51 protein-coding genes (2 of these 51 cut by a window edge) are annotated in these 56,410 nt (G+C 74.3%); 29 read left to right on the top strand and 22 right to left on the bottom strand.

The genetic code is table 11. From position 1 onward, the window contains the following. Window positions 1–415, top strand: partial view of a TIGR03842 family LLM class F420-dependent oxidoreductase gene (locus tag ACIP4P_RS17475; protein ID WP_400919250.1) — the end only. Its footprint begins 599 nt before the window's first position; 415 of the gene's 1,014 nt are visible here — the last part of the coding sequence; its start codon lies off the left edge, out of view; its stop codon occupies window positions 413–415. A gap of 25 nt (window positions 416–440) precedes the next feature. Further along, window positions 441–2,003, top strand: a complete 1,563-nt coding sequence (locus tag ACIP4P_RS17470; RefSeq protein WP_400919247.1) for an NCS1 family nucleobase:cation symporter-1 — start codon at window positions 441–443, stop codon at window positions 2,001–2,003. Between the two features lie 114 nt (window positions 2,004–2,117). On the opposite strand, the gene ACIP4P_RS17465 is transcribed toward ACIP4P_RS17470, so the two are convergent. Next, window positions 2,118–3,359, bottom strand: coding sequence for a glycosyltransferase (locus ACIP4P_RS17465; RefSeq protein ID WP_400919244.1), 1,242 nt, complete (start codon window positions 3,357–3,359; stop codon window positions 2,118–2,120). A 184-nt stretch (window positions 3,360–3,543) separates the two neighbouring features. Between ACIP4P_RS17465 and ACIP4P_RS17460 the strand changes: the two genes are divergently transcribed. Next, window positions 3,544–3,810, top strand: a complete 267-nt coding sequence (locus tag ACIP4P_RS17460) for a GlsB/YeaQ/YmgE family stress response membrane protein (RefSeq protein ID WP_350513334.1) — start codon at window positions 3,544–3,546, stop codon at window positions 3,808–3,810. Window positions 3,811–3,934: 124 nt separating this feature from the next. On the opposite strand, the gene ACIP4P_RS17455 is transcribed toward ACIP4P_RS17460, so the two are convergent. From ACIP4P_RS17455 to ACIP4P_RS17440, 4 genes are all read right to left on the bottom strand, one after another. Continuing rightward, complete coding sequence (locus ACIP4P_RS17455) at window positions 3,935–4,852, bottom strand: ADP-ribosylglycohydrolase family protein (RefSeq protein WP_400919241.1); 918 nt, start codon at window positions 4,850–4,852, stop codon at window positions 3,935–3,937. 167 nt (window positions 4,853–5,019) lie between these two features. Then, window positions 5,020–5,610 carry a TetR family transcriptional regulator gene (locus ACIP4P_RS17450; protein WP_400919238.1) on the bottom strand — a complete coding sequence of 197 codons (591 nt, stop codon included), beginning with the start codon at window positions 5,608–5,610 and terminating at the stop codon, window positions 5,020–5,022. Between the two features lie 67 nt (window positions 5,611–5,677). After that, window positions 5,678–6,691: an aldo/keto reductase gene (locus tag ACIP4P_RS17445; protein ID WP_400919235.1), complete on the bottom strand. Its 1,014-nt coding sequence runs from the start codon at window positions 6,689–6,691 to the stop codon at window positions 5,678–5,680. A 155-nt stretch (window positions 6,692–6,846) separates the two neighbouring features. After that, complete coding sequence (locus ACIP4P_RS17440) at window positions 6,847–7,644, bottom strand: class I SAM-dependent methyltransferase (RefSeq protein ID WP_400919232.1); 798 nt, start codon at window positions 7,642–7,644, stop codon at window positions 6,847–6,849. A 202-nt stretch (window positions 7,645–7,846) separates the two neighbouring features. Between ACIP4P_RS17440 and ACIP4P_RS17435 the strand changes: the two genes are divergently transcribed. From ACIP4P_RS17435 to paaE, 8 genes are all read left to right on the top strand, one after another. Further along, window positions 7,847–9,283, top strand: coding sequence for a sensor histidine kinase (locus ACIP4P_RS17435; RefSeq protein ID WP_400919229.1), 1,437 nt, complete (start codon window positions 7,847–7,849; stop codon window positions 9,281–9,283). Then, window positions 9,280–9,939: a response regulator transcription factor gene (locus ACIP4P_RS17430; protein WP_350513340.1), complete on the top strand. Its 660-nt coding sequence runs from the start codon at window positions 9,280–9,282 to the stop codon at window positions 9,937–9,939. The genes ACIP4P_RS17435 and ACIP4P_RS17430 overlap by 4 nt, the downstream gene beginning before the upstream one ends. A 775-nt stretch (window positions 9,940–10,714) precedes the next feature. Next, the gene (locus ACIP4P_RS17425; protein ID WP_400919225.1) at window positions 10,715–12,049 is read left to right on the top strand and encodes a M20 family metallopeptidase; all 1,335 of its coding nucleotides are present in this window, start codon (window positions 10,715–10,717) and stop codon (window positions 12,047–12,049) included. A 280-nt stretch (window positions 12,050–12,329) separates the two neighbouring features. Further along, a complete protein-coding gene (paaA, locus tag ACIP4P_RS17420) occupies window positions 12,330–13,340 on the top strand; it encodes a 1,2-phenylacetyl-CoA epoxidase subunit PaaA (protein WP_400919222.1) in 1,011 nt (336 codons plus the stop codon). Then, a complete protein-coding gene (gene paaB, locus ACIP4P_RS17415) occupies window positions 13,337–13,630 on the top strand; it encodes a 1,2-phenylacetyl-CoA epoxidase subunit PaaB (protein ID WP_030056311.1) in 294 nt (97 codons plus the stop codon). The genes paaA and paaB overlap by 4 nt, the downstream gene beginning before the upstream one ends. Window positions 13,631–13,643: 13 nt before the next feature. Beyond that, the gene (paaC, locus tag ACIP4P_RS17410) at window positions 13,644–14,567 is read left to right on the top strand and encodes a 1,2-phenylacetyl-CoA epoxidase subunit PaaC (protein WP_400919219.1); all 924 of its coding nucleotides are present in this window, start codon (window positions 13,644–13,646) and stop codon (window positions 14,565–14,567) included. 41 nt (window positions 14,568–14,608) lie between these two features. Further along, entirely contained in the window at window positions 14,609–15,172 is a 564-nt protein-coding gene (gene paaD, locus ACIP4P_RS17405) for a 1,2-phenylacetyl-CoA epoxidase subunit PaaD (RefSeq protein WP_400919788.1), read from the top strand. Next, complete coding sequence (gene paaE / locus ACIP4P_RS17400) at window positions 15,173–16,303, top strand: 1,2-phenylacetyl-CoA epoxidase subunit PaaE (RefSeq protein ID WP_400919216.1); 1,131 nt, start codon at window positions 15,173–15,175, stop codon at window positions 16,301–16,303. It begins immediately after the preceding gene. Window positions 16,304–16,340: 37 nt separating this feature from the next. Here the strand turns inward: paaE and ACIP4P_RS17395 are convergent, their stop codons facing one another. Then, window positions 16,341–17,468, bottom strand: coding sequence for an NAD(P)-binding domain-containing protein (locus ACIP4P_RS17395; protein WP_400919213.1), 1,128 nt, complete (start codon window positions 17,466–17,468; stop codon window positions 16,341–16,343). A 135-nt stretch (window positions 17,469–17,603) separates the two neighbouring features. Further along, the gene (locus ACIP4P_RS17390) at window positions 17,604–17,975 is read right to left on the bottom strand and encodes a YbjQ family protein (RefSeq protein ID WP_350513347.1); all 372 of its coding nucleotides are present in this window, start codon (window positions 17,973–17,975) and stop codon (window positions 17,604–17,606) included. Between the two features lie 124 nt (window positions 17,976–18,099). Between ACIP4P_RS17390 and ACIP4P_RS17385 the strand changes: the two genes are divergently transcribed. The 3 genes from ACIP4P_RS17385 to ACIP4P_RS17375 all read left to right on the top strand — a co-directional run bounded on the left by ACIP4P_RS17385 (window position 18,100) and on the right by ACIP4P_RS17375 (window position 20,465). Next, complete coding sequence (locus ACIP4P_RS17385; protein ID WP_400919210.1) at window positions 18,100–19,029, top strand: hypothetical protein; 930 nt, start codon at window positions 18,100–18,102, stop codon at window positions 19,027–19,029. 128 nt (window positions 19,030–19,157) lie between these two features. Then, entirely contained in the window at window positions 19,158–19,634 is a 477-nt protein-coding gene (locus tag ACIP4P_RS17380; protein ID WP_400919207.1) for a hypothetical protein, read from the top strand. A gap of 102 nt (window positions 19,635–19,736) precedes the next feature. Then, window positions 19,737–20,465: an aminoacyl-tRNA hydrolase gene (locus tag ACIP4P_RS17375; protein WP_400919204.1), complete on the top strand. Its 729-nt coding sequence runs from the start codon at window positions 19,737–19,739 to the stop codon at window positions 20,463–20,465. Between the two features lie 140 nt (window positions 20,466–20,605). On the opposite strand, the gene ACIP4P_RS17370 is transcribed toward ACIP4P_RS17375, so the two are convergent. Genes ACIP4P_RS17370 through ACIP4P_RS17360 form a run of 3 tightly spaced genes read right to left on the bottom strand, consistent with a single transcriptional unit; the run spans window position 20,606 to window position 23,032 of the window. Continuing rightward, entirely contained in the window at window positions 20,606–21,352 is a 747-nt protein-coding gene (locus ACIP4P_RS17370; RefSeq protein ID WP_400919202.1) for a hypothetical protein, read from the bottom strand. 34 nt (window positions 21,353–21,386) lie between these two features. After that, window positions 21,387–22,118, bottom strand: a complete 732-nt coding sequence (locus tag ACIP4P_RS17365; protein ID WP_400919199.1) for an ABC transporter permease — start codon at window positions 22,116–22,118, stop codon at window positions 21,387–21,389. Beyond that, complete coding sequence (locus ACIP4P_RS17360) at window positions 22,115–23,032, bottom strand: ABC transporter ATP-binding protein (protein WP_350513366.1); 918 nt, start codon at window positions 23,030–23,032, stop codon at window positions 22,115–22,117. Before ACIP4P_RS17360 ends, ACIP4P_RS17365 begins: the two co-directional genes overlap by 4 nt. Before the next feature lie 181 nt (window positions 23,033–23,213). Between ACIP4P_RS17360 and ACIP4P_RS17355 the strand changes: the two genes are divergently transcribed. Then, window positions 23,214–24,551 (top strand): sensor histidine kinase, encoded by a 1,338-nt coding sequence (locus ACIP4P_RS17355; protein ID WP_400919195.1) that lies wholly within the window; start codon window positions 23,214–23,216, stop codon window positions 24,549–24,551. Further along, window positions 24,548–25,255: a response regulator gene (locus tag ACIP4P_RS17350; protein ID WP_400919192.1), complete on the top strand. Its 708-nt coding sequence runs from the start codon at window positions 24,548–24,550 to the stop codon at window positions 25,253–25,255. The genes ACIP4P_RS17355 and ACIP4P_RS17350 overlap by 4 nt, the downstream gene beginning before the upstream one ends. Window positions 25,256–25,304: 49 nt before the next feature. On the opposite strand, the gene ACIP4P_RS17345 is transcribed toward ACIP4P_RS17350, so the two are convergent. From ACIP4P_RS17345 to modA, 3 genes are all read right to left on the bottom strand, one after another. After that, the gene (locus tag ACIP4P_RS17345; protein ID WP_400919189.1) at window positions 25,305–26,399 is read right to left on the bottom strand and encodes an ABC transporter ATP-binding protein; all 1,095 of its coding nucleotides are present in this window, start codon (window positions 26,397–26,399) and stop codon (window positions 25,305–25,307) included. A 31-nt stretch (window positions 26,400–26,430) separates the two neighbouring features. After that, window positions 26,431–27,261, bottom strand: coding sequence for an ABC transporter permease (locus tag ACIP4P_RS17340; RefSeq protein WP_400919786.1), 831 nt, complete (start codon window positions 27,259–27,261; stop codon window positions 26,431–26,433). Between the two features lie 146 nt (window positions 27,262–27,407). Continuing rightward, window positions 27,408–28,274, bottom strand: coding sequence for a molybdate ABC transporter substrate-binding protein (gene modA, locus ACIP4P_RS17335; protein WP_400919186.1), 867 nt, complete (start codon window positions 28,272–28,274; stop codon window positions 27,408–27,410). 384 nt (window positions 28,275–28,658) lie between these two features. Between modA and ACIP4P_RS17330 the strand changes: the two genes are divergently transcribed. The 7 genes from ACIP4P_RS17330 to ACIP4P_RS17300 all read left to right on the top strand — a co-directional run bounded on the left by ACIP4P_RS17330 (window position 28,659) and on the right by ACIP4P_RS17300 (window position 37,177). After that, window positions 28,659–29,726 (top strand): RNA ligase (ATP), encoded by a 1,068-nt coding sequence (locus tag ACIP4P_RS17330; RefSeq protein WP_400919183.1) that lies wholly within the window; start codon window positions 28,659–28,661, stop codon window positions 29,724–29,726. A 159-nt stretch (window positions 29,727–29,885) separates the two neighbouring features. Beyond that, a complete protein-coding gene (locus ACIP4P_RS17325; protein WP_400919180.1) occupies window positions 29,886–31,253 on the top strand; it encodes a cytochrome P450 in 1,368 nt (455 codons plus the stop codon). 401 nt (window positions 31,254–31,654) lie between these two features. After that, entirely contained in the window at window positions 31,655–32,605 is a 951-nt protein-coding gene (locus ACIP4P_RS17320; protein ID WP_400919177.1) for an MHYT domain-containing protein, read from the top strand. Window positions 32,606–32,675: 70 nt separating this feature from the next. Next, the gene (locus tag ACIP4P_RS17315; RefSeq protein ID WP_400919174.1) at window positions 32,676–35,582 is read left to right on the top strand and encodes a nitrate- and nitrite sensing domain-containing protein; all 2,907 of its coding nucleotides are present in this window, start codon (window positions 32,676–32,678) and stop codon (window positions 35,580–35,582) included. Beyond that, window positions 35,579–35,989: a roadblock/LC7 domain-containing protein gene (locus ACIP4P_RS17310; protein WP_400919171.1), complete on the top strand. Its 411-nt coding sequence runs from the start codon at window positions 35,579–35,581 to the stop codon at window positions 35,987–35,989. The genes ACIP4P_RS17315 and ACIP4P_RS17310 overlap by 4 nt, the downstream gene beginning before the upstream one ends. 161 nt (window positions 35,990–36,150) lie before the next feature. After that, window positions 36,151–36,498 carry a DUF742 domain-containing protein gene (locus ACIP4P_RS17305; RefSeq protein ID WP_350513452.1) on the top strand — a complete coding sequence of 116 codons (348 nt, stop codon included), beginning with the start codon at window positions 36,151–36,153 and terminating at the stop codon, window positions 36,496–36,498. Continuing rightward, window positions 36,479–37,177, top strand: coding sequence for a GTP-binding protein (locus ACIP4P_RS17300; protein WP_400919168.1), 699 nt, complete (start codon window positions 36,479–36,481; stop codon window positions 37,175–37,177). The genes ACIP4P_RS17305 and ACIP4P_RS17300 overlap by 20 nt, the downstream gene beginning before the upstream one ends. Before the next feature lie 190 nt (window positions 37,178–37,367). On the opposite strand, the gene ACIP4P_RS17295 is transcribed toward ACIP4P_RS17300, so the two are convergent. Beyond that, complete coding sequence (locus ACIP4P_RS17295; protein WP_350513376.1) at window positions 37,368–37,739, bottom strand: hypothetical protein; 372 nt, start codon at window positions 37,737–37,739, stop codon at window positions 37,368–37,370. Window positions 37,740–37,964: 225 nt separating this feature from the next. On the opposite strand from ACIP4P_RS17295, the gene ACIP4P_RS17290 reads away from it, so the two are divergent. Next, window positions 37,965–38,558: an RNA polymerase sigma factor gene (locus tag ACIP4P_RS17290; protein ID WP_400919165.1), complete on the top strand. Its 594-nt coding sequence runs from the start codon at window positions 37,965–37,967 to the stop codon at window positions 38,556–38,558. A gap of 206 nt (window positions 38,559–38,764) precedes the next feature. Next, complete coding sequence (locus ACIP4P_RS17285) at window positions 38,765–39,730, top strand: hypothetical protein (RefSeq protein WP_350513378.1); 966 nt, start codon at window positions 38,765–38,767, stop codon at window positions 39,728–39,730. Window positions 39,731–39,805: 75 nt separating this feature from the next. On the opposite strand, the gene ACIP4P_RS17280 is transcribed toward ACIP4P_RS17285, so the two are convergent. Continuing rightward, window positions 39,806–41,182 carry a cation:dicarboxylate symporter family transporter gene (locus ACIP4P_RS17280; RefSeq protein WP_400919160.1) on the bottom strand — a complete coding sequence of 459 codons (1,377 nt, stop codon included), beginning with the start codon at window positions 41,180–41,182 and terminating at the stop codon, window positions 39,806–39,808. A gap of 230 nt (window positions 41,183–41,412) precedes the next feature. On the opposite strand from ACIP4P_RS17280, the gene ACIP4P_RS17275 reads away from it, so the two are divergent. The 4 genes from ACIP4P_RS17275 (at window position 41,413) to ACIP4P_RS17260 (ending at window position 47,120) form a co-directional block, all read left to right on the top strand. Beyond that, window positions 41,413–43,107: an ATP-binding protein gene (locus tag ACIP4P_RS17275; RefSeq protein WP_400919157.1), complete on the top strand. Its 1,695-nt coding sequence runs from the start codon at window positions 41,413–41,415 to the stop codon at window positions 43,105–43,107. Then, window positions 43,104–43,823: a response regulator gene (locus tag ACIP4P_RS17270; protein WP_400919154.1), complete on the top strand. Its 720-nt coding sequence runs from the start codon at window positions 43,104–43,106 to the stop codon at window positions 43,821–43,823. Before ACIP4P_RS17275 ends, ACIP4P_RS17270 begins: the two co-directional genes overlap by 4 nt. A 202-nt stretch (window positions 43,824–44,025) precedes the next feature. Beyond that, on the top strand, window positions 44,026–45,594 hold the full coding sequence (locus ACIP4P_RS17265; RefSeq protein ID WP_400919151.1) for a diaminobutyrate--2-oxoglutarate transaminase: 1,569 nt from the start codon (window positions 44,026–44,028) through the stop codon (window positions 45,592–45,594). Window positions 45,595–45,656: 62 nt separating this feature from the next. Beyond that, window positions 45,657–47,120 carry a pyridoxal phosphate-dependent decarboxylase family protein gene (locus ACIP4P_RS17260; protein ID WP_400919148.1) on the top strand — a complete coding sequence of 488 codons (1,464 nt, stop codon included), beginning with the start codon at window positions 45,657–45,659 and terminating at the stop codon, window positions 47,118–47,120. Window positions 47,121–47,154: 34 nt separating this feature from the next. Here the strand turns inward: ACIP4P_RS17260 and ACIP4P_RS17255 are convergent, their stop codons facing one another. The 7 genes from ACIP4P_RS17255 to ACIP4P_RS17225 all read right to left on the bottom strand — a co-directional run. Next, window positions 47,155–47,952: an inositol monophosphatase gene (locus ACIP4P_RS17255; protein WP_350513453.1), complete on the bottom strand. Its 798-nt coding sequence runs from the start codon at window positions 47,950–47,952 to the stop codon at window positions 47,155–47,157. 227 nt (window positions 47,953–48,179) lie between these two features. Beyond that, complete coding sequence (locus tag ACIP4P_RS17250; RefSeq protein WP_400919145.1) at window positions 48,180–49,382, bottom strand: type III PLP-dependent enzyme; 1,203 nt, start codon at window positions 49,380–49,382, stop codon at window positions 48,180–48,182. After that, entirely contained in the window at window positions 49,379–51,163 is a 1,785-nt protein-coding gene (locus tag ACIP4P_RS17245) for an IucA/IucC family protein (RefSeq protein ID WP_400919143.1), read from the bottom strand. The genes ACIP4P_RS17250 and ACIP4P_RS17245 overlap by 4 nt, the downstream gene beginning before the upstream one ends. After that, window positions 51,160–52,347: an MFS transporter gene (locus ACIP4P_RS17240; protein ID WP_400919140.1), complete on the bottom strand. Its 1,188-nt coding sequence runs from the start codon at window positions 52,345–52,347 to the stop codon at window positions 51,160–51,162. The genes ACIP4P_RS17245 and ACIP4P_RS17240 overlap by 4 nt, the downstream gene beginning before the upstream one ends. Next, the gene (locus ACIP4P_RS17235; RefSeq protein WP_400919137.1) at window positions 52,344–54,083 is read right to left on the bottom strand and encodes an IucA/IucC family protein; all 1,740 of its coding nucleotides are present in this window, start codon (window positions 54,081–54,083) and stop codon (window positions 52,344–52,346) included. The genes ACIP4P_RS17240 and ACIP4P_RS17235 overlap by 4 nt, the downstream gene beginning before the upstream one ends. Then, on the bottom strand, window positions 54,080–55,279 hold the full coding sequence (locus ACIP4P_RS17230) for an acetyl-CoA carboxylase biotin carboxylase subunit family protein (protein WP_400919134.1): 1,200 nt from the start codon (window positions 55,277–55,279) through the stop codon (window positions 54,080–54,082). Before ACIP4P_RS17230 ends, ACIP4P_RS17235 begins: the two co-directional genes overlap by 4 nt. A 178-nt stretch (window positions 55,280–55,457) precedes the next feature. Further along, a protein-coding gene (locus ACIP4P_RS17225; RefSeq protein ID WP_350513389.1) for an iron-siderophore ABC transporter substrate-binding protein crosses the window boundary here: on the bottom strand, window positions 55,458–56,410 show its 3' portion. The gene runs 46 nt beyond the window's last position; only the last 953 of its 999 coding nucleotides appear in the window; its start codon lies beyond the right edge, outside the window — the gene reads right to left on this strand; its stop codon occupies window positions 55,458–55,460.

Genomic DNA, 56,410 nt, shown 5'->3' with positions numbered 1-56,410 from the left:
CACCGTCTGCGTGGCCGCGCCCGCGTACGTCACCGCCGACGACTCGCCCGCCGCGCTCGCCCACGCCCGGGAGCAGTGCCGCTGGTTCGGCGGGATGGTCGGCAACCACGTCGCCGACCTGGTCGGCCACTACGGCGAGCACTCCGAGCTGGTGCCCGACGCGCTCACCGAGTACATCAAGGACCGCCAGGGCTACGACTACAGCCACCACGGCCGGGCCGGGAACCCGGACACGGCCTTCGTCCCGGACAGCATCGTGGACCGCTTCTGCCTGATCGGGCCCGCCGAGGTCCAGCGCGCCCGACTGGCGGAGCTCCGCTCGCTCGGCGTCGACCAGTTCGCCGTCTACGCCATGCACGACGCTATCGAGAGCACCATCGACGCCTACGGGACGGACGTCATCCCCCACCTGTGATCCCTCGCCCAGACGGGAGTTGCCCATGGCCGACACCGTGACCGGCGGCGGCGGACAGCGGCAGTACCCCGACGGCCGGGTCGAACTCGACCCGGCCGAGGGGGTGTTGCCCACCAACGGCTTCACCAGTGACGACCTCCGGCCGGTCCCGGTGCGGCGGCGCACCTGGACCACCTACAACTTCCTCGCACTGTGGGTCGGCATGGCCCACAACATCCCTTCCTGGACGCTGGCTTCGGGCCTGGTCGCGCTCGGGATGGACTGGAAGCAGGCGGTGCTGACCATCGGGCTCGCCAACCTGATCGTGCTCGGGCCGATGCTCCTCACCGGACACGCGGGGACGAAGTACGGCATCCCGTTCCCGGTGTTCGCCCGGGCCTCGTTCGGACTGCGCGGAGCCAACCTGCCGGCGCTCATCCGAGCGGCGGTGGCCTGTGCCTGGTTCGGCATCCAGACCTGGATCGGCGGCGAGGGGATCTTCCTGCTGGCGGGCAAGCTGTTCGGCGAATCCTGGCGAACGGCAACGGAGTTCGGCGGGTACCCGTGGACGCAGTGGGCCTCCTTCCTGCTGTTCTGGCTGGTCGAGATGGTCCTCATCGCCCGCGGCATGGAGACGCTGCGGCGCTTCGAGAACTGGGCGGCGCCGTTCGTCATCGTCGGTGCGCTGGCGCTGCTGGTGTGGATCGGCGTCAAGGCGGGCGGAGTGGGGCCGCTGCTCGACCAACCCTCCGCGCTGGGCTGGGGCGGCGGGTTCTGGAAGGTCTTCTTCCCGTCGTTGATGGGGATGATCGGGTTCTGGTCCACGCTGTCGCTCAACATCCCCGACTTCACCCGCTTCGGTGGCAGTCAGCGGGCCCAGATCCGCGGCCAGGCGCTCGGCCTGCCGACCACGATGACGCTCTTCGCCCTGCTGTCGGTGCTGGTCACCTCGGGCTCCGCGGCGGTGTACGGCGAGCCGGTGTGGGACCCGATCAAGCTCGCCGCGAAGATGGAGAGCCCGGTGGCGGTCCTGTTCGCGCTGCTGACCGTGCTGATCGCGACGCTGTCGGTGAACATCGCCGCCAACGTCGTCTCCCCGGCCTACGACCTGGCCAACCTGCTGCCCCGGTTCATCAACTTCCGTACCGGGGCGCTGATCACGGGCGTGGTCGGGATCGCCATCTTCCCGTGGCGGCTGACCGCCGACCCGCACGTCTACATCTACGTGTGGCTGGGCGTGGTCGGCGGACTGCTCGGAACGGTCGCCGGGGTGCTGATCGCGGACTACTGGGTGCTGCGCCGCACCCGGCTCCGACTCGCCGACCTCTACCGGCCGTTCGGGGCGTACTGGTACGCGGCCGGATGGAACTGGCGGGCCGTCGTGGCGCTGCTGGTCGGCGGGCTGCTGGCAGTCGGGGGCTCGTACTCCGGCCTCGACGCGCACGGCGTGAAGCAGGGGCCGTTCCCGGTGGACGGGGTGATCCCCTTCCTCAAGCCGCTCGCGGACTACGGCTGGGCGGTGGGCTTCGCCTCGGCGGCGGCGGTGTACCTGGCGCTCGGCGGGTTGTCGCGGACGGACCTCCGGGAACGGGCGGCGGGGGGCCGATGACGAGAAGCGGATGATGAGGAAGGGATGACGGCGAACAGATGACAGCTGACAGATGTCAACATCCGTCAGCTGTTGTCTGTTATCCGTTCGCTGTCATCTGTCATCTGTTTGTTGTCAGCTGTTCGCCGTCGCCTCGACGGCCGCCAGGACCTTGGCGGCGCCGTCCTCGGTGGCGAGGGCCGCGGCGACGGAGCGGGCGCGGGTGCGGTAGCGGGGGTCGTCCAGGCTGTGGCGGATGGCGGTGGCGAGCCGGCTGGGGGTCAGGGCGTGCAGCGGGACCGGGCCGGGGGAGACGCCGAGGGCGGTCAGCCGGGCGGACCAGAAGGGTGCGTCCAGCTGGGCGGGCACCGGGACGGTAGGGGTGCCGGAGCGCAGGGTGGCCGCCGTGGTGCCCGCGCCCGCATGGTGGACCACGGCCGCGGTGCGCGGGAACAGCCAGTCGTGCGGGGTGTCGCCGATGGTCAGTACGGTGTCCGAGTCCTCGGCGGCCAGTCCGCTCCACCCCGACTGCAGCAGGACCCGGACCCGGGCGGCCCGGGCGGCGGCCAGCAGGGTCGCGGCCAGCCGGTCCGGATCGGGCACGACCAGACTGCCGAAGCCGATGAAGACCGGCGGCGGTCCGGCGGCCAGGAAGTCCAGCAGTCGATCCGGCGGCCGCCACCCCGACTGTTCGGCCGGCCACCAGTACCCGGCGACGTCGAGCCGGGGGTGCCAGTCCGTGGGCCGGGGGACGACCCGGGGCGAGAACCCGTGCAGCACGGGGTGGTCGCGGCGGGCCCGGGCGACGCCGCGCGGCGGCAGGCCGAGCCGGCGGCGCAGTGCGCGCACGGCCGGGACGAACAGCCGGTCGGTCGTCGCCTGGACGGCGTGCCCGGCTAGCAGGTTGCCGGTCCGGCCGAGCGAGCGGGTACCCGTGACGGCCGGCGCGAACTCGCGGGTGGGGGAGAGGGGTTGGAGGTACAGCCCGATGGTGGGGATGCCGGCCGCCTCGGCCGCGACCTGGCCGAGCGCGCTGGTGGTGCTGGTGGTGAGCAGCAGGTCGGTGCCGAGGGCCGTCGCGTCGGCGATGCCCTGGCCGAGGGCGGGCATGAACTTCCGGCCCAGCCGCAGGAGTTGCAGCACGGCACCGGGGCCGCCGCCGGCCCGCAGCAGTCGTCGGCCCTCGACGGAGGCGAGTTCGGCGCGCGGGTCGACCGGCAGCGGGCGGAACTCCAGCCCGGCGGCCCGGACCGACTCGGCGAAGGTGGTGTGGGTGGCGACGGCCACCTGATGTCCGGCCGCCCGCAGACGGACGCCGAGCCCGGTGAAGGGCGCGACGTCGCCCCGGGAGCCGGCGGTGGCGATCAGGATGCGCATGGCCGCAGTATTTCGGCGGGTGCGGCCGCCCGGAAGGACGCCACGCGCGGACCGGTCGGCTCCGGGTGGCCGGATCCCGTCGCCCGGCCGGACCGGCCGGAACCGGGTCCGAGCGCGGCCGCGTCCTTGGGTGCAGAGCGGGCGGGACGGGGCCGTCGCGCCGAGGACGGGAGGGACGGGTCGGATGAGCATCGTCGCGTGGATCGTGTTGGGCCTGGTGGCCGGGGCCCTGGCCAAGCTGCTGCTGCCCGGGAGGGACCCGGGCGGCCTGATCGTGACCACCCTGATCGGGATCGCCGGCTCCTTCGTCGGTGGCTGGATCGCTTCGCACTTCCTGCACCGGTCGATCTCGGCGCGCTTCTTCGACGGGCCGACCTGGGTGTCGGCGATCGGCGGCGCGCTGGTGCTGCTGATCGTCTACCGGCTGCTGTTCGGCAACTCGCGCCGCTGAGCAGGGCGTTCGGGCGCACTGACGGACGGCGGACGGCGGACGGCGGACGGCGGACGACTGACGGAGGACGACTGACGACGGAAGCCGGCGGGCCCGGGCCGTTCGGCCCGCCGGGAGCCGCCGGCTACCGCGCCGCCGACGTCTCGGCGGCCCGGTCCGGCAGCGCCTCGCAGGCGGCGAGCCAGTCGGCCGGTACGTCCGCGAGCCCGGTGCGGGCGGCCACCACGCCGGCGGCGATGGCGCAGGTGGTGTCCTTGTCGCCCCAGCCCTCCAGGGTGTGCCAGATCGCCTCGGGCAGCGAGTCCAGGTGCCCGGCGGCGGACCACAGGGCGAACGGGACGGTGTCCGGGGCGGAGATCATCAGCCCCGAGCCGAGTACGGTCGCGGCGTGTCGGACGCTGGTGTGCTCCGGCAGGCGGGCGGCGATCCGCAGACCGGAGCGCACGTCGCCGTCCGGCAGCCGGTCGGCGACCGCGGTGAGCAGTTCGGACCGGCCGGGCGCGCGGCCGCCCCGGCTCCGCACGGCGAGCGCCGCGGCCAGTGCCACCGCCACCGCGCCGGAGACTGCCTCCGGGTGGAAGTGGGTGGTGAGCGCCTGGAGTTCGGCCTGCCGGACCACCTCGTCCAGGTCCTCGGCGAACCAGGCGCCCAGCGGGGCGACCCGCATCGCGGCGCCGTTGCCGTACGAGCCCTGGCCCTCGAACTGGCCCGAGGTGATGGCGCGCCAGTCCCCGCCGGCCCCGATCCCGCGCAGCACCCGGTGCATCGAGGGGCCGTACTTGCGCTGGTACTCGCGGGCGTACTCGGCCGCGAACCCCTCGGCCAGCGCGTCCTGCCGGACCTCGCCGTGGACGGTCAGGTGGTCGACCAGGACGAGGGCCATCGCGGTGTCGTCGGTCCAGTGCCAGGGCGCGGGGCGGACCAGGCGGGCGGCCAGCGCGGCGGGCGCCTCGTCGACCGGGACGGAGAACCAGCAGTCGCCGAAGGCGTCGCCGAGCGCGAGTCCGCGCAGACTGTCCAGGACCGGGGCGGGCGCACGCATGTCATCCTCCGAGTGAGATCAACTGTGTGCGGAAGTGTGCCCGAAAGAGCGAGGCGTCGGCGACCGGGTTTCCCCCTGGTCGCCGACGCCTCGTCCGGTGGCCTCTCCGACGCCTCGTCCGGTGGCTCCCGGTGAGGGACTGAGGCCCGCCGGATTGCCGCCGGGCCTCAGGCCCCGGCCCGCAGTCCGCCGATGACGAGCTTCCAGACCGCCGCGAAGCGCGCGTCCGCCGTCGGCTCGGACCAGCTGGCCGCGAACACCGGGTCGTGGAAGGGCGCGGTGGCGTCGAAGACGGCCCGGGCGGTGTTGAGGATGTGCGCGGGCCTGAACTCCTTGCGCTCCACGCCGTCCTGGAAGATCTCGGCGATCTGCCGGACCAGGGTATCGATGTGCGCGTCGACGACGGCGCTGTTCTCCTCGGCCAGCACCAGGTAGGTGGCGAACAGCTCCGGATCGTCCAGTGCCTTCTTGCGCTTGGCCGCGAACAGGGTGGTCAGCCAGTGTTCGAGGCGCTCGGCGGCGTCGCCGGCCTCGTCCTTGACGGCCGTCAGGTCGTGGTGGGCCTGGTCCAGCCAGCGCTGGGTGACCGCCTCGCGCAGCGCCGCCTTGCTGGGGAAGTGGCGGTAGACGCTGCTGTGGCTGACGCCGATCTCCCGGGCGACGTCCACGACGGTGGCCTTGGCCGGGCCGAACCGCCGGAGGACTTCCTCCGCCGCGATCAGGATCTGCTCGGCGGTGAGTGCGGTGTCCGTGGTCACGGGGCCGTCCTTAGGGTCGTGCGGTCAGGGTGGTGCGGAGGGTTTCCGCTGGTCAGCGTCGGCTCGGTCAGCGCTCGCTGTCCAGGCGTGCCATCTGCGCGGCAGCGTACCGGTCGCCCGCCGCGGCGCCGGCGGGGACGGCGGCCTCGATGGCGGTGAGGTCGGCCGGGGTGAGCGTCACGTCCAGGGCGCCGAGGGCCTCGGTCAGCCGGTCCCGGCGGCGGGCGCCGATCAGCGGGACGACGTCCTCGCCGCGCGAGGCCACCCAGGCGATGGCGACCTGGGCGACGCTCGCCCCCTTCGCGTCGGCGATCGTGCGCAGCGCCTCCACCAGGGCGAGGTTGTGGGCCAGGTTGTCGCCCTGGAAGCGCGGGCTGGCGCCGCGGAAGTCGGTGTCGGCGAGCGGGCGGTCCGGGTTCCAGTGGCCGCTGAGCAGGCCGCGGGAGAGCACGCCGTAGGCGGTGATGCCGATGCCGAGCTCCCGGGCGGCGGGCAGGACGGAGGCCTCGATCGAGCGGGTGAGCAGCGAGTACTCGATCTGCAGGTCGCTGATCGGGTGGACGGCGGCGGCCCGGCGCAGGGTGTCGGCGCCGACCTCGGACAGGCCGATGTGGCGGACGTGGCCGGCCTTGACCAGGTCCGCGATGGCGCCGACGGTCTCCTCGATCGGGACCGACGGGTCGAGGCGGGCCGGGCGGTAGACGTCGATGTGGTCGGTGCGCAGCCGGCGCAGGGTGTAGGCGAGCGCGGTCTTGGTGGCGGCCGGGCTGGTGTCGTAGCCGAGCCACTGGCCGTCGGGGCCGCGCTGGGCGCCGAACTTCACGCTGATCTGCACGCTCTCGCGGTCGCGGCCGCGCAGCGCCTCGTGGATCAGCAGCTCGTTGTGGCCCATGCCGTAGAAGTCACCGGTGTCGAGGAGGGTGATCCCGGCGTCGAGGGCGGCGTGGATGGTGGCGATGCTCTCCGCCTCGTCGGCCGGGCCGTAGAGGTCGGACATGCCCATGCAGCCGAGGCCGAGGGCGGAGGTGAGGGGGCCGGAGGTGCCGAGGGTGCGCTGTGCGGGGCGGGTGGGCGAAGTCATGGGGTACTCCAGAGGCAGGTGCGGTGCCGAATGACGGGGGCAGTGTGACCCGGATCTCACTATGCCACGACAGCGAACAGATTTCAAAATCTGTTCGCTGTCTTTTGTCATCTGTTCGCGGCGTCGCCCCGCCCGGCCCCCCGTTCCGCTCGGAGTCAGGCGTACGGCCCCGGCGAGCGCAGCAGGTGGGCCCGGGCGGGCGGCAGGTTGCGCCACACCGTGCGCCGGCCCAGCCCGTACGTGGCCTCGAAGCGCCGCAGCAGTCGCACCACCGCCCGGTGGCGGGCGCCCTGGCGGGGGCCCGAGACGAGGGTGCGCGCGGTCGTCGTGCCGAGGTAGCCGAAGTACGTCAGCTCGCCTCCGGGGGCCAGCAGCCGCAGGTAGAGGTCGAGGATGTCCCGGACCAGGGCCGGCTCGAAGTTGGTGAACGGCAACCCGGACACGATCACGTCGTACCGCTCGCCGACGCCGGCGCGGTCGGTGCCGACGGCCTGGTCGGTGTCGCCCTCCGGTCCGGCGTCCGTCGCCCCGGTCGCCTCCGGCAGCTCCTCCACCCGGCAGGCCGACAGCCGCAGTTCCACCCCCGCGGGGCGTGCGGCCAGCACCGGGTCCTCGCGCAGCAGGTCGGCGAAGCGCGGGTTCGCCTCGACCACGTGCAGCCGGTCGCCGGGGCGCAGCACCCGGGCCAGCCGACGGGTCACCACCCCCGTCCCGGCGCCGACCTCCAGGACCGAGATCGGCCGGTTCGGCCGGCTGGTGGCCGGCACCACCAGGGCGTTCACCAGGTCCGGCCCGCTCGGCGCCAGCGCGCCGGTGTCGTGGAAGGTGCGCAGCGCCTCGGCGAGGAACAGCAGGCGTTCCCCGCCGTACCGGGCGCTGTCCGGAGAGCCGTACGAACTGCGCTGCTGCGAAGGGGAGTCGGGGCGGAGGTGGAGCTGCTGTTCGGTCGTCATGCCGTCGACGCTAGGGAGGGCGCGACCGTACGGAATCGGCCGGTGAGCGGCGCCCACCCCCGACCAAAGTCGAGGGTGCGGCTGCCCGGGAGAAGGGGGTCCGCGCCGTCGCCCGCCCGTAGCATCGAGCGGGCGGATGCGAACGGTCACACGGGACTTGAACGGGCGCGACGGCCGGGCGGAGTCGGAGGGGAGGAGCCCGATGCGCACAGGACTGCTCGACTGGTACGGCCCGGACCGCCGGCCCTGGGTGGACACCCTGCTGCTGCTCGGCATCCTCGCCCTCGCCGGGGAGGAGGGGGTCTTCCAGTGGCTGCACGCCGACGGCTGGCTGCGCCTGCCCCGGACGGTGGTGGCCGCGCTCGCGGCGCTCTGCCTGCTGTTCGCCCGCCGGTATCCCGTCGCCTCGGCCGTCCTGCCGGTGCTCACCGGCGGACTGTTCAACCGGGCCTTCCCCGGCCTGTTCAGCGTCTTCCACCTAGCCTCCCTCGGTCGGACCGGACCGGCGGCGATCGGCGGCGCGCTGATCGCCGTGCTCAGCGTGACCAGGGCGGAGTCGCTGGTCGGGTGGGCGGGCACCACCGGTTCCCAACTCCTCGTCCAGGCCGCCACACTGGCCTTCGGCCTGTGGCTGCACGGTCGGCGGATGCTGATCCGCACCCTGCACGCCCAGGTCGAAACCCTGCGCCGGGAGCGGGAGTTGCGCGCCGAACAGGCCAGGTCCGCCGAACGGGCCCGGATCGCACGGGAGATGCACGACGTGCTGGCGCACCGGCTGAGCCTGCTGGTGCTGCACGCGGGAGTGCTGCGCGACCAGGCCCTGGCCGGCACCGTCGCGGCCGACCCGGACCGGCTCACCCACCGCCTGGAACTCCTCCGCACCACCGCCGCCCGCTCGCTCGACGATCTGCGGGACGTCCTGGGCGCCCTGCGTGCCGATCCGCCTGATCCGCCCGAGTCGTCGGAACCCCCGGTGTCGTCGGCGGCTTCGGTGCCGTCGGTGCCGCCCGTCGTGGAGGTCCGCCCGCCCGCGCCGCCCGGCCCGGTCGGCGTCCCGGTCCGCGTTCCGGTCCGCGTCCCGGCTCCCGCCCTGCGCGACCTCACCGAACTGGTCGCCGAGGCGCGGCAGGCGGGACAGCAGGTCGAGCTCTCCCTCTCCGGTGATCCGGAGTCGGTCCCCACCACCCACCGGCTCGCCGTGCACCGGGTCGTCCAGGAGGCGCTGACCAACGCCCGCAAGCACGCGCACGCCGCACCCGTCACCGTCCGGGTCGGTTACGGGGACCCGGCGACCACCGTCGAGGTCCGCAACGGTCCGGGCCTGGCCTCGTCGAACGGGCTGGGCGGTGGGGGCGGGTACGGGCTGGTAGGACTCGGTGAACGGGTCGGTGCGCTCGGCGGCCACCTGGACGCGGGCCCGGACGGGACCGGTGGCTTCCGCCTCTCGGCCCGGCTGCCCGCGCCGAACCGCCCCCCGCAGACGGTGCCGCCGCCGGACCCCGGCCCGACCGCCGCCGACGTGAGTTCGCGGCCGAAGCATCCGGGGGCGATGGGGCCGGGGGCGAGGGGTCCGGAACCGAAGAAGCCGCAGCCACAACCTCCGCACCGACAACCGCCACTGCCGAAGGACGCCGCATGATCCGCACGATGGTGGTCGACGACGACGCTCTGGTGCGCCTCGGGCTGGTCGACCTCCTCGCCCAGGACCCGGCGCTGACCGTGGTCGCCGAGGCCGCCGACGGACTGCAGGCCGTCGAGCTCGCCCGCGGTCGCCGGATCGACGTCGCACTGATGGACATCCGGATGCCCCGGCTCGACGGGATCGCCGCCACCCGACGGCTGCGCCAACTCCCGGACGCCCCACGGGTCATCGCGCTGACCACCTTCGACCTGGACGAGTACGTGTACCAGGCGCTCGCCGCCGGGGCCGACGGCTTCCTGCTCAAGGACACCCCGCCCGCCGAGATCGCCCGGGCCGTCCACGTGGTCGCGGCCGGCCAGGGGATGCTGCACCCCGTGGCCGCCCGGCGGCTGATCGACCGGTACCACCGGGTCGGTGCGCCCCGTTCGGTGGCCGCCCGCGGCCGGATCGCCGGCCTGACCCCGCGCGAGACCGACGTGCTGCGCGAGGTCGCCGACGGGCTGTCCAACGCCGAGATCGCGGGCGTGCTGGGGATGCGGGAGAGCACCGTCAAGGCGCACGTCAGTCGGATCCTGACCACGCTCGGGGTGGCCAATCGGGTCCAGGCGGCGCTGCTCGCACGGGATGCGGGACTGGTCGGGGACGGCGCCTGACGGCGGGCGCTCGCGAGGGCAGGGTGGGGCGCAGCGTCGGACGGTGTTCATGCGGACGTTCCCCGGCCTTCGGTTCGGGCCGCGCGGCGGGCTCCCCTGAGCCGTCGCGTGCCTCCGGTTCGTACCGCCTGCTGAGCCGTTGTCACCCATCCGGCGTGGAAATGCCGTGCCTTGGCGCTTTGCGCTGCCGAACCCGGGCGGCGGGTCCATGGTGGAGATGGGCGCGATCCGGCGACCGCGCCCCGCGCGTCGATCCGGGTCCGCCCGTCGGGCGCCCGCCGCTCCCGCCGGCGGGCGCCCGAATCCGGGGCCCGTACCGGCACGCTGGGAGCAGGGCCACCTCGCAGGAAACCGAACGGTTCTTCTAGGCTCACATCTCGGCTTCCCTGCGGCGGTCCGGCCACTGCGCCCGCCATCAGGAAGCCGCCGTCCACGGGGCTCCGGGTGGACCGGGGCCACCGGATCGAGCGAGGAGGACGTCAATGCCAAGCACGCCGCCCAGCCGTTCCACCGCACTTGGGCCAGACGGGCCGTTCCGACGGGCCGTCCGCCATCCCGGCCGACCGGTGCGGTCCGGCCGGGTCCGGTGCCCGGGCGGGGGCGGTCGGCCGGTCCGACCGCTGAATATCGGCTGCGGCCGCGGAGGCGAGCGTTGAGTCCCCAGATCGTCGGGTCGCCGGCCGCACAAGGTGCCGCCGCGGAGCCCGATCGCGTACCGGTGACCGTTCCCGCCGCCGCTGACGGGGAGGCCGTGGGCGCCGGGGGTGCCCGGGCCGTGGCCGGTCCTGCGGCAACCGCTCCGGCCGGCGTCGCTCCTGCCGCTGCTCCCGCCACTGCCGTTCCTGCCGCGGCTCCGGCGAACTCCGCCACCGTCGGTGCCGCCACCAGCACCGCCACCGCCGGCACCGCAGGCACCACGGCCTCCGGCACCACCGCGGCGCTGCCCGGACTGCCGCAGGCGCTCAGCGCCCGGGCCCGCACCCTCGCCGGTGCCGTCCGACGGCGCTGTACCGACCTGGCCCGGATCGAGTCGCCGAGCGGCGACGCGCCCAGACTCGACGCGCTCGCCGAGGAGTTGGCCGCCGGATTCCGGGCCACCGGGGCCACCGCCCGCCGGGAACCCGGGCCGGCCGGCGACCACCTCGTGCTGGAGTGGGAGGGACGGGACGAGAGCCTTCCGCACCTGCTGATCGTCGGGCACCACGACACGGTCTGGCCGGTCGGCACCCTGGCGGACTGGCCGGTGGCCGAGCAGGACGGGCGGCTCACCGGACCCGGTGTGGTCGACATGAAGGGTGGACTCGCCATCCTGGAGGGCGCGTTGGCGCTGCTCGCGGACCTCGGGCAGCGGCCGCACCGCACCGTGCGGTTGGTCGTGGTCTCCGACGAGGAGGTCGGCAGCCCGGACGGGCGACGCCTGGTCGAGCGCCAACTGCGCGGCGCGGCAGCGGTCGTGGGGCTGGAGCCGCCGCATCCGGACGGTCGACTGAAGACCGCGCGCCGTGGTAGCACCCGGGTGCGGCTCACCGTCACCGGACGGGAGGCCCACGCGGGCAACGACTCCCACGACGGGGTGTCGGCGGTGGACGAGCTGGTCGACCAGCTGGTGCTGGTCCGCAGCCTCGCCGGTCAGCCCGGCACCGAGCTCAACGCCGGTCGGATCAGCGGTGGTTCGCGGGCGAACGTGGTCGCCGGACGGGCCGAGGCGGAGCTCGGCCTGCGGTTCTCCACCACCGAGGCGCAGCGCCGTACGCTCGACAACCTCGCCCGGCTGACCGCACTGCGCCCGGGCGCGCGGGTGCGGACGGAGGTGCTCTCCAGTCGCCCGGCCTGGCCCGAGCGGACCGGCAACCCGCTGCTGCGACACGTGCGTTCGCTTGCCGCGGTGCTCGGGCAGCAGCTGGACGGCGCCCCGGCGGGCGGGGCGGGGGACACCAACCTGCCCGGTTCGCGCGGACTGCCGACGCTGGACGGCTTCGGGGCGGTGGGCGCCGGTGCCCACGCCCGGCACGAGTACATCCGGCTGGACCAGCTCGCGCCGCGGATCGCCCTGCTGGCGGCACTGCTGGCCGTGCCGCTGCCGCGGCTGCGGGACCGCGGGGAAGGGTGAGCGGGGGCGGGCGAGGGCCCGCGTCGGCAGCCGACGGGTAACGGTCGGCGGGTAACGGTCGGCGGGTAACAGCTGACGGGTAACAGCCGACAGCCGACGGATAACAGAAGACGGATGACAGATAACAGATAACAGCTGACAGATTTCAGAGTCTGTCAGCTGTTATCTGTTTTTTGTTCGCCGTCGCCTCCCCTCGCCATCCCTTGCCATCCCTCCGCCTCGCCGCGCAGAATGGTACCGACCGAACGGTCAGTCGGTAGTGAAGGCAGGAGAGGGGACCGTGGTGACAGCAGAGGTGGCCGAGGCGGTCCCGGCGCAGACGCCGGAGGACCGGTTCGACGCGGTGATCGCCGCCGAGCAGCGGATCGAACCCAGGGATTGGATGCCCGACGCCTACCGGGCCACCCTGATCCGCCAGATCGCCCAGCACGCCCACTCCGAGATCATCGGCATGCAACCCGAGGGCAACTGGCTCACCCGGGCCCCCTCGCTGCGCCGCAAGGCCATCCTGCTCGCCAAGGCCCAGGACGAGGCGGGCCACGGCCTCTACCTCTACGCCGCCGCCGAGACCCTCGGCGTCGACCGTGCCGAGCTCACCGAGAAGCTGATCAGCGGCCGCCAGAAGTACTCCTCGATCTTCAACTACCCGACCCTCAGCTTCGCCGACGTCGGCGTGATCGGCTGGCTGGTCGACGGCGCCGCGATCTGCAACCAGGTCCCGCTCTGCCGCTGCAGCTACGGTCCGTACGCCCGCGCGATGGTGCGGATCTGCAAGGAGGAGTCCTTCCACCAGCGCCAGGGCTACGAGCTCCTGATGACCCTGATGCGCGGCACCGAGGCCCAGCGCCGGATGGTCCAGGACGCCGTCGACCGCTGGTGGTGGCCGTCGCTGATGATGTTCGGCCCGCCGGACGCGGACTCCCCGAACACCGCCCGCTCGATGGCCTGGCGGATCAAGCGCCACACCAACGACGAGCTCCGGCAGCGCTTCGTCGACATGACCGTCCCGCAGGCCGAGCACCTCGGCGTCACCCTCCCCGACCCCGCGCTGCGCCGGAACGAGGAACGCGGCGGCTGGGACTTCGGCGAGCCGGACTGGTCCGAACTGACCAGGGTCATCAAGGGCCAGGGCCCGTGCAACGCCCAGCGCGTCGACCGCCGCCGGGCCGCCCACGAGGACGGCGCCTGGGTGCGCGAGGCGGCCGTCGCCTACGCCGCCAAGCGCGCCGCCGAGCAGCCGCAGACCGATGCCGCCGAGCGGCCGCGCACCGATGAGGAGAACGCGAAGTGACCGAGTCCAAGGCAGGCTGGCCGCTGTACGAGGTGTTCGTGCGCCCCCGGCGCGGACTGAACCACGTCCACGTCGGCTCGCTGCACGCCGCCGACGACCGGATGGCCCTGCTCGCCGCCCGGGACCTGTACACCCGCCGCAACGAGGGCGTCAGCCTCTGGGTGGTCCGCTCGGACGCGATCACCGCCTCCACCCCGGACGAGCGCGACCCGTTCTTCGAGCCCAGCGGCGACAAGGTCTACCGCCACCCGACCTTCTACGACATCCCCGAGGATGTCCCGCACATCTGACGGGGGAGCCACCGTGCACGACCACACCACGCCCACCACACCAGCCGCGTCTGCCGCCGAGGACGACCACGTCTACCTCAGCCTCGCCGGAGCCACCCCCGGCCCGGAGGGCGAGGGCCGCTGGGCGTACGGGACCGGCTTCGCCGACCCGCTGCTCGGCGTGGACACCACCCTGCCCGCCGGCCTGGACGGCGCCGACCTCGCCGCCTACTGCCAGATGCTCGGCGACGACGTCCTGGTGCTCGCCCAGCGGCTGATCGAGTGGTGCACCAGGGCGCCCGAGCTGGAGGAGGAGGTCGCGCTCGCCAACCTCGGCCTCGACCTGCTCGGCCAGGCCCGCCTGCTGCTCACCCGGGCCGGCCAGGCGGACGGCTCCGGCCGGACCGAGGACGACCTGGCGTACTGGCGGGAGGACCACGAGTTCCGCAACGTCCGCCTGGTGGAGACCCCGAACGGCGACTTCGCCTACTCGGTCGCCCGGCTGCTCCTGTTCGCCACCGCCCGCGGCGCGCTGTACGAGGCGCTGGCCGGACACCCGGACCCGGTGCTGGCCGCGGTCGCCGCCAGGGGCGTCAAGGAGCTGGCGTACCACCGCGAGTACGCCACCGCCTGGACGCTGCGGCTCGGCGACGGCACGCCGTACTCGGCGGAGCGGATGCAGGTGGGGCTGGACGCGGTCTGGCCGCTGCTGGACGAGCTGTTCACCGCTCACCCGGTGGAGCTGCGGGTCGGGGTCGACCCGGCGACGCTGCGCGATCCGGTGCTGCGCGAGCTCGGCGCGGTCGTCGCCGAGGCCGGGCTGACCGTGCCGGACGTCCCGCCGCTGGCCACCGTGCTGGGCCGGGCCGGCCGGGACGGGGTGCACACGGAGGCGCTCGGCCCGCTGCTCGCCGAGCTGCAGGTGCTGGCCCGCGCACACCCGGGGGCGACGTGGTGACGGGCGTGGCGGAGGTCACGGTGGACGCCACGGCGGACCCGGTGACGGGCACGGCGGGCACGGCGGAGACGGCGACCACCGCCCGCGACCGGGCCTGGCAGGTCGCCGCGGCCGTCCCGGACCCGGAGCTGCCCATGCTCACCCTGGCCGACCTCGGGGTGCTGGCCGAGGTCGAGGTGGACGGCGGCAGCGGCACGGTGACCGCCTGGCTGACCCCGACCTACTCGGGCTGCCCGGCCGTCGCCGAGATGGCCGCCGACGTGGACCGCCGGCTGCGTGCCGCCGGGTACCCGGACGTCCGGGTACGGCTGCGGCTGGACCCGCCGTGGTCCACCGACCTGATCACCGCGGAGGGCCGTCGCAGGCTCGCCGAGGCGGGCATCGCCCCGCCGCACCCGACCTCGGCCGTCGCGGCCGGGTCCGCGCCCGGCCCGGTCGCGCTGACCCTCGGCCCCACCCGTACCGGAGCCGTGGCCCCGGTGACCTGCCCGCACTGCGGTGACGGCGACACCGAGGAGCTGTCCCGCTTCGGCTCCACCGCCTGCAAGGCGCTCTGGCGCTGCCGCGCCTGCCGCGAGCCGTTCGAACGCGTCAAGGAGATCTGAATGCCCGCCGCGACCCCTGTGACGGAGCCCGACGCCGTCCGCCCCGCCCGCCGCCCGTCCTTCCACCGGCTGCGGATCGACCGGGTGGAGCGGCTCTGCGAGGACGCCGTGGCGGTGGCCTTCGAGGTGCCGGACGGCCTGGCGGCCGAGTACGCGTTCCGGCCCGGGCAGACCCTGACCCTGCGCAAGGTGGTGGACGGCGTAGACGAGCGCCGCTCGTACTCGATCTGCGCCCCCGTCGGCGGGCCGCTGCGGATCGCGGTCCGGGAGGTGCCCGGCGGGCTGTTCTCGCGCTGGCTGGTGCGCGAGGCGCAGCCCGGCGAGGAGGTCGAGGTGCTGACCCCGTCCGGCCTGTTCACCCCCGAGCTCGGCGTCCCCGCCGACCACGTGCTGCTCGCGGCCGGCTCCGGCATCACCCCGATGCTGTCGATCGCCGCCTCCGTGCTGGCCGCCGACCGCCGCTCCACCGTCACCCTGCTGTACGGCAACCGGCGCAGCGACACCGTCATGTTCGCGGACGAGCTGGCCGACCTGAAGGACCGCTACCTGGGCCGGTTCCAGCTGGTCCACGTGCTCTCCCGGGAGACCAGGGACGCCGAACTGCTCAGCGGCCGACTGGACCCGGAGCGGGTCCGGGCGCTGCTCGCGGCGCTGGTGGACGTCGGCGCCGTCGGGCACTGGTGGCTGTGCGGCCCGTTCGGCATGGTCGCCGGGGCGAAGGAACTGCTCGCCGAACTGGAGGTGCCCGGCGAGCGGGTGCACCAGGAGCTGTTCCACGCGGAGGACGAGCCGCTCGCCGAACGCGACGAGGACCGGGACGGGCCCGACGGCGACGTCCTGGGCGCGCCCGGCGAGCGCAGCGAGGTCACCGTCGTCCTGGACGGGCGCGGCAGCACCCTCACCCTCCCGCGCGACCGCTCGATCCTGGACGGCGCCCAGCGCTCCCGCCCCGACCTGCCCTTCGCCTGCAAGGGCGGGGTCTGCGGCACCTGCCGGGCCCTGGTCACCGAGGGCGAGGTGGAGATGCGGCGCAACTTCGCGCTGGAGGAGAAGGAGCTGGCGGCGGGTTACGTGCTCACCTGCCAGGCCCGCCCGGTCACCGAACGGGTCACCGTCGACTACGACCGCTGACACCCGAGCGGCGCCGACCGCCGGCCCCTGACCGGTCTCAGACCGCGACCGGGGCCGCGACCGGCTCCTCGGCCGACTCCCCGACCGGCTCCTCAGCCGGGGCCTCGGTCGGGTCCCCGAGCAGCTTGACCAGGTCGTTGACGGCGGCGCGGCCCGCCCGGTTGGCGCCGACGGTGCTGGCGGACGGGCCGTAGCCGACCAGGTGGACCCGCGGGTCGGCGGTGGCACGGGTGCCGGTGAGCGCGATGCCGCCGCCGGGAGAGCGCAGGCCGAGCGGGGCGAGGTGGCCGACCTCGGGGCGGAAGCCGGTCGCCCAGACGATCGCGTCCACCGCCAGCTCCTGGTCGCCCCAGGCCACCCCGTGTTCGGTGAGCCGGTCGAACATCGGCCGGCGGTGCAGCGCGCCCAGCTCCTCCGCGCGGCGGTAGGCGACGGAGGGGCCGAGGCCGGTCACGCTCACCACGCTGCGCACCGGCAGGCCCTGGCGGACCCGCTCCTCGACCTTGGCGACCACCGCGCGTCCGTACTCGGGGGTGAACGGGCCCTCGTGGTAGACGGGTTCGGAACGGGTGACCCAGACCGTCTCGCCGACCGCGGCCACCTCCGACAGCACCTGGATCGCCGAGGCGCCGCCGCCGACCACCAGGACGCGGTCGCCCGCGAACTCCTCGGGGCCGCGGTACTCGGCGTAGTGCAGCTGCCGGCCCGCGAAGCGGCCAGGGTAGTGGGGGAGGAAGGGGCGGGTCCAGGTGCCGGTGGCGTTGATCAGCGCGCGGGTGGACCAGGTGCCGCGGTCGGTCTCGACCAGCAGCCGGGAGTCGGGGCGCTCGGACTCGGCGCGTACGGCGCGGACCGCGACCGGGCGTACGACCGGGAGCGCGTGCCTGGCCTCGTACGCCGCGAAGTACCCCGGCACCACCTCGCGCGCGCGGGCCTCGGGGTCGACCGGCGGGAGCTCGGCGTCCGGGAGGTCGTGGAAGCCGTGCACGGTGGCCATCCGCAGCGACGGCGAGCGGTGCGCCCAGGCACCGCCGGGGGCGGCGTCGGCGTCGAGCACGACGAAGCCGCCGTCGACGCCGTCCCGGTAGGGGGCGAAGCCGCGGCGGCGGAGGTGGTAGGCGGCGGACAGTCCTGCCTGTCCGGCGCCCACCACCAGGACGTCCACGCGTCGCTGACCGGCTGCGTTGGTTGCACCGTAAACAGTCACGCACGTGAAACATCGGGGGGTCGCTGCCTGTTCCCGTACCGGGGCGGACAGCGAGATCAGCGGGAGATCAGTGGGAGAGCAACGGGAAGGGCGTCAGGCGAGCGGGGAGATCACCGCGGCGGTGCCGTACGCGCACACCTCGGTGCCGACGTCCGCAGCTTCCGTCACGTCGAAGCGCATCATCAGGACCGCGTTGCCGCCGCGCGCCTTGGTCTGCTCGATCAGTCGCTGCATCGCCTCGTTGCGGCTCTCGACCAGGGTCTTCGTCAGACCCCGCAGCTCGCCGCCGATCAGCGACTTCAGCCCGGCGCCGATCTGGCTGCCGATGTGGCGGCTGCGCACGGTCAGTCCGAAGACCTCGCCGATCACGTGGTCGACCCGGTAACCGGGGATGTCGTTGGTGGTCACGACCATGACGTCGGCGTTCGGGCCCTGCCCGCCGCCGTACTCGTTGATGTCAGCCATGGGGCCCATCCTGCCCGTGTCGTGCGTTCGAGTGACGGAGGCGCGGCGGGGCGGTGGCCGAGAAGCTCTCCGGAAGCTGGTACAGACCGGTGATCGGGCGGCGGAAAAGCCGTACCGTAGCCCCATGGGCGAGCGAAGCGATCATCCGCAGGGGCCGGGCGCGGCGGAGTACTCCGGCGCGCCGGAGATCGAGGCGACGGTGGTGCTGGGCCTGCGGATCACCGACTGGCCGGCGCTGCGCGCGGCCGCGATCAGGGCCGTCGAGGAACTGGACTTCGACGGCATCGACCCGGCCGGCCAGCGCCGTGAACTGCTGCGCGAGGTCGCCGAGGACGCCAACGCGGCGCTCGGCGCGCTGCTCCACCCCGACCGGCTGGTGGCGGCGATCCCCGGGGTCGAGGCGATCGGCGGCACGTTGGAGATCAGCGTCACCGAGGACTTCACCCCGGACTTCGCCGAACTGTTCCCGCTGGACGGCGAGGACGAGGACGGCGGTGCGGGCGCCGACTGGACCCTCACCCCGCGCACGGCGTGCCTGCTGCACGCCCAGCTGCTCGGCCTCGCCGACGCCGGTTACGACGACCTCGACGAGCACGGCGACGACCCGGTGGTCGACGGCGAGGACGTGGACTGGACGGTGTTCGCCCGGCTGCCCCAGCGCACCTGGCGACTGCACCGGAGTTGGCGCCGTACCATGTCGCGCGCCTTCGACGACCTGGCCGACGACCTCGCGCTCGGCGAGTGGCCGCTGCCCCGCTGCCTGGCGGAGGAGCTCGCGCTCCGGATGGCCCTGGTAGACGCCCGGACGCTGCTGGGCTCCCAGCCCGAATCGGTGGCCGACATGATGGGCGACCTGCCGGCCGACCTGTACGACTACGACTGGGACGGCTGCCACGACGAGCTGTTCGGCGTGTTCGGGCCGGACGACGGGGACCCGGAACTCGGCGCCGAGCAGCGCACCGAACTGCTGCTGGCGGCCACGCATCCGGAGGGGTGGTTCCTGATGTACGAGGACGCGGAGGAACGGGACCCGCAGCGGGGGTACCGGCGCTGAACGGGCGTCGGCCCGGCCCGGGCGGCTAGGCTGCCGACATGTCCGATGTGTCTGATGTGTCCGACGTTTCTGGCGTGTCCGGTCCGGCCGGTGCAGCCGGTGCAGCCGGTGCGTCCGGGGAGCGAGGGGTGCCCTCGGGAGCGGTGCCGGGGGTGGACGAGTCGGCCCTGGGGCGGATCGCGCTCGGGCTGGACGGGGTGCGGGCGGCGCAGCGCGGGCGGACCGCCGAGGCACGCTCCAGCTTCGAGGCCCTGTGGGAGGAGCTGGGGGAGCGGGACGTCTTCCACCGCTGCGTCCTGGCGCACTATCTGGCCGACCTCCAGGAGGACCCCCGGGCCGAGTTGGAGTGGGACCGGCGGGCCCTCGCGGCCGCGGACTCGCTGACCGCCGAGCGTGCCCGGACCTATGAGTCGGCCCTCCAGGTGCGGGCCTTCTACCCCTCCCTGCACCTCAACCTGGCCTCCGACCACCTCAAGCTCGGCGAGCCCGACCTCGCCCGCGAGCAGCTCGAACGGGCGGTGCGGAGCCTGGACGCGCTGCCGGAGGACGCCTACGGCGCGGGGATCCGGGTGGCGGTGGAGGAGCTGCGGCAGCGGCTGCGCTGAGCGTTCGCCGGTCGGGGCCGACCCGGCGCCGGACCAGCGCCGGACCAGCGCCGGACCAGGGGTGGACCGAGGCGTCGGGGGCGTGGCTGGCATGCTGGACGGGTGACTTCTCCGTTCGACGCCCCGGCCCCCGTTCCCGCCCCTGACGACGTCCCCGGCCCCGAGGACCGTGACGCGCGGCCGCAGTACGTACTGCCGCTGGTCGTCCGGATGGAGCGGGCCACGCCGCCCGGGCGGACGGACGCGCTGGAGACCTCCGCCCGGGCCGTGCTGACCCTGCTCGCCGATCCCCGGGTGACCGCGGCGGACGGCGAGTGGGCGGAGCGGGTCGCGGCCTGGGAGGACGCCCGGATCCGCAAGGTGGTCCGGCGGGCCCGGGGCGGGGAGTGGCGTCGGGCGGCGGAGCTGCCGGGGATCACCGTGCGGGGGCGCGAGGCGGAGGTGCGGGTGTTCCCGCCGATCCCGCTGGACGGTTGGCCCAAGGAGCTCGCCAAGCTGCAGGTCTCCGGGACGGACCTGGAGGAGACCGCCGAGGTCGGGGCGCCCGAGGCCGGGGTGCCGGTGCTCTGGCTCAACCCGACGCTGGAGATGAGCGCGGGCAAGACGATGGCCCAGACCGGGCACGCGGCGCAGCTCGCCTGGTGGCGGCTGGACGAGGTGCGGCGCAAGGAGTGGGCGGAGTCGGGCTTCGCGCTCGCGGTCCGTACGGCCACGCCGGAGGCGTGGGAGGAACTGGTCCGCAGCGGGCTGCCGGTGGTCCACGACGCGGGCTTCACGGAGATCGCCCCCGGTAGCTGCACGGTGATCGCGGAGCACCCGGCGCTGCGGTGACGGGGAGTGGGGGCAGCAGGCAGCAGGCGGCAGACGGATGACGACAAACAGATGACAGCGAACAGATAACAGATTTCGAAAGTTGTCAGCTGTTTTCTGTTATCTGTCTGCCGCCGTCGCCGTCGCCGGGCTGAGGCCCGCTACCCGCCCGAGGCCTGGTAGCGCTGCATCGACCGGTGTCCGCCGTAGACGGCCGCGGCGGTCCAGAGGGCCATGATCAGCAGTCCGGTCCAGTGGCCGTAGTGGATGCCCGGTTCGGTCTGGGTGCGCATCGCGTACAGGCCGGCGCGGTCGGGGAGGAACTGGCCGGCCTCGCGCACGCCGGGGATCGCGCCCAGCCAGGTGGTGCCGAGGAACACCATCGGGGTGAGCAGGCCGAGGGCGGCGCTGAAGTTGCCCAGCATCGCGGTCAGTCCGAGGCAGAGCAGCACCATCATCGGGTGGTAGAGCACCCCGGCGACGAAGCTGCGGGTCAGGCCGGGGGTGGAGAGGTCGAGGTCGGCGGCGGTGCGGACGGCGAGGAAGCAGCTGGCGGTCGAGACCAGGCCCAGCAGCAGGCCCAGTCCGGCGCCCAGCGCGACCTTGGCGCCGTACAGTCGGCCGCGCCCGGGGACGGCGGTGAGCGAGGTGCCGATCATCCGGGTGTTGAACTCCTGCCCGATCAGCAGGATTCCGAGGCAGGCCACGGCGACGTGGCCGAACAGCAGCCCGTAGTAGATCATGTTGGCCGGATCCTTGCCCGAGCCCGGTGCCGGGGCGCCCTCGGCGGCGCCGACGGCCGCGGTGATGCCGACGGTCAGTGCCAGGGCGGCCAGCGGGGCTGCCCACTGCGAGGGCAGGGTGGTGAACTTGATCCGTTCGGCGCGCAGGGCGTTGCCCAGGCTCATCCTCATCTCTCCTTCGTCCGGGGGCGGTTCGAGGTCACTTGGCGCGCCGCAGGGCCCATAGGCCGCCGTACGCCGCCAGGGCCGTCCAGAGCGCCATGATCAGCAGCCCGGTCCAGTGCCCGTACACGGTGTGCGGGTCGTCGGTGTAGTGCAGTGCGTACTGGCCCGCCCGGTCGGGCAGGAACTGGACGGCGTCCCGGGCTCCGGGGACGCCGGCGAGCAGCGGGGAGAGCAGGAAGACGGTCGGGCCCAGCAGGCCCATGGCGGCCGTGAGGTTGCCCAGCATCGCGGTCGCCCCGAGGCAGAGCACCACCAGCAACGGCGGGTAGAGCACTCCGGCGGTCGCCGCCCGGACGAAGGCGGGTCCGTGCCAGTCGCCGGGGACGGTGGCCGCGTACCCGGCGAAGCCGCCCGCGGTGCCGACCGCGCCCGCGCCGAGCCCGACCAGGGCGCCCAACGCCAGCTTGGCGCCGTACAGTCGGCCGCGCCGGGGGACGGCGGCGAGCGAGACGTCGATCATCCGGGTGTTGAACTCCTGCCCGATCAGCAGGACCGCGAAGGCGACCAGGGCCGCCTGGCCGAAGTTGAGCCCGTAGAAGACCCCGACGCCGGGGTCGTCGGTGATGGTGTGGTCGGTGCCGCCGAGGATCGACCCGACGGCCGTGGTGACACCGCCGGTGAGCAGGGCGGCGATCAGCGGTGGGAGCCAGAGCGAGCGGAGGGTGGTGAGCTTGATCCGTTCGGCGCGGAGGGCGGCGAGGTTCATCCGGCGGGCTCCGTCCGGTACTCGACGCTGTCGGCGGTCATCCGCATGAACGCCTCCTCCAGCGAGTCCTGTTGGGCTGCGATCTCGTACAGCACCACGCCGTTCGCGGCCGCCAGGGCGGCGATCCGCTCCGCATCGACTCCGGTCAACTCCCAGGCTCCGTCGTCGACTTCGGTGGCATTGAAGCCGCGCTCCGCGGCGCCGAGCAGCGCGGCCAGCTTGCTCGGGTTGACGGCCCGGACCCGGATCCTGCTGCGGCCGTGCCGCTCGATGAACTCGGCGGTGGCCGAGTCCGCCAGCAGTCGACCCCGGCCGATCACCACCAAGTGGTCGGCGGTGAGGGCCATTTCGGTCATCAGGTGGGACGAGACCAGTACCGACCGGCCCTCCGCGGCCAGGTCGCGCAGCAGGGTGCGGATCCAGCGGATGCCCTCCGGGTCCAGGCCGTTGACCGGTTCGTCCAGCAGCAGCACCGGCGGGTCGCCGAGCAAGGCGGCCGCCACGCCCAGGCGTTGGCGCATCCCGAGCGAGAAGCCGCGAATCCGCCGCCCGGCCGCCTCCGCCAGCCCGACCTGGGCGAGCACCTCTCCGACCCGCCGCTCCGGCAGGCCGTTGCTCGCGGCGAGCCAGCGCAGGTGGCCCCGCGCCGTCCGGCCGCCGTGCAGGGCCTGGGCGTCCAGCAGCGCGCCCACCTGCCGCAGCGGCTGGTCGAGTTCGGTGTACGGCCGGCCGCCGACCAGCGCGCGTCCGGCGGTGGGGCGGTCCAGGCCGAGGACCAGCCGCATGGTGGTGCTCTTCCCGGCGCCGTTCGGGCCGAGGAAGCCGGTCACCACGCCGGGCCGGACCTCGAAGGACAGGTCGTCGACGACCCGCCTGCCGTCGTACTCCTTGGTCAGGCCCTGGATCTCGATCACGGCCGCCGTCCCCTCCTCGCAGGTGTCACCGCCGATGCGTCGGGCGGTGGCTCCATTCGACCGGAGCGGGCCGGTCCGGGGGATCCCGCCGCGGCGGGGACCGGTCTCCCTCCCGGGAGGGAGACCGGCGGCAGTCCCGCGGGGGAGTCGGGAACGGCCGGTGAACTGGCAGGATGGACCGGTGCCGAGAATCACCGCCTCCCGGATCCGCACCGGAGCGACCAGGCTGTTCGCCCCGCTGCTGGCCGGCGCCACCTACGCCCGAGTGCTGCACCTGGTGGTCGGGTGGATCTTCGCGGGCGTGATCCTGTTGATCTACCCGGGGACGTACCACCGGAGCCTCGGCGAGATCGTGGTGAAGGCCGTCGTGCTGGACGTCGTGCTGCTCGCGCTGGTCGCGCTGATCCCGGCGGCGCGGCGGGCCGAGGGGGTACAGGCGCGGCTGCTGCTGGTGCCCGACCGGGAGGAGGACATCGGCGTCGAGCCCTCCCGCACCTGGACCGACCGGCGACGCACGGCGGGCTGGCTGATCGGGCGGACGGTGCTCGGCTCGGCGATCGGCTTCGTGACGACCTTCGGGATCCTGTCCGGCTTCTTCGACCGGCTGACCGGGCCGGACGCTGCCCGCTACCTGGTGCTCGCCCCGGTGCTGCTGTTCGGCTACGGCTGGCTGGTGGTCGGTGCCGGTCGCCTCCAACTCGCCATGGCCGAGCGGCTGTTGGGGCCGTCCCCGGCGGAGCGGCTGGCCGAGGCCGAACTGCGGGCCGAACGACTGCTGGAGCGCAACCGGTTGGCCCGCGAGCTGCACGACTCCATCGGCCACGCCCTGACGGTGACGGTCCTCCAGGCGGGCGCGGCGCGCGAGGTCGGGGATCCGGCCTTCGTCGCCAGGGCGCTCGAAGTCATCGAGGAGACCGGGCGGCAGGCCATGGAGGACCTCGAACGAACCCTGGTCCTGCTGCGCGAGACCCGGCCGGGCGGCGGGCCGGCCGACCCGGCGGGTGCGGGTGAGGGGGCGGCGGGCATCGGCGCGGTGGGCAGTGGGACGGCCACCGAGCAGCCCGGGATCGACCAGTTGCCCGCACTGTTCGACACCGCCCGGGCGGCGGGCAGCCCGGTCGAGGCACGGATCGAGGTGTCGGCCGGGGCCGTGCCCGGGGTGCTCTCGCGCGAGTCCTACCGGATCGTCCAGGAGGGTGTCACCAACGCGCTCAAGTACGCGCCCGGCGAACCGGTCGGGGTCCGGATCGCCGTCCGGGACGGGCAGTTGGAGCTGCGCTGCGCCAACCGGCTGGTGGCGGTGCCGGGGCGGGCCGGTGGTGCGCGCAAGGGCGGCAAGGGCCTGCGCGGGATCCGGGAGCGGGCCGTGCTGCTCGGCGGCGAGGCCGTGGCGGGACCGTCCGGGCCGGTCCCGGGTGCGGGGGCCGGTGCGGCCGCCGGTGCGGTCGGCGGTCCGCAGGCCGGGGACGGTGCGGAGTGGGTGCTCCAGGTGCGGCTGCCCCTACGCTTGGGCTCGTGACGAATGATCTTGCGGGCGGCGGTCGGACGGGGGGCGTGCCGGGCGTGATCGAGATCCTGCTCGCCGACGACGAGGAACTGGTCCGGGCCGGGCTGCGGGCCGTGCTGGAGGCCCAGGGCGACCTGCGGGTGGTCGGCGAGGCGGCCGACGGGGCGCAGGCGCTCGCGCTGGCCCGCGCGGTGCGGCCGCACGTGGTGCTGATGGACGTCCGGATGCCCGTCCTGGACGGTCTGGCGGCCACCCGCGAACTGCTGCGCCCCGGCGCGCCCGGGGAGCGGCCGCCGAAGATCCTGGTCATCACCACCTTCGAGAACGACGACTACGTCTACCAGGCGCTGCGCGCGGGCGCCGACGGCTTCCTGCTGAAGCGCTCCCGGCCGGCCGAGATCGTCCACGCGGTACGGCTGGCGGCGGCCGGCGAGTCGCTGCTGTTCCCGGCCGCGATCCGCCGCCTGGCCGCCACCCACGGCAACCCGGCCGCCCGCGCGGCGATGGACCGGGCGGCGCTGACCGGGCGCGAGGCCGAGGTGCTGCGGCTGATGGCGCGCGGGCTCAGCAACGGGGAGATCGCCGAACGGCTGGTGCTCGGGGTGCAGACGGTGAAGACGCACGTCAGCAGTGTGCTGGCGAAGCTCGGCGCGCGGGACCGCACCCAGGCGGTGATCGCCGCGTACGAGTCGGGGTTCGTCGAGCCGGCTGAGTAGCGGGCCGTTCCTGGGCCGCCTCGGAAGGCAGGGGCAGGGGCGGGCCGGGTCAGGCCGGGTAGGCGTGGGTCTGGGTGGCCTTGACCGAGGCCCAGACCGTCGCGCCCGGGGCCAGTCCCAGTTCGGCGACGGCGGCGGGGGTGAGGTCGGCGGCCATCGGCAGGGTGCCGGTGAGTTCGGCGCGGACCTGGTCGCCGTGCAGGTCCAGCCCGGCGATCTCGGCCCGCCACAGGTTGCGGGCGCTGGACTGCGGCCGCTCCCGGTACAGGGTGACGGCCGAGGGCGGGAAGGCCACGAAGGCCGGGCCGGACAGGTCCTCGGCGGTGGTCAGGACGGTGCCGTCCGGGAGCGTGACCAGGGTGCCCTCGGCCCGGCCCTGGTAGAGGTTCAGGCCGACCAGGCGGGCGATGTAGTCGGTGCGCGGCCGACGGGCGACCTCGGCCGGGCTGCCGGACTGCACCTCCCGGCCGTCCTCGATCACCACCAGCCGGTCGGCCAGCACCATCGCGTCCAGCGGGTCGTGCGTGACCAGCACCGCGACGGCCTCGAACTCGGCCAGATGGCGCCGCAGTTGGGACCGTACGTCGAGCCGGGTGCGGGCGTCCAGGGCGGCCAGCGGCTCGTCCAGCAGCAGCAGTCGGGGGCGGACCGCCAGGGCCCGGGCGAGTGCCACCCGCTGGGCCTGGCCGCCGGAGAGCCGGCCGGGGCGCACCGAGGCGTGCCCGGCCAGGCCCATCCGCTCCAGCCAGGCCGCCGCCTCGGCCCGGGCCTCGCGCTTGGGGCGGCCCTGACAGCGCGGGCCGAAGGCGACGTTGTCGAGCGCGCTGAGGTGCGGGAACAGCAGGTAGTCCTGGAACACCACGCCGACCGGCCGCTGTTCGGCGGGGGTGTGCAGGCGTCGGGCCGGGTCCTCCAGGACGTGGCCGTCCAGGCGCAGGTGGCCGCCGGTGAGCGGGAGCAGGCCGGCCAGGGCGCGCAGGGCGGTGGACTTGCCCGCGCCGTTCGGGCCGAGCAGTGCGACCACCTCGCCGGGGGCCGCGGTGAGCGCCAGGTCGAGGGCGAAGGCCGCGCGGTCGACCCGCAGGCGGGCGTCGAGGGCGGTGCCGGTGCCGGTGGGGGCGCCGGTGGCGGTCGGTGGCTTCATCGGTTCGGCGTCCTCGGTTCGGCGGCCTCGGTCACGGGGTCGACATCCAGCGGTCGCGCAGCCCGACCAGCACGGCGACGGAGACCACCAGCAGCACCAGCGACAGCGCGATCGCGGCCTCCGGGTCGGACTCCATGGCCAGGTAGACGGCCAGCGGCATGGTCTGGGTGCGGCCCGGGAAGTTGCCCGCGAAGGTGATCGTCGCACCGAACTCGCCGAGCGCCCGCGCCCAGGCCAGCACGGCGCCGGCGGCGATCCCCGGGGCGATCAGAGGCAGGGTGACCCGGCGGAACGCCGTCAGCCGGGAGGCGCCCAGCGTCGCGGCCGCCTCCTCGTACCGGGGGTCGGCCGCCCGCAGCGCGCCCTCGACGCTGATCACCAGGAAGGGCATCGCCACGAAGGCCTCGGCGATCACCACGCCGGTGGTGGTGAAGGGCAGGGTGATGCCGAAGGCCGAGTCCAGCCAGGAGCCGACGATCCCACGCCGTCCCAGCACCAGCAGCAGCGCCACCCCGCCCACCACCGGCGGCAGCACCAGCGGCAGGGTGACCAGCGCCCGGATCACCCGCCGGCCGGGCAGCTCGGTACGCGCGAGCAGCCAGGCCAGCGGGACGCCGAGGACCAGCGAGACCGCGGTGGCGGCCGTCGCGCAGACCAGCGACAGCCGCAGGGCGTCCCAGACGGCGGTGCTGGTGAGCTGCTCGGACAGACCGCTCCAGGGCGCCCGGACCAGCAGTCCGACCAGCGGGAGGATCAGGAACGCCAGGCCGAGCAGCGCCGGGAGCAGCAGCGTGACCGGGACCCGCTGCGATCCCGGGCGGCGCCGCGTGTTCCGGAGCCGCGTGCTCCGGCCGCGCGGCAGGGGCTGCGCGGGTCCGGCCGGCGCCGGGTCGGTGCGGTGGTCCCGTCCGTGGTCCCGTCCGTGGTCCTGGTCCTGGTCCTGGTCCTGGTCCTGGTGCTGGTCCGGCCCGGTGCCGGGGTCCGGGGCGCGGCCGGTGGTGCCGTCGTTCACGGTGCCTGGAAGCCCGCCGCGGTCAGCACCTGCTTGGCCTCGGGCGACCGGACGTACGCCACGAAGGCGGCCGCGCCGTCCTTGTTCGGCGCCTTGGCGAGCGCGGCGATCGGGTAGTCGTTCACGGCCTTGGCGGCCTCGGGGAAGTCCACGCCGTCGATCTTCGCAGCATCGGACTGCACATCGGTCTTGTACACCAGCGAGGCGTCGACCTCGCCGAGTTCGACCTTGGTGAGCGCGCCCTTGACGTCCTGCTCCAGGGTGACCGGGGTGAGGTTGAGGTCGGCGGCCTTCAGCGCGGTCAGGGCGGCCGCCCCGCACGGCACCTCCTTTGCGCACAGTGCGACCTTGACGCCGGAGCCGGTGAGGTCCTTCAGGCCCGCGATGTGCTTGGGGTTGCCCTTGGGCACCGCGATGGTGAGGGTGTTCCGGACGAAGGTGGTCGGCTGGCCGCTGGCGCCGCCCGCGTCGGTGACCGTCTTCATGGTGGCCGGGCTGGCGGCGGCGAAGACGTCCGCCGGGGCACCGGAGTTGATGCTGGTGGCGAGGGCGGAGCTGCCGCCGAAGTTGAACGTGACCTTGGTGCCCGGGTTGGCGGCCTCGAACTTCTTGCCGAGCTCGGTGAACGTCTCCTTGAGCGAGGCGGCGGCGAACACGGTGATGCCGCCCTTGGCCTTGGGGACGGCGCCCGAGCCGTCGGCGGCGGAGGTCGCGCCGGTGCTGGCGCCGGTGGTGGCGGCCGAGGAGGCGGAGCCGGAGGACTTGCCGTCGTCGCTGTTGCAGGCGGTGGCACCGAGGCCGAGGACGAGGACCGCGGCGGTGGCCGCGGCGAGTCGGCGGGAGGCGGTGGTGCGGGTGCTCATCGGGCTTGCCCTCCAGGGTTCGCGCCGGGAGCGGCGCGGGGGTGTGGTTGCAGGTGCGGCCATTACGGCGATCATAGTGCCGCAGATGCGAGCGATAAATCCTCTGTCGCATCGCACAGCGGAGGTGGGGCAGGGGGCTCGCGGCCGCTGTGCGAAGGCTCAAACGTGCACGGATCGTCCGGGGGTTGGCGGCGTTCGCGGGGTTCGTGTGGTTGGCGGGGTTGGCCGGGTTGGCGCGGGCTGTGCGGTGCGGAGCCGGTGGAAAACCCGTCGCGTTCCGGCCGGTCGAGAGGTCAGAGTGGGCGCAGCCCGTAGGTGCGGCCGGGTGTCGGCCGCCCGGGCCCACTGGTCGATCCGAACGGATCCACGGGGAGGAGTCCGCCCATGTCCACGCTGCGCGTCACCGCCGAGCGACTGGTCATCCTGGAGCACCCGAACGCCGACGCCCTGGAGCTGGCGCAGGTCGGCCTCTACCGGGCGGTGGTCGCGAAGGGGATCTACCGGACCGGCGACCACGCCGTCTACATCCCCGAACAGGCCGTCCTCCCCGAGGAGTTGATCGGCGAGCTCGGCCTGACCGGCAAGCTGGCCGGCTCCCGGGCGAACCGGGTGAAGGCGGTCCGGCTGCGCGGGGAACTGTCGCAGGGCATCGTCTGCCGGCCCGGCGCGCTGACCGACACCGACCTGGCGGCGGCCGCCGGGCGCGACGAGGACTTCGCCGAGCTGCTCGGGATCGTCAAGTGGCAGCCGCCGGTGCCGACGTCGATGAGCGGCGACGTGCTCAGCGCACCGGACCTGCTGCCCTGGGTGGACATCGAGAACCTCAAGCGCCACCCCGACGTCTTCGAGCCCGGCGAGCCCGTGGTGCTGACCGAGAAGCTGCACGGCAGTTGCTGCCTGGTCACCTACACCGCCGCCACCGGCGAGCTGCAGGTCTCGTCCAAGGGGATCGGCGCGCAGGGACTGGCGCTGGTCGAGGACGAGCGCAACCTGTACTGGCGGGCGGTGCGCGCCTACGACATCCCGGCGGTGGCGGCCCGGTTGGCCGAACGGCTGGGCGCCGAGCGGGTCGGCATCTTCGGCGAGGTGTTCGGCGAGGGCGTGCAGGACCTCACGTACGGCGTCTCCGCGCGCACCGAACGCCCCGGCTACGCCGCCTTCGACGTCTCGGCCGTGGTGGCCGGACAGCTGCACTGGCTGTCGGCCGCCGAACTGCTGGACGGCGAACTGCCGTTGGTGACCGAGCTGTGGCGCGGGCCGTTCGACACCGCGACGGTGCTGGCCCACGCGCAGGGGAAGGAGGCCCACTCCGGGCGCGAACTCCACCTGCGCGAGGGGGTGGTGGTCCGGCCGGTGGTCGAGCGCTGGAGCCCGCTGCTGGGCGGGCGGGCGATCGCCAAGGTGGTCGGCGACGCGTACCTGACCCGCAAGGGCGGCACCGAGTACGAGTGAGTCCGCCGCGGGCGCGTGGCTCTCCCCGGCGCGCGCCCTCATGGGCGCGCGCTTTCCCGGGTGCGCGGTCTCCCGACGCTTCCTCGGCTGAATACCCGTCAGTAAGGTTGAGGGGTCACCAAGCGCAGCCAGCGCCGAGGACGTCCGGAAGGAGTGCCGATGGCCGCCACCACCGCCGTCATACCCGGACCGGCCGGGAACCCCCTGGTCGGTTCGCTCTTCGAGCTCACCCGCCGGCCGCTGCGCACCTACCTCGCGGCCCGGCGCGACCACGGGGACGTGGTGCGCTTCGTGGTCGGGCCGCCCGGGCTGCGGATGGAGTTCTACGGGGTGTTCTCGCCCGAGGGTGCCCACCAGGTGCTGGGCAGCGAGGCGGCGAACTTCCGCAAGGAGAACAACTTCTACGACGAACTGCGGAGCAGCGTCGGCAACGGGCTGCTGACCAGCCAGGACACCGACTACCAGCGCCAGCGCAGACTGATCCAGCCGCTGTTCACCCGGCGCCGGGTGGACGGGTACGCGGACGCGCTGGCGCAGGAGGCGCAGGCGCTCGCCGAGCGCTGGCGGGCGGTGCCGGGCGGGGTGGTGGACGCGTCGGAGGAGATGTCCCGGTTCGCGCTGCGCGCGGTCGCCCGGATCCTCTTCGGGGCCGATGTGGACGAGGCGGTGGAGGTGATCAACCGCAGCTTCCCGGTGCTCGGCGAGTACATCATGGAACGCGGCTTCGCACCGGTCCGACTGCCGCGCACCTGGCCGACGCCGGGCAACCGGCGCGGCGCCGAGGCCCAGCGGGCGCTGTACGGGATCTGCGACCGGATCATCGCCGAGCGGGCCGTGAGGGGCGGTGGCGACGAGGACGCGGACGACCTGCTGACCCTGCTCGGACGGGCCCGCGGCGACGACGGCGAGCAGCTGGACGCGGACGAACTCCGGGACCAGGTCCTGGTGTTCCTGCTCGCCGGGCACGAGACCACGGCCACCTCTCTGGCCTTCGCGCTGCACCTGCTGGCCAAGCACCCGGAGCAGCGCAAGCTCGCCCAGGAGGAGGCGCGGACCGTCCTGGCCGGGCGGGCGCCCACGGCGGCGGACCTGGAGCGGCTGCCGTACCTCACCCGGGTGCTCAAGGAGGCGATGCGGCTCTTCCCGGCGGCGGCGCTGATCGGGCGGCGGGCGGTCGAGGAGACCGTCATCGACGGGCACGTCATCCCGGCGGGGGCGCAGCTCGTGGTCGCGCCGCTGGTCACCCAGCGGCACCCGGGGCACTGGCCGGACCCGGAGCGCTTCGACCCGGACCGGTTCCTGCCGGAGGAGGAGAAGGCCCGGCACCGGTACGCCTGGTTCCCGTTCGGGGGCGGGCCGCGGGCGTGCATCGGGCAGCACTTCTCGATGTTGGAGTCGGTACTGACCCTCGGGGTACTGCTGCGGGACTTCGACGTCGAGGTGGTGGACCGGCGGGTGGCGCTGGCGCAGGGCATCACGCTCCGGGCGGCGAGTGCGATGCGGGTGCGGGTGACGGCGGTCGACTGACGGCTGACAGCGGGCAGCTGACGGATTTCAGCGGACAGATTTCAGCGAACGGATAACAGATTTCAACATCTGTTATCCGTTTTCTGTTTGTTGTTCGCTGTTTGTTGTTCGCTGCCGCCGAGCGCCAGGCATCGGGCGCCGATCTTCGGCCGCTGATCACCGACTGCCGATCACCGGCCGCTGGGCACAGGACCGGAGCATTCGAACACATCGCTCCCGCCGTGCGTGCAGCTTTTCAGATCTTCGTGTGGCCGATTCCGGCCGGTCGATAGCGTCCCACGCACCCCGGGCCGAAAGCGCACATGCGTCTGGCATATGTCCTGCGCGTGCAGTCCGCCCGGCCGGGGGTGCCCGGAGGCACCGCTTCCCGCCCCGGGCCCGACCGGTCGACCGGAGGTCCCATGGGCACCCTCAACCACTTCAGCTTCGGCTGGCTGACGCCCGTCCTGTCGTACGCGATGGCCTGCGTCGGCGCCGCCCTCGGGCTGCGCTGCACCCTGCGCGGCCTGGCCGCCACGGGCGCCACCCGCCGGAACTGGTTGCTCACCGCCGCCGCCGCGATCGGCTCCGGCATCTGGACCATGCACTTCGTCGCCATGTTCGGCTTCGCCGTCGACGGCACCGAACTGCGGTACAGCGTCCCGCTGACCGTGTTGAGCCTGCTGGTCGCGGTGCTGGTCACCGGCCTCGGCCTGACGGTGGTCTGCTACGGCCGGCACCGCGGCCTCGCCCTGCTGGGCGGCGGCTGCACCACCGGCGTCGGCGTCGCCGCGATGCACTACCTCGGCATGGCCGCCGTCCGGATGCATGGCGGGCTGCACTACGACGCGGGGACGGTCGCGCTGTCCGTCCTGGTCGCGGTCGGCGCCGCCACCGCCGCGCTCTGGGCCGCCGTCACCATCCGCAACGTGTACGCCGCAGCCGCCGCCTCGCTGGGCATGGGCCTCGCCGTCAGCTGCATGCACTACCTCGGCATGGCCGCCGTCCATGTCCAACTGGAGCCCGCCCGCACGGCTTTGGGCGGGGCCAGCCCGATGGAGTTCGTTTTCCCGCTCGCCGTCGGCCTCGGCTCGTTCCTGTTCCTCGCCTCCGCCTTCGTCGCGCTCTCCCCGACCGCCCAGGAGCGGGCCGGGTACCTGGCGGCGGGGGAGCTGGGCGTCGAGGAGTTCCCCGGCCCGGCCGCGCAGGCGGAGGACGCATCGACCGGCCCGGCGCTCCCGGAGCAGCCCGGCCACGGCCCGTACGGCGCCGATCCGTTGGGCGCGGACCCGTACGGCGTGGATCCGTACGGCGCGGATCCGGAGGGCGGCCGCCACGGCGGCGAGCCCTACGGTCACGGCCGCGCGGCCTGAACCGCCGCGCACCGGACCCCGCCTCCCCCTGCCGACCCCGCCGCCCTGCCGCCCGAAAGGCCCCACACCCATGCGAGAAGACCGCGGTACCGCCCCCGGCGCCCGCCGAGGTGCCCACGCCGGGCCGCCCGCCCGGCCGCCGCGCCCCGGCCCCTGGCTGCGCGGGCTGCGTCCCCGGACCGTCCGCGCGCGGATCATCGCCCTGCTGATGGTCCCGGTCGTCTCCGTCATCGCCCTCTGGGGCTTCGCGACCGTCACCACCGCCCAGGGCGTCTGGGACCTGCTGCGGCTGCGTGACGCCCAGCGCACCCTGCTCACCCCCGTCGCCGACACGGTCGCCGGGCTGCAGGCCGAGCGTGCCGCCGCCGGCCAGTTGCTGGCCGGTCCGGGGCTCGTCCCGGGGACGGTGCCCGCCGCCGCCCGGGAGAGCGCCCTGCGGACGGCCGCCGCCGCCACCGACCGGGCGATCGCCCCGCTCTTCCCGGATCCCCGCCACCCGGGCCAGGGTTACAACCGCGCCGACGCCCAGGGCCTCGGCGCCGACGCCGCCGCCCGGCTGGACGCCCTCGGCGGTTCCCTCGCCGCGCTGCCCGCGCTGCGCGACAAGGTGCTGACCCGGAGCGTGGGTTGGCCCGAGACGTACGCCGCGTACAGTGCGGCCGTGGACCAGGCGCTGGCGGTGTCCGGGGCCGTCACCCCGCCGCAGGACGCCCGGTCGGGTGCCGACGCCCGGATGCGGTCGGACCTGGACCGCGCCCGTGAACTCCTCTCCCGCGAGGACGCGTTGCTGCGCTCCGCCGAGCTCACCGGCGGGCTGGGCGACGACCAGCTGCGCGAGTTCTCCGGTACGGCCTTCGCCCGGCGCGAGTTCGAGCGGGGAGCGGCCGCCGACCTGCGCCCCGCCGACCGGGACGCGCTGCTCGCCGTCACCGGTGGGGCGGACCACCGGGAACTGGTCGGCTACGAGGAGAAGGTCCGTACCGCCGTCGACGGCCGGGCCGCCGTCGCGGCGGTGCCCGCGGACCGGTGGGCGGTGGTGGCCGGGAACGTCGCCGACGGGCTGCGCGGCGTCGCCGACCGGGCCGGGCGGATCGCCGAGGATCGCCAGAACCCCTACGCGCTGGGCCTGTTCACCCCGGCCGGGAGCGCCGTGCTGCTCGGTCTGCTCGGGGTGATCGCCTCGCTGGTGATCTCGGTGCAGATCGGCCGCGGCCTGGTCACCGAGCTGACCGGTCTGCGGAACTCGGCACTCGACCTGGCCGGCCGCAAACTCCCGGCCACGATCCGGAAGTTGCGCGCGGGGGAGGAGGTGGACGTCGACACCGAGGTGCCCCGGCCGACCGGCCGCGACGACGAGATCGGCCAGGTACACCGGGCGCTCGGCACGGTGCAACGGGCGGCCGTCACGGCGGCGGTGGAACGGGCCGAGGTGCTGTCCGGGGTGTCGGGGGTGTTCGTCAACCTGGCGCGTCGCAGCCAGGTCCTGGTGCACCGCCAACTCACCCTGCTGGACGCCATGGAGCGGCGCACCGAGGACCCGTCCGAGCTGGCCGACCTGTTCCGGCTGGACCACCTCACCACCCGGATGCGCCGCCACGCCGAGGGCCTGATCATCCTCTCCGGAGCCGCCCCCGGCAGGGCCTGGCGGCGGCCCGTCCCATTGGTCGACGTGGTGCGGGCGGCCGTCTCGGAGGTCGAGGAGTACGCCCGGGTCGAGGTGCACCCGCTGCCGCGCGCCGCGGTCGTCGGCCATGCCGTCGCCGACCTCACCCATCTGGTGGCCGAACTGGTCGAGAACGCCACCGGGTTCTCCCCGCCGCACACCCGGGTGCACATCCGCGGCGAACGGGTCGGCAACGGTTACGCGGTGGAGATCGAGGACCGTGGGCTCGGGATGGGTCCGACCGCGTTGGTCGCCGCCAACCGGCGGATCGCCGCCGTCGAACAGACCGACCTGTTCGACAGTGACCGGCTCGGCCTGTTCGTGGTCAGCCGGATCGCCCGGCGGCACGGCGTGCGGGTCTCGCTGGTGACCTCGGCGTACGGCGGTACGACGGCGGTGGTGCTGCTGCCCACCGGGCTGCTGGCCGACGGGCGCGCGGGGAACGGTCAAGACCTGGACGAGGTGCCGGAGTTGGACATCGTTCCGGTGCCGGAGGTGCGGTCCGGAAGCCGAGGCCCGGACCCGGACCCGCACCCGACCCCGGTTCCTGCCGCCGTCCCGAGTCCTGCGGCGGCCGCCGTTCCGGTCGCGGCCCCCGCGGCAGCGGGCACGGTGTGGCCGCAGGCCGCCGCGGCGCCGGACCGGCCCGCACCCGAACCGGCCCTCCCGAGCTTCGGGTTGGGCGGCGGGACGGCGGGGATCGAGCTTCCGGCGGCGGGTGGGCCGCTGCCGGAGGGTGGGGCGCTGCTGCCCTTCGGGGTCCGGGGCGACGAGCCCGGACCGGCGCGCAGCACCCCCTTCCGGGCCACCGGTGCCCGGACGGCCGGACCGGCTGCGGACGGGGGCCCGGGTGCGGCCTCCCGTCCGCAGCCCGGTTCGCCGCAGCCGTACCGTCCGGCGGCCGCGCCGCCGCCGGACGGGCTTCAATCTGCCCCGGGTGACGACGAGTTGCCGCGCCGGGTGCGCCAGGCCAGCCTCGTCCCGCAGCTGCGGGAGACGCCGAGCGGGGTCGCTCCGGCGGCCCGCCGCGGCAGGCCCGCCGGGGCCGGTGCGGATCCCGCGACCCGCAGTCCGGAGGAGGCGCGGGCGGCGATGTCCGCCTTCCAGAGCGGCTGGGCCCGTGGCCTGCGGTACGACCGGCGGCCGGACGAACCGCCGGGCGGGGCGGGTGTCGGCGCGGACGTCGGCATCGGCACCGGTGGCGGCACCGGCCTGGGCAGTGACCCGGCCCTGGCCCGACCGCCGCGCCGCCACCCGTCCGCACCCCGCCCCGAAGAGCGACTCGCCATCCGACCCGAAGGAGACCGGCCGTGATCGGCACCACCCACCGCACGGGGGAACTGAACTGGCTCCTCGACGAGTTGGTCCAGCGAGCACCCGAGGTCAGGTTCACCGTGATGCTCTCCGCCGACGGTCTGGCGATGGGCACCTCGGCCGGCCTGCCCCGCGAGGACGGCGAGCACCTGGCCGCCGTCGCCTCCGGCTTCCACAGCCTCGCCAAGGGGGCCGGTCGGCACTTCGGTGCGGGTGAAGTCCGGCAGACCATGGTCGAGTTGGAGGGCGGTTACCTGTTGGTCGCGGCGGCCGGGGAGGGCACCTGCCTGGCCGTGTTCGCCACCGCCCGGGCTGATCTCGGGCTGGTCGCCTACGAGATGGCCCGGCTGGTCCGCCGGGTCGGCGAGCACCTGAGCGCCCCGCCCCGTGCGGTGCACGGCGGGTGAGTGCGGTGGCCCACCCGGACCGCCCGTACCAGGCGGCGCCCGCCTTCCATCCGTACCACCAGCGACATCCGGAGCATCCGCCGGCCGAGCCCGGCCGGCCGCCCCGCAACCCGCTCGCCGCCGCGCACCGGGCGCGCTGGTACGACGACGAGGCCGGACCGCTGGTCCGCCCGTACGCCATGACCAGGGGCCGGACCGGGGCCGGCGAGCAGCAGTTCGACCTGATCGCGGTGGTGGTCTCCGAGCTGCCCGACCCGGGGCTCGCCCCGGACCTGCCCGAGCCGCCGGTCGGCCCGGAACAGGCGCGCATCCTCGGGCTGTGCCGGGGGACGCCGCTGTCCGTGGCCGAACTCGCCGCCGACCTCGACCTGCCGGTGGGCGTCGTGCGGGTGCTGCTCGGCGACCTGCTGGCGGCCGGGCTCATCCGGGTCAGCCGCCCCGTCCCGCCCGCCCTGCTCCCCGACGAGCGCATCCTCCAGGAGGTCCTCCATGGGCTCCGCGCACTCTGACCACCCGTCCGACCGTGGGCCGTCCGGCCACCCGTCCGGCCCGCACACGCCGCTGGATCCGCTCGATCCGCACGATCCGCTCGACGTGCTGGATCCGGCCGACAGCGTGCTCGCGCTCAAGATCCTGGTAGCGGGGGGCTTCGGGGTCGGCAAGACGACGCTGGTCGGCGCGGTCAGCGAGATCCGCCCGCTGCGCACCGAGGAGCGGCTGACCGAGGCCGGGCGCGGGGTGGACGACCTGGGCGGGGTGGAGCGCAAGTCCACCACCACGGTGGCGATGGACTTCGGCCGGATCACCATCCGGGAGGGGTTGGCCGTCTACCTGTTCGGCACCCCGGGCCAGGACCGGTTCTGGTTCCTCTGGGACGAGTTGGCGCAGGGGGCGCTCGGCGCGGTGGTGCTCGCCGACACCCGTCGGCTGACCGACTGCTTCCCGGCCGTCGACTTCTTCGAGCACCGGGGCATCCCGTTCGTCATCGCGGTGAACCGGTTCGCCGGGACTCGTGGGTACGGCCCGGAGGAGGTCGCCCGCGCGTTGGACCTCGACTCCGGTACGCCGGTGGTGCTCTGCGATGCCCGGCAGCGCTCCTCCGGCAAGGAGGTGCTGATCACCCTGGTCGAGCACGCCGGTCGGGTGCACGCCGCCCGGCTGCTCGCGGAGGTCTCGCCGGTGCCGTGAACGGCCGACGGCGGACCGGGCGGCGGACCGGGCGGCGGACAGGTCGGCGGACAGGTCGGCGGACATCTGACGGCGAACAGATGTCAGAAGACGGATGACAGAAAACAGATGACAACCGACGGATGACAGATGTTGAAATCCGTTATCCGTCAGTTGTCATCTGTTCCCCCCTCCCGCGTCCGCTACCCGCTCAGCTGTGCCACTGGAACACGACCTTGGTCCAGGTCGACCCCGGACAGTTGCCCCAGACGTCCCAGGCCTCCGGGCGGGCGCCGATCCACAGGCCGACGGAGGAGGTGCCGTTGGCGCAGTAGGTGATGGTGCGGAGCTGGCCGGAGTACACGTTGCAGTACCCCTCCCAGCGCCAGCCGTAGTTGGCGGTGATGACGCAGTGGTAGCCGGTGGCGTCGATGTGCGGCGAGGCCGCGACGATGTCGGGGGTGATGGTCGGGTCGGCGGCCGGCGCCGCGGCGGCCGGCAGGGTGGCGGTCCCGAGCACGCCCAGGGCGGCCGTGACGGCCATCCCGAACGTGGCGATCTTCCTGGCGATGCAGCCTCGCATGGCGGTTCTCCTCGCTCCACGGTTCCATCGGGCGGAGTGCCTCGGTCGGCGCGGTGCTGACGGAGCTGAACTCCCGTTCCTCGCCCGGCCGATGACGAACTGCACACGAATGACTGCGCAGGGTGGGAGGACGACTTATGATGTGACCTGTGTCACAAGGTGCCCGGTGGGGCTGGAGTCGGTCCCGGCCGGGCACTCGGGATGCCGATTTCCGGGGAGAGCGGCATGGCGGAATGCAGTGGACGGCAGCCGGGCGGACGGCGGAAGGACTTCGGTCCGGAGCCGCCGGAGCGCCGGTCCGAGGACTTCAACCAGGTGTTCACCGACCTCCTGCCCAGACTCCAGCACGCGGCCACGATGCTCACCGGGAGCCCGCTCGCCGCCGGTGACATCGTCCACGACGCGTACCTGCGGATCGCCCGTCGCCCGGAGCGTTTCCTCAGTCATCCGCAGCCGTACGCCTACGCGTTCACCACCATGGCCAACATCCTGCGCGACCAGTGGCGCCGGGAGCGCCGCCGGGTGCCGCTGCCCGAGGTGCCGGAGCTGGCCGAGGCGGTGGAGTACGCGCGGTCCGCCCTCGATCCGCCGTCGGCCGGGACGGCCGAACTCCAGGCCCGCTGGGAGGTGGTGCGCCTGCTCGGCTTCCTGACCGCCAAGCAGGCCCGGGCCGTGGCGCTGGTGGATCTCGACGGCTACTCGGTCGACGAGGCCGCCGAACTGCTCGGTCTGCACCGCAGCACCCTGGCCGTCACCCGCCGCCGCGCCCACGGCCGGCTGCGCGCCGTGCTGGAGCAGGAGCGCCGGCGCGACCCCTGAGGAGCCGCGCCGGGCCGAGCAGGTCCGCACCGGGAGCGGGCACCCGGGAGCAGCACCCCGGGAGCAGCACTCCGGGAGTGGCACGCGGTCATGACGGGCGCGGAGTGTTGCGCGGCGGTCCGGCGCGATCCGGGGCGTGCGCGCCCGACGCACCGAGCCGACGGCAAGTCGGCTGATGCGCCACCCCGGCCCGTACGCTGAAAATCGTGATCACGTACGAGGACGACAGCGTCCGCGCCCTGGCCGAGGACGGTCGCTGGCCCGAGCTGCTCGCCGCCTACCGGCAGGGCCGGGCGGCCGCCGTCCTGCAGGCCGGGGAGCAGGCCGCGGTGGCGCTGACCGCGCCGCTCGGCCACCTGATCGCCTACGCGGCGCCGCCCGAGCTGGCCGTCCGGCTGTTCGACGCGGACGGCGGTGCCGGCACGGTCGCCGGGGTGGCCGACCATGACGCCGGTCCGCTCTGGGAGGTGCTGGCGACCCGCCACTCCTGGCTGCGGCTGGCCCCGTTGCTCGGTCCGGCCCCGGTGCGCCGGCTGGTCGCGCACACCCGGGTGCTGCTCGGCGAGGACCTCTCCTACGGGGCCGAGCCCGACCCGGAGGGCGTGCCGCTGCGGCTGGAGCCGTGGGAGAAGGCGGGCTGGGACGAGGCCTCCCGGGTGCGGGAGTACCTGCCCGGCGGGGGTGCGCGCAGTGCGGTGCTGACGCTGCCGGCCAGCCGGGAGGGACTGGGCGAGGTCGAGCTGCCGCAGTCCGGGGCCCGGCCGGGCGGGCAGCGGGTCACCCGGGGGCTGGCCGAACTGGCCGCGCTGGTGCCCTGGGCGGAGGTGGTCTGCGTCCGCGGTCCGGCCCCGCTGGCGGCGGCCGTGCTGGCCCGGGGCCGGCGGGTGGTCGGCGGTTTCCTGCCGTTCGCGCTGGTCTACCCGGCGCTGGTGCAGGCCGCCGCGGTGGGCCGGACGCACGGTGGCGCGCACGGGCGGCTGCGGTTGTGGCGGGCGCTGGGCGCGCTGGCCGGCGCCAACGGGCCGGAGCGCTCCGAGGTGGACGCCCTGGTGGCCCGGATGCGCTGCTTCACCTGGCAGGAGCCGGCCGCCGGGCTGCGCCATCTGCACGTCGCGCTGGAGGACCCGGCCAGCGGGGTGGCCTGGGCGGTCAGCGGCTCGCAGGAGTTCTGAACGCGGGAACCCCCGGCCCGGCGCCTCCCGGGGGATGGATACGAGGCGCCGGGCCGGGGGAGCGGGACGGGTCGCTCAGGCGACCGCGGGAGTCGGGGCCGGGACGGCCTCCGGTGCGGGGGCGTCGGTGCCGTGGCTGTCGATCAGCGTCAGCTCGTCGAACGGCAGCTCGCCGTCCAGCACCTGGCGGGCGCGCTCGGCGTCCAGTTCGCCGGTCCACTGGCCGATCAGCACGGTCGCCACGGCGTTGCCCGCGAAGTTGGTGAGCGCCCGGGCCTCCGACATGAACCGGTCGATGCCGACGATCAGGCCGACCCCGTCCACCAGCGCGGGCTTGTGCGACTGGAGGCCGCCCGCGAGGGTGGCCAGGCCGGCGCCGGTGACCCCGGCCGCGCCCTTGCTCGCGATCACCATGAACACCAGCAGCGAGAGCTGCTCGCCGATCGACATCGGCTTGTCCATCGCTTCGGAGATGAAGATCGAGGACATGGTGAGGTAGATCGCGGTGCCGTCGAGGTTGAAGCTGTAGCCGGTCGGCACGGTGATGCCGACGACCGGGCGGCTGACGCCCAGGTGCTCCATCTTGGCGATCAGCCGGGGCAGCGCGCTCTCGGAGGAGGAGGTCGAGAGGATCAGCAGGAACTCGCGCCCGAGGTACTTGAGCAGCGCGAACACGTTGATCCCGGCGACCAGGCGGAGCAGCGCGCCGAGCACCACGACGACGAACAGCGCGCAGGTCAGGTAGAAGCCGATCATGATCACGGCGAGGCTCTTCAGGGCGTCGACGCCGGTCGCCCCGACCACCGCGGCCATCGCCCCGAAGGCGCCGATCGGTGCGACCCACATGATCATCGACATGATCCGGAAGACCAGCTTCTGCAGGTGCTCGATCCCGCGCAGCACCGGGGCGCCGGCCGTCCCCATCGCCTGGAGGGCGAAGCCGGCCAGCAGGGCGATCAGCAGGGTCTGCAGCACCTTGCCCTGGGTGAGGGCGGAGAACAGGGTGTCCGGGATCATCCCGAGCAGGAAGTCGGTGGTCGACTGGGCACCGCCGGCGGCGGCCTGGGCGTGGCCGGCCTTGGCGAGGGCGGAGGTCAGGTGCAGGCCGTCGCCGGGCTCCAGCAGGTTGCCGACCACCATGCCGATGGCCAGCGCGACGGTCGACATGACGAGGAAGTAGCCGATGGCGAGGCCGCCGACCTTGCCGACCTTCGCGGCCTTGGTGACCGAGCCGATGCCCAGCACGATGGTGCAGAAGATCACCGGGCTGATCATCATCTTGATCAGGTTGACGAACCCGGTGCCGACCGGCTTCAGCTCCACGGCGAAGCCGGGCGCGGCCAGTCCGACCACCACGCCCGCCAGTACCGCGGCGATCACGGCGAGGTAGAGGTAGTGGGTCCGGTCCTTGCGTCTGGGTCCCCCCGCCGTGGCGGTCTCGGTGATCGACATCTGCGGCTCCTTCGCCCTGCAGTCCTGGTGGCCCCGGGTGGTGGGCCGCTCCGACTATGGGGGTCGGGAGTGACGGAGGACACGTTTGCGTTCATAGAGTTCACGGTCGGACGGGAACGGCGCCGGGTGCCGAGTCCCTGGGCACGCCCTCGGCTGGCCGTCGGCGGGCCCTCATCGGGTTCGGTCCGACCGCTGGGGGCCGCCGGGAACCGTGGTGCACACTGGCAGGCATGTCCGTGAGCACCGCCCCCACCCGCTCGCGTCGCCGCTGGTCCCCCCTGCCCCGCCGGCTGGTCCGCAGTCTGGCCGGGCAGCTGTTCGTCGTCCAGGTGGTCATCGTCGCCGCCGTGGTCGCGGGCGGCGCGGTGCTCGCGTACCTGTTCACCGCCGAACGCACCGAGGACGCGGCCCGTCGCGAGGTCACCTCGGTCGCCCACGCCGTCGCCGACGCGCCGTCCGTACGGTCCGCCGTCGCCGGGCCGGACCCGACCGCGGCGCTCCAGCCGTACATCGAGCAGGTGCGCCAGGAGACCGGGGTCTCCTTCATCACCGTGATGGACTCCGACGGGGTGCGCTGGACCCATCCGCTGCCCGAGCAGATCGGCAAGCGCTACCTCGGGCACATCGACTGGGCGCTGGAGGGCCGGACCCGCAGCGAGACCTACACCGGCACGCTCGGCCCGTCCGTGCGGGTGGTCACCCCGGTGTGGGACGACCGGCACCAGGTGGTCGCGCTGGTCAGCGTGGGGCTGACGCTGGAGTCGATCTCCGCACAGCTGAGCGGACCGCTGCTGGCCCTGGTCGGGGTCGCGGTGGCCGCGCTCGCGCTCGGCGGGGCGGGCACCTACCTCGCCAACTCCCGGCTGCGGCGGCACACCCACGGGATGGGACCGGCCGAGCTCAGCCACCTCTACGAGTACCACCAGGCGACCCTGCGCTCGGTGCGCGAGGGGCTGATCCTGCTCGACCGCGCCCACCGGGTGGTGCTCTGCAATGACGCGGCTCGCGAACTGCTCGGACTGGAGGGCGAGTTGGACGGGCGGCCGGTGGCGGAGCTGGGCCTGCCGGAGGCCCTGGTGGCGGCCGTGCTCGGCGAGGAGCCGGTGCGGGACGAGGTGCACCTGACCGCCGAGCGGGTCGTGGTGCTCAACACCTCCACCATCGGCACCGGCCTCGGCCGGGTGGTGACCCTCCGGGACCACACCGAACTGCAGTCGCTCAGCGGCGAGTTGGACTCGGTGCGCGGCTTCACCGAGGCGCTCGGGGCGCAGGCCCACGAGGCCGCCAACCGGCTGCACGCGGTCGTCTCGCTGATCGAACTCGGCCGCCACGAACAGGCGGTGGAGTTCGCCACCGCAGAACTCGCACTCGCCCAGCAGCTCACCGACCGGGTGGTCGCGGCGGTCGGCGAACCGGTGCTGGCCGCGCTGCTGCTCGGCAAGGCGGCCCAGGCGGCCGAGCGGGGAGTGGAGTTGACCCTCACCGAGGACAGCCGGATCGACGACGGGGTACTGCCGCCCGGGCTCTCCGCCCGGGACCTGATCACCGTCCTCGGCAACCTGATCGACAACGCGGTGGACGCCGCGATCGCCGGGGCCGCGCAGCACCCGGGCCCGCCGGAGGTCACCGTCACCGCGCGGGTCGACGACGGTCTCGGTGCGGGAGTCGACGGCCCCTGTCTGGTGCTGCGGGTCGCCGACACCGGTGCGGGCATCGACCCGGCCGCCGTCGAGGACGTGTTCCGACGCGGCTGGAGCACCAAGCAGGACGGCCGCGGGCACGGCCTCGGCCTGGCCCTGGTGGCCCAGGCCGCCCGCCGCAACGGCGGCACCGTCGAGGTCGGTCGCGAGCGCGGCGCGGTGCTCACCGTACGGCTGCCGGTGGCCGGTCGGGCGGCCCGGGAGCGGGCGGGGGCCTCGGCATGACGGCGGGCGAAGGCGGCCGGGACGGGATCTCGGTGCTGGTCGTGGAGGACGACCCGGTGGCCGCCGCCGCGCACACCCTCTACGTGGAGCGCGAGCCCGGCTTCCGCGCCGTCGGCACCGTGCACAGCTGCGGGGACGCGCTGCGCTTCCTGGAGCGGGCGCGCGCCGCCGGTGCGCCCGTCGACCTCACCCTGCTCGACCTCTACCTGCCGGACGGCCACGGCCTCCAGCTGTGCCGCACGCTGCGCGCCGCCGGGCACGGGACGGACGTCATCGCGGTCACCTCGGCCCGCGACCTCGCCATGGTGCGGCAGGCGGTCTCGGCGGGCGTGGTGCAGTACCTGCTGAAACCGTTCAGCGCGGCCGCCCTGCACGACCGGCTGGAGCGCTACGCCCGCTACCGCGACAGCCTGGGGCGCACCGGCGAGGCCACCGGCCAGGACGAGGTCGACCAGGCGTTCGCGCTGCTCCGCACGCCCGAGCGCAGCTCGCTGCCCAAGGGGCTGAGCGCGCCCACCCTGGACTCCGTCGCCTCGGTGCTGCGGGAGGCGGTCACCGGGTTGTCGGCGGCGGCCGCCGGCGCCGCCGCCGGGGTGTCCCGGATCACCGCACGGCGTTACCTGGAGCACCTGGTGGACACCGGGCGGGCGGTGCGCGAGCCGCAGTACGGGAGCGTCGGGCGCCCGGAACTCTGCTACCGGTGGAAGGGGCGGTGACGCCTCCCACCGGTTCGTCGGGGGCGGCCCCCGGGACGTCCGGCGGGTCCGCCCGTGACTTTCCGGCGCGCCGCTCGTTGGGCCGTCCGGGGGAGGTGGCGGGGAGGTTCACCCGCTCGGGTGGTTCTGGGGGACCTCCAGGCGTTCCACCAGGTCACGGGCGGTAAAGTTAGGCTTACCTAACTTCTTCTGGGGGTTCGCCTTGTCGCTCGCCGCCGTACCCGCCCAGGCCGCCGCCGGGGCCACCGCCTCCGGGTCCGCTGCTTCCGGGTCCACTGTCGAGGCCGGCACCGCCGGGGCCCCGTCCCCGGGCGAGGCCGTCCTCCGTCGCCAGCGGGTCCGCGAGTCCGCCGCCCGGACGTACGCCCGGTCCTTCCCGATCGTCCCGGTCCGGGCCCACGGCATGACCGTCGAGGGCGCCGACGGGCGCCGCTACCTGGACTGCCTCTCCGGCGCCGGGACGCTCGCGCTCGGACACAACCACCCCGTCGTGCTGGAGGCGATCCGCCGCACCCTCGACAGCGGGGCCCCACTGCACCTGCTCGACCTCGCCACCGCCGAGAAGGACGACTTCACCAGCGCCCTGTTCGAGAGCCTGCCCGCCGAGTTCGCCTCCCGCGCCCGGGTGCACTTCTGCGGACCGGCCGGGACGGACGCCGTCGAGGCCGCGCTCAAGCTGATGCAGACCGCCACCGGGCGCTCCGGCGCGCTCGCCTTCACCGGCGCCTACCACGGCATGACGGCCGGCGCCCTCGCGCTCACCGGCAACGTCGCCGTCAAGGAGCCGCTGCCCGGCGGCGGCGAGGTGGTCCGGCTGCCCTACCCGTACGACTACCGCTGCCCGTTCGGGGTCGGCGGCGAGGCGGGCGCCGAACTCGGCGTGACCTACGTGGAGCGGCTGTTGGACGACCCCTCGGGCGGGGTGGTGCCGCCCGCCGCGATGATCCTGGAGGCCGTCCAGGGCGAGGGCGGGGTCGTCCCCGCGCCCGACGGCTGGCTGCGCGAGATGCGCCGGATCACCGCCGAGCGCGGCATCCCGCTGATCGTGGACGAGGTGCAGACCGGGGTCGGGCGCACCGGCGCCATGTGGGCCGTCGAGCACAGCGGCATCGTCCCCGACGCGATGGTGCTCTCCAAGGCGATCGGCGGCAGCCTGCCGCTCGCCGTGGTGGTCTACCGCGAGGACTACGACGGCTGGCGGCCCGGCGCCCACACCGGCACCTTCCGCGGCAACACCCTCGCCATGGCCGCCGGCGCCGCCACCCTGCGGTACGTCGCCGCGCACGGGCTGGCCGAGCGCGCGGCCACGGCCGGCGCGCGGATCACCGCCCGGCTGCGGGAACTCGCCGCGGAACTCCCGGCGATCGGCGACGTGCGCGGGCGCGGGCTGATGATCGGCGTCGAGCTGGTCGACCCGACCGCCGGACCCGACGCCTGCGGCGCCCGCCCCGCCGATCCGGCGCTGGCCGTACGGGTCAGGGAGGCCTGCCTGGCGCGCGGGCTGATCGTCGAACTCGGCGGGCGGCACGACGCGGTGCTGCGGCTGCTGCCGCCGCTCACCATCACCGACGAGCAGATCGCGGCGGTGCTGGAGCGGCTGGCGGAGGCGATCGCGGCGGCTTCGGCGGCGGTGCCGTCCGGCTCGGCCGCGGTGCCGTCCGGTTCGGCCGCGGTGTCGTCCGGTTCGGCCGCCGTTCCGTCCGGTTCGACCGCCGTTCCGTCCGGCTCGACCGCCGTTCCGTCGGCGTCGGATGCCCGGGGTGGGGCGTGACCGACCGATCCGGTCCCGGCCGATCCGGTCCCGAGCCCGGACTTCCGGGCGGAGAAGGTGCGTTGGACGCCCTGGCCGGTGGCGCGGGCGGGCCGGGGGCGCTCGGCCCGTTGCTGGCCACCGTCCTCGACGCGCTCGACACCGGCACCGCACTGCGCTCCGGGCCGCTGCCCGCAGGCAGCCCGGCCGAGATCGCGGCGCTGGTCGCGGACGGGCTGTCCGGCGCCGGCGGGCGCGGCGCCCTGGCCCGGCTGACCGAACTGCTCGCCTACGGCGCCGCCGATCCGGCCGACCCGGCCTGCGCCGCCCACCTGCACTGCCCGCCGCTCGCGGTCGCGGCCGCCGCCGACCTCGCGGTCAGCGTGCTCAACCCCTCGCAGGACTCCTGGGACCAGGCCCCCGCGGCGACGGCCCTGGAGACCGCGCTGATCGCCGAACTCGCCGCGCTGGTCGGCTTCGACCCGGCGCGCGCCGCCGGGGTGTTCACCTCCGGCGGCACCGAGTCCAACCTGATGGGGCTGATGCTGGCCCGCGACCAGAAGCTCGACGGCATCGTCGAGTTGGACGGCATCCCGGTCGGCGCCCGGCCCTGCATCCTCGCCTCCGAGGCCGCGCACTTCTCCGTCCAGCGCGCGGCCGCCCTGCTCGGCCTCGGCGAACGGGCCGTCCTCGCCGTCCCCGTCGATCGACAACTCCGGATGCCCCCAGCGGAGTTGGAACGGTCGCTGGCCGAGGCCAGCTGGGCCGGACGGACCCCGATCGCCGTCGTCGCCACCGCCGGCACCACCGACACCGGCGCCGTCGACCCGCTGGACGCCGCTGCCGACCTGGCCGGACGCTACGGCGCCTGGCTGCACGTCGACGCCGCGTACGGCGGCGGCGCGCTGCTCTCCGACCGCCTCGCCCCACTGCTCGACGGCATCGCCCGCGCCGACTCGGTCTCCCTGGACTGGCACAAGCTCGGCTGGCAGCCCGTGGCGGCCGGGGTGTTCCTGGTCCGCCGGGCGGAGACCTACGTCTCGCTGGCCCGGCGCGCCGAGTACCTCAACCCGGTCGACGACGAGCAGGCCGGATACCCCAGCCTGCTCGGCCGCTCGCTGCGCACCACCCGGCGGGCCGACGCCTTCAAACTGGCCGTCACCCTGCGCACCCTCGGCCGGGAAGGGCTCGGCCGTCTCGTCGACGCCTGCCACGAGCTGGCGCTGGCGGCCGCGGCCGCCGTCCGGGCCGACCCCTCGCTCGAACTGCACGCCGAGCCGGTCCTCACCGTGCTGCTGTTCCGCTACCGGCCGCCGGGCCTGACCGACGAAGCGGCCCTGGACGAGCTGAACGGGCAGCTGCGCCGACTGCTGCTGCGCGGCGGGCGGGCGGTGATCGGGCGCACCGAACTGCCCGGGGAGGGGCCGGGGCGGGTGCGGTTGAAGCTCACGCTGCTCAATCCGCACACGACGGTGGGGGAGGTGGCGGCGCTGCTGCGGGAGGTGGTCGGCGCGGGTCGCCGGGTCGCCGGGGACCGGGCGGGGTAGCGCCCCCGGCGGGGTGGACGGCTCACGGGTCCGGTCAGGCGTTCAGCAGGATGCCGCGGGTCAGTTCCCAGGTGTCGGGGTCGGCGGCGACCAGGAGGCCGTCCTCGCAACCCGGCGCCTCCGGGCGGTACGGGCTGCCGTCCATCCGGGCCGAGACGCCACCGGCCTCGGAGAGCAGGAGCGAACCCGGTGCGTGGTCCCAGGGGAGGGTGCGCCAGTAGAAGATGAAGTCGACCCGGCCCTCGACGACCTCCGGGTACTCGATCCCGGCGGCGCTCCGGCCGGGGTGGATCTCGCCGAAGGCCGCGCAGCTGGCCTCCATCCGGTGACGGTCGGCCGGGTCGAGGAAGCGGGTCTTCAGGATGCCGGTCAGCTTCCCGGCGTCGGCGGGCGCGGGCGGGCGGGTGAGGCGCTCGCCGTCCCGCCAGGCGCCGGCGCCCAGTTCCGCTCGGTAGCCGGTTGCGGTGGCGGGCTGCCAGATCCAGGAGGCGACGGTCAGGCCGTTGCGGACCAGCGAGCACATCACGGCGTAGTCGGGGCGGCCCGCGACGAAGTTGGAGGTGCCGTCCACCGGGTCGACCAGCCAGACCGCGGGCTCGTCGTGGATGGCCCGGGCCAGCGCCGGATCGGCGGCCACGGCCTCCTCGCCGACTACCGGGACGGGCAGCAGCTCGTGCAGGCGGCGGGCGATGATCGCCTCGGCCTCGCGGTCGGCGACCGTCACGATCTCGCCGGGCGCCTTCTCCATCACCTCGCCGGCGCTCAGCGCGCGGAAGCGCGGTTCCACCGCCTCGGCCGACGCCTCGGCGAGTATCTCCGCCACCTTGTCCATCAGCACGTTCGCGCTCCCTTCGCCGGTTACCACTGTCCCACGAGTGGGCGGTGGGGGTGGCGGGGGATGGGGGCGGCGAACAGATGACAGATGTCGAAATCTGTCATCCGTTATCTGTCATCTGTTCGCTGTGATCTGTTTGCTGTGATCTGTTCGCCGTGACGCGCCGGCTGCGATCCGCCGGCTGCGATCCGTCGGCCGTGATGTCGGCCGTCGGCCGGCGGCCGTCAGTCGCCCAGGTAGTGGAACCCCGGGCGGGGGTGCATCAGGAACTCGTGGTGCGAGATGTTCCAGGCGTAGGCGCCCGCCATCGTGAACAGCACCCGGTCCGCCGCCCGCAGGCCGGCCGCGCCGTCCGCCGCCCGGGCCAGTACGTCCTTGGGCGTGCACAGCTGCCCGGCCAGGGTGGCGCGGCCGCCGGTGACGGCCGGGCGCGGCCAGGGGTGCGGCCAGGCGTCCACCGGGAGCACTGCGAAGGGCTGGGAGTGCCCACGGGTGGCGGGGGTGCGCAGGTGGTGGGTGCCGCCCCGGACCACCGCGAAGTCCTCGCCGTGGCTGCGCTTCACGTCCAGCACTTCGGTCGCGTACCAGCCGCAGTAGGCGGTCAGCGCCCGCCCGGGCTCGATCCGCAGGGTCAGCCCGGGGTGGGCGTCGAGGAGCCCGGCCAGGCCCTTGCCGAAGGCCGTCCAGTCGAAGCGCCGGGTCGGGTCGTCGTAGTCCACCGCCATCCCGCCGCCGATGTTGACCTCGGTGAGCGGGAAACCGTGCCGCTCGGCCAGTTCGGCCGACCAGGTGACGATCTGCTCGGCGACCGACAGCTGGTCCGCCGCCTCCAGGCCGCTGGCCAGGTGGGCGTGCACCCCGCGCAGGCGCAGTCGGTGCCCGAGTGGTCCGCCGTCGGTGAGCAGCCGGACGCACTCCTCGGCCTGCGCCGGATCGAGGCCGAACGGGGTCGGCCGCCCGCCCATCGCCAGCGGCACCGCGTCCAGGGCGTCGGCGACCACCGGCAGGTTGACCCGCAGCAGCACGTCCACGGTCGCCGCCGGCCGCTCCGCCAGGACGGCGGCGAGCCGGTGCAGCTCCTGCTCGCTCTCGACGTGCCAGCGGTGTACCTCGGCGTCCACCGCGGCCGCGATCTCGGCCGGGGTCTTGCCCGGTCCGCCGAAGGCCAGCGGCGCATCCGGCACGGCGGCCCGCACGTGCGCCAACTCCCCGCCGCTGGAGACCTCGTAGCCGTCGACGGCCTCGCGCAGCGCGGTCAGCAGCGGTGCCTCCGGGTTGGCCTTGGCGGCGTAGTACAGCTCGACCCGGTCGGGCAGGGCGGCCCGGACGGCCGCGGCGTGCTCGCGCAGTGCGGCCAAGTCGTAGACGTAGGCGGGAAGTTCGTCGGGTGCCAGGGCGGCGACGTGACGGTGGACGGGGTTGCTCATCGGACGGTGCTCCCGGCGGGAAGGTGGGCGGTCATGCGGGCGGCCTCGGCGAGCACCGAGCCGGCCAGCGGGGAGGGCAGCCGGACGTACCCGGCGTCGCGGTCGGCCTTGCGCTCCCAGCGGGTCAGCAGGTTGGCCTTGGCGGGCAGCGGGACGCCGGCCAGCAGTGCCCGCAGTCGGGGCGGGCGGCCGTGCGCGTCGGCGTACTCCTCCAGGGCGTCCCGGACGGCCTGCCAGAGCGCGCCCTCCAGCTCGGGGTGGCGGTCGGCGAGGGCGGCGAGCAGTTCGGCGACGTGGTTGACCAGCAGGCAGTAGACCACCCGGTCCCAGCCGCGCTCGGCGTCGTAGGTCATCGGGCCGGCCACCTCGGGCGGCAGGGCGGCCAGGATGTCGGCGTTCTGCTCGGGGACCAGCTTGGTGCCCTCCAGGTCGCGGAACAGCACCTGCGCCGGGCGGCCGTCGGCGTCGACGCCGATCAGCACGTTCTGCAGGTGCGGCTCCAGCACCACGCCGTGGTCGAAGTAGGCGGCCAGCACCGGCGGGAGGAGCAGCCGCAGGTAGTCGCGCCACCAGTCGAGGGCGGCGGCGCCGTCCGAACCGTCGCCCAGCAGACGGGAGATGTGCGCCGAGCCGGTCGGGTGCTCGTCGGCCACGGCGGCGGCGAGCAGCGGGGTGACCCCGGGCCGCAGCAGGTCGCCGAAGCCCTCGCGCAGGATCAGGCCGAAGCCCTCGTACAGCGCCCGGTCGGGGTGGCCGTCGGCGCCGGGCAGGGCGAGCGTACGGAAGGCGGGCTCGCGCAGCATCGCCGCGTCCGGGAAGCGCCGGGCGAGGTCGCCGAGCGCGGGGGCGAGCAGCCGGGTCAGCTGGACGGCACCGGTGAGCTCGTAAGCGGCGTTCTTGCGCAGGCAGTTGGTGATGCGGACGTTGAGGCTGAACTTGAGGAAGGCGTCGGCGCCGTACAGGGTGCGCACCGAGGCGGTCGCGGCGAACCGCTCGCCGCGCGGGCCGAGGTCCAGCACGTCGCCGCGGGCCAGGGCGGCGCGCAACAGCGGGTGGTCGCCGATCAGTTGGTACTGCCAGGGGTGGGCGGGCAGCAGCCGGTAGCCCTCCGGCACCTCGCCGAGGCCGTCCAGGACGGCACTCGCCTCCGGGTCCAGGGACTCCTCGGCCAACAGCTCGGCGCGGACGGCCAGGTGGCGCAGCGGGAAGGCCGCGCGGGACTCCGGCACGTAGTGGCGCCAGTCGCCGCGGGCGGCGGAGCGGGACTTGGGGGCCGGGTGGAAGCGGTGGCCGAACAGCAGGGACTGCTCGGACTCCAGGTAGCGGTCCGTCCCGGCGGCAGGGCGCCCGGTCAGGGCCTCGCCGACGCCCTGATGGCTGGAGGCGACCTGGTCGAGGAACTCCTCGTTCACCGTGCCGGTCCGCAGCTCCAGTTCCTCCTGGGCGTGACCGGCCAGCTCCCGCCAGTCCAACTCGCGCCAGCCGTCCGGGGTTTCCTCGGACACCGGGCCGGTGAAGCGGTGCGCGCCGAGCAGTGAGGTGCGGCGCAGGGCGACCCGCAGCAGGGCGCCGCGGCGCGGCAGGCGCAGCAGCAGGTGGCCGTCGTCGACGGCGGTCTGGTGCTCGGGGGCGGACACCTCGCGCAGCAGGCAGTTCAGCAGGGTGTGGGCCACCGCGTCCTCGGCGGTGGGCAGTTCGGCTTCGTTCGGTTCGGTGGTGCGCGGTTCGGTGGCGCGCCGGGTGGACTGGGCGGCCGGGAGAACGGTGGGCCGGGCGGTCATCGGGGACTCCTACGGGTCAGGAGGGCGAGCAGGGCGGCGGCCAGTGCGGCGACGGTGCCGGTGACGACGGGGGCGGCCGGTCCGCTGCTGCCGTTGGCGAGCGCGGCGGCGAGTCCGGCGGCCACCGCACCGCACTTGGAGACGGTTTCGCGGGTGCCGAACATCCGGCCCGGCGCGCGGCCGCGGGCGGCGTCGGCGGCCAGCACGGCGAGGCAGACCAGGCCGAAGGTCATGCCGAGCCCGAGCACCGCCCGGGTGAGGGCGAAGGTCAGCAGCGAGTGGGCCGGGGCGTGCCCGGCCAGGCCGAGGGCGACCAGGGCGAAGCCCAGCGCTAGTCCGGTCCGGGGGCGCGCCTCGACGGCGCTGTGCACCCGTCCGGCGCCGACCAGGTAGACCAGGTGCGGCAGCGCGAACAGCAGGCCCGCGACCGTGCTGTTGACGCCGGGCAGCCGCTGCTGGACCAGGGTGATCAGGTACGGGAACGAGATGATGGTGGCGAAGACGAAGGCGAACTCGAAGGTGTAGAGCAGCCTGAGCGAGCCCGGCGGGTCGGTCCGGGTGGTGGCGCGGCCCGCCGGGGAGGCGGTCGGACGGTCGGGCTCCGGGAGGAAGTTGAGCAGTACCGCGGCGGTCAGCGGCAGCACCGCCATCACCAGGTACTGCCGGTGCGGGCCGATCCACGGCGACAGCGCACCGACCAGGATCGGCGCGGCGACCAGCGCGGCCCGGGCGCTGCCCTGCATCAGGGTCAGCGCCCTGGACAGCTGGGAGCCGTCCAGGGCTGCCGCGAGGTAGCCGTTGGTGGCGGAGAAGGTGCCGCCGAGGAAGCCTTGGAGCACCAGCGCGAGGGTGAACGCGGGCAGGCTGTCGGCGGCTCCGGCGAGCAGGAACGAGACGGTGAGGCCGAGTTGGGCGCGCAGCAGCAGCCGCTTCTGGCCGAAGCGGTCGGCCAGTCGGCCCCACAGCGGTGCGCCGAGGGCGGTGAAGACGGTCGGCACGATGTAGAGCAGACCGGCCCAGTGCCCGCTGTGGTCGCCGAGGCCGGGCAGGATCTCGGTGAGGTAGGGCGGCAGGCCGAGGGCGGCGAAGGAGGCGACGAAGTAGCAGGCCGCCACCGCGTGCACCTGGCGCCGGTCCAGTCCGACGGCTTCGGCCGGCCGGGCCAGCCGCTCGGCGGTCCTCATGAACGGTCCTTCGGAAGAAGGTAGTTGGGTCCGTCGGTGTAGTGCTTGTTGATGTCGGCGGCGCCGCTGCGCTCCTTGCTGAGCAGGGTGCCGGCGCTCACCATGGCCTTGACCGGCAGCCGTTCGGCCTCCAGCAGGTCCGTGCGCAGCGGGTACCCGGCTGGGCCGAGGCGGTCGATCGCCTGGGTGAGGACGGTGCGCAGCAGCTCCAGGCTCCGTTCCAGCGGCACCCGGCCGTGCGCGGCCAGGCCGAAGGCGAGTGAGGCGGTGCACAGGTGGCCGGTGATCGTGGTGAACAGGTCGGTGAGTGCGCGGTCCTGGTCGCCGAGGATCCTTGGGTCGCGGAACTCCCTTGCGAGCGCTTCCAGTTCGGCGATCGGGGAGGTGGCGACCCGGGCGGTGTTGAGCCGCGGGCCGTCGTTGTCCTTGTAGAGCAATCGCAGGCCGGTGTCGTCGAGGACGAGCGAGGTGTTCTGCTGGTGCGACTCCAGGGCGATGCCGTGGCCGAACAGGGTGGTCTGCCAGTCGACCAGCAGCCGCAGCACCTCCTCGTACAGCGCGGGTACCGAACCGTGGTGGAAGCGGTCGGCGAGCTGGTCGATCACCAGTCGCCCGTCCGGCGCCTCGGCGAGCAGGGCGGCCAGCGGCACGGTGACGGCCCCGTCCGGGCCGTCCGGGTAGCGGCGCAGCAGGACGGCCAGCAGCTCGTCCTCGGCGTGCGCGTAGCACTGCTCGTCGGCGTGCAGCACCCGGCCGGCGAAGCGGGGTTCGTGGGCGGCCACGGCCTCCACCAGACGCTGTCCGACCGCGCCGTTGACCAGCGTGACCGGCTTGATGGTGCGCCGGTTGCGCAGGCCCAGGGTGGCGGTGGCGAGCGGCAGTTTGAGGTGGCAGGTCGGGTCCGCGGCGACGGCGACGGTGCGCATGGACAGCGTCGGCAGCACGTCGAGGTACGGCTCGGGGGCGAGTACGGCGCCCGGCACGATCCGGGTGAAGTCCTCGTCGGCGGTGAGCGGATGGACCGGTACGGTGTGGAACTCGCCGGGAACGCCCAGCTGTTCGGCGCTCGGCCACCAGGTGGGCAGTGGGCCGGTGCCGTGCACGGTCAGCCGGTCGGTCGGGACGGCGAGCCAGCGCAGCGCGAAGGTCGGGTGGAACTCCGGTGCGTAGTCGCGCAGTTGCTGCTCGGTCAGGCCGGAGCGGCCGCGTGCGGTCGGGTAGACCGGGTGGTCCAGGAAGGCGGCGAGGGCCTCGAAGCCGAGCGAGGCGTGCGGGCCGGTCCAGTCGGCCACGTCCTTGCCGTAGCGCTCGGCGAGTTCCGCGAGCACCTCGGGGCGGATCCGGTCGTGCAGCTCCATGGTGGCCAGGGTCTGCCGGCACTCCTCGGCGAAGGCCAGGTGCCCGGGGCGGTCCAGCGGGTCGGCGCGCTCCGCCAGCCGGGCCAGGATCGTGGCCAGGTCGGTGAGGCGGGCGCCGTCCAGCTCCAGTTCCGGCAGCCGGGCCGCGTGGTCGGCCTGGAAGCCCTCGGGGGTGACCGGCAGGGCGAGCGTGCCGTTGCCGAACCAGGGCCCGTCGGGGCGCTGTTCCAGGACGCCGTCGGTGCGCAGGCCGAGGACGTCCTCGCGCAGCAGGGCGGACAGCACGCGCAGGGTGAGCTGCTCGGCGGCGCCCGACGGACCGGCGGTACCGCTGCCGGCGGTACTGCTGCCGGAGGGCGCGGCGTCGGCCGGGGTCATGAGGCGATCTCCCAGCGGTTGGCGGCGATGAACCCGGCCACGGCGGAGTCCACCGCGTCCTGGTCCGGGCCGACCGCCCAGACGATGCCCAGGTAGTCGCGGTTGGTGCCGTAGAGCTCGTGCCGGGCGCCGAGTTCGCGCACCGGGCGGTAGGAGAGCGTGACGCCGTCGGTGCGCCGCTCGAAGTACGGCTCGGGCGCGACGGTCAGGGTGCCGGGCCGGTCCGCGCAGACCCGCTCGTGCCGGGCCCGGTGGTCGGTGCGGGCGCCCAGGTCGGCGGGCAGTGCCTCGCCGAGGTGGGCGCGCAGCACCAGCTCGAAGTAGGGGACCCGGAGGATCTCGGCCAGCATCAGGTCGCACTGGTCGCCGATGGCGCGGTAGTTGACCTCGATCAGGCGGGCGCGGCCGTCCGGCTGGAGGATGAACTCGGTGTGGCAGGCGCCGAGTCCGACGCCGAGGGCGTCGAGCTGGGCGAGCACCTGGTCGACCACGGCCCGGGGGTGCGCCGGCTCGAAGGTCAGCACCTCCTCGATGAAGTCCGGCGGCGGGGAGAGCCGGGTGCGGAAGCCGCCCAGGACGTGCCGGACCCGGGCGTCGCCGAGGGTCTCCAGGGTGCACAGCTCGCCGGTCAGGAACTCCTCGACCACCAGGGTGGCGCCGGGTCGGCGCTGCTGGATCTCCGCGACCCGCCGAGCGAGTTCGGCGGCGTCGGCGACCAGCGTGACGTCCTCGCTGGCGACGCCCTCGCGCGGCTTGAGGATGCAGGGGAAGGGCGGGGTGAGGGCCGCAGGGTCCTGGCCGGGCGCGAGTTCGGCGGACCACACCCGGTCCAGCCCCTGCTCGGTGAGGTGGCGGCGCAGTTCGCCCTTGTTCTTCGCCCGGTACGCGGCCTTCCAGTCCTTGCCCGCCAGGCCGAAGTAGTCGGCGACCAGGGCGGTCTGGGTCTGCAGGTGGTCGCTGTTGCTGAACACCGCGTCGGGGGCGTGGTGTTGGGATATCAGCCCGATGACCTCGCGGAAGTCCTGGACGTCGCACTCCACCACCTCGCACGCGAAGTCCGCGTCGGCGTAGGCGCGTTGGTGGGCCTCGACGTGGTCGGTGAGGACGGTGACGTCGAGACCGAGCCGGGCGGCGGCGGGCAGGAAGCCGTGGGTGACCGAGTCGGTGGGGTTGAGGGCGAGCAGGTAGAGCCGCATGGGGAGGGTCCTCGGGGGAGCGTGGTGACGGGCGAAGGGCGGCGAACGGCCGACGGCGAACGGATCACAGATGATGAAATCTGTTATCCGTCATCTGTGATCTGTTATCTGTTCGCCGTCGTCTGTCGGCTGAACTCTGAAATCTGTTCGCCGTCGGCCGTTCGCGGTGCGGCGAGGGCTACTTCGGCGCGTCCACGCCCGCCGCCTTCGCGATGTCGACGAGCATCGCGTCCGCCGCCTGGACACCGATGCCGGACATCCAGGTCTCGTCCGGCACGGTGAACACCTTGTTGTTCTTGACGGCGTTCAGGCCCTGCCAGACCGGGGTCTGCTGGACCTCGCTCTCCTTGGTCTTGGACGGGTCGTCGGCGGTGGTGACGAACACCAGGTCCGCGTCGGCCTGGCTGATCTGCTCGGCGCTGACCTCGATGATGTTCTTGTCCACGTCCTGCGAGGCCGGGCGGGTCAGGCCGACGTCCTTGAGCACCACGCCGCTGTAGGAGGCCTTGGCGTACAGGCGGGTCGGCCCGGCGACGAAGCGGACCACCGAGGCGGTCGGCATCGTCCCGTTGTACTTCGCCTTGATCGCCTCGCCCAGCTTGTGCGCCCGCTCCTCGTAGTCGGCCAGCGCCTTCTTCGCCTCGTCCTCCTTGCCGAGCGCCTGGGCGTACAGCGCCAGGTTGTCCTTCCACGGGAAGCCGGTGGTCTCGGCCAGCACGGTCGGCGCGATCGCGTTCAGCTGGTCGTACACCTTGGCGTGGCGGACCTTGGAGGAGAGGATCAGGTCGGGCTTGAGGGAGGCGATCAGCTCCAGGTTCGGCTCGTTCATCGGGCCGACGTCCTTGGTGTCCTTGATCTTGTCCTTGAGGTAGTTCGGGAACCCGCCCTCGGTCTTCATGTGCGGGGACACCGCGCCGACCGGGGTGATGCCGAGCAGCGTGACGTCGTCCAGCTCGCCGCTGTCCAGCACCACGACGCGCTTGGGCTGCGACTTGATCTGGGCGGTCCCGGCCGCGTGCTTGACGGTGCGCGGGAACCCGGCGGCGGTGCCCGCCGAGGCGGCGGAGGACGCGGAGTCACCGCCGGACTTACCGGTGTCCCCGTTGCTGCCGCAGGCGGCGAGAAGCGTGG

This window comes from Kitasatospora sp. NPDC089509 (assembly GCF_044749365.1).
Classification (GTDB): domain Bacteria; phylum Actinomycetota; class Actinomycetes; order Streptomycetales; family Streptomycetaceae; genus Kitasatospora.
Note: the sequence above shows the minus strand (reverse complement) of the source record. Positions and strands in the feature narration are given on the sequence as shown.

Bases quoted from the DNA above. Each gene is read 5' to 3' on its own strand.
- ACIP4P_RS17345 (WP_400919189.1), bottom strand. From the start codon at position 26,399: ATGAAGCCACCGACCGCCACCGGCGCCCCCACCGGCACCGGCACCGCC.
- ACIP4P_RS17250 (WP_400919145.1), bottom strand. From the start codon at position 49,382: ATGAGCAACCCCGTCCACCGTCACGTCGCCGCCCTGGCACCCGACGAA.
- ACIP4P_RS17270 (WP_400919154.1), top strand. From the start codon at position 43,104: ATGACGGCGGGCGAAGGCGGCCGGGACGGGATCTCGGTGCTGGTCGTG.
- ACIP4P_RS17240 (WP_400919140.1), bottom strand. From the start codon at position 52,347: ATGAGGACCGCCGAGCGGCTGGCCCGGCCGGCCGAAGCCGTCGGACTG.
- ACIP4P_RS17330 (WP_400919183.1), top strand. From the start codon at position 28,659: ATGTCCACGCTGCGCGTCACCGCCGAGCGACTGGTCATCCTGGAGCAC.
- ACIP4P_RS17295 (WP_350513376.1), bottom strand. From the start codon at position 37,739: ATGCGAGGCTGCATCGCCAGGAAGATCGCCACGTTCGGGATGGCCGTC.
- ACIP4P_RS17435 (WP_400919229.1), top strand. From the start codon at position 7,847: ATGCGCACAGGACTGCTCGACTGGTACGGCCCGGACCGCCGGCCCTGG.
- ACIP4P_RS17365 (WP_400919199.1), bottom strand. From the start codon at position 22,118: ATGAACCTCGCCGCCCTCCGCGCCGAACGGATCAAGCTCACCACCCTC.
- ACIP4P_RS17465 (WP_400919244.1), bottom strand. From the start codon at position 3,359: ATGCGCATCCTGATCGCCACCGCCGGCTCCCGGGGCGACGTCGCGCCC.
- ACIP4P_RS17370 (WP_400919202.1), bottom strand. From the start codon at position 21,352: ATGAGCCTGGGCAACGCCCTGCGCGCCGAACGGATCAAGTTCACCACC.
- ACIP4P_RS17445 (WP_400919235.1), bottom strand. From the start codon at position 6,691: ATGACTTCGCCCACCCGCCCCGCACAGCGCACCCTCGGCACCTCCGGC.
- ACIP4P_RS17460 (WP_350513334.1), top strand. From the start codon at position 3,544: ATGAGCATCGTCGCGTGGATCGTGTTGGGCCTGGTGGCCGGGGCCCTG.
- ACIP4P_RS17440 (WP_400919232.1), bottom strand. From the start codon at position 7,644: ATGACGACCGAACAGCAGCTCCACCTCCGCCCCGACTCCCCTTCGCAG.
- ACIP4P_RS17390 (WP_350513347.1), bottom strand. From the start codon at position 17,975: ATGGCTGACATCAACGAGTACGGCGGCGGGCAGGGCCCGAACGCCGAC.
- ACIP4P_RS17230 (WP_400919134.1), bottom strand. From the start codon at position 55,279: ATGCGGCTCTACCTGCTCGCCCTCAACCCCACCGACTCGGTCACCCAC.
- ACIP4P_RS17280 (WP_400919160.1), bottom strand. From the start codon at position 41,182: ATGTCGATCACCGAGACCGCCACGGCGGGGGGACCCAGACGCAAGGAC.
- ACIP4P_RS17470 (WP_400919247.1), top strand. From the start codon at position 441: ATGGCCGACACCGTGACCGGCGGCGGCGGACAGCGGCAGTACCCCGAC.
- ACIP4P_RS17430 (WP_350513340.1), top strand. From the start codon at position 9,280: ATGATCCGCACGATGGTGGTCGACGACGACGCTCTGGTGCGCCTCGGG.
- ACIP4P_RS17455 (WP_400919241.1), bottom strand. From the start codon at position 4,852: ATGCGTGCGCCCGCCCCGGTCCTGGACAGTCTGCGCGGACTCGCGCTC.
- ACIP4P_RS17235 (WP_400919137.1), bottom strand. From the start codon at position 54,083: ATGACCCCGGCCGACGCCGCGCCCTCCGGCAGCAGTACCGCCGGCAGC.
- ACIP4P_RS17385 (WP_400919210.1), top strand. From the start codon at position 18,100: ATGGGCGAGCGAAGCGATCATCCGCAGGGGCCGGGCGCGGCGGAGTAC.
- ACIP4P_RS17245 (WP_400919143.1), bottom strand. From the start codon at position 51,163: ATGACCGCCCGGCCCACCGTTCTCCCGGCCGCCCAGTCCACCCGGCGC.
- ACIP4P_RS17320 (WP_400919177.1), top strand. From the start codon at position 31,655: ATGGGCACCCTCAACCACTTCAGCTTCGGCTGGCTGACGCCCGTCCTG.
- ACIP4P_RS17315 (WP_400919174.1), top strand. From the start codon at position 32,676: ATGCGAGAAGACCGCGGTACCGCCCCCGGCGCCCGCCGAGGTGCCCAC.
- ACIP4P_RS17290 (WP_400919165.1), top strand. From the start codon at position 37,965: ATGGCGGAATGCAGTGGACGGCAGCCGGGCGGACGGCGGAAGGACTTC.
- ACIP4P_RS17325 (WP_400919180.1), top strand. From the start codon at position 29,886: ATGGCCGCCACCACCGCCGTCATACCCGGACCGGCCGGGAACCCCCTG.
- modA (WP_400919186.1), bottom strand. From the start codon at position 28,274: ATGAGCACCCGCACCACCGCCTCCCGCCGACTCGCCGCGGCCACCGCC.
- ACIP4P_RS17275 (WP_400919157.1), top strand. From the start codon at position 41,413: ATGTCCGTGAGCACCGCCCCCACCCGCTCGCGTCGCCGCTGGTCCCCC.
- paaE (WP_400919216.1), top strand. From the start codon at position 15,173: ATGCCCGCCGCGACCCCTGTGACGGAGCCCGACGCCGTCCGCCCCGCC.
- ACIP4P_RS17300 (WP_400919168.1), top strand. From the start codon at position 36,479: ATGGGCTCCGCGCACTCTGACCACCCGTCCGACCGTGGGCCGTCCGGC.
- ACIP4P_RS17255 (WP_350513453.1), bottom strand. From the start codon at position 47,952: ATGGACAAGGTGGCGGAGATACTCGCCGAGGCGTCGGCCGAGGCGGTG.